Below are 57,671 nucleotides of genomic sequence, written 5' to 3'. Positions count from 1 at the left end.
TACTGGCGGCTATTTCCGCCGTTGGGGTAACCATTATGGGGCTTATCAGTATCTGGGCGGTAATACGCGATCGCTGGTATACCCAACAGTTACAGTTAAAAAGTGCTTCCCTGAACGACTTCTTTATGGAAACCCTGCAGGGAGTGCTAACCATCAAGACTGCCGGGCTGGAGAGTCAGCGTAAAACCCAGTTTGCCGCGTTGTCCCACGATTTATTCACCTGCATGCAGCGCCAGAAAATTTACCAGCAGATTAAAGACGGTTTCTACCAGCTCACCGGTAGTCTGGAAATGGTGATTTTTATGCTGATGGTATTGCCATTGGTGAACAGTAAGCAGATTTCGCTGGGAGATTTTTTCGCCTATAGCTTCCTGCGTCAGATTTTCACTTCTTACATCACGCGCATCTTTTTCTCCATCATCCGCAAATCGCAGCTGCACGTGATTGATACCCGGGCCCATAGTCTGTTCCCGCAGCGAGAGACAGTGGAGCCGATGACTGGGTCGCAGGGCGGCGGCCAGCAGGCGCAGAGGCTGACATTCGAGCGCGTCAGTTTCCATTACGATCCGGTTAAGCCAGTACTCAATCAGGTTGCTCTTGATCTGCCTCCAGGCAGCCAGATTGCCATTGCCGGGGAGTCCGGCGCCGGCAAAAGTACTCTGCTGCGCCTGATTGCTGGTTTGTTTTCTCCACAACAGGGGCGTTGTCTGCTGGATGAGCGCGAGGTTACCAGCAGGCAACTGGCGGAGCAGGTATGGCTACAGAGCCAGGAAGACATTCTGTTCAACGCCTCGGTACTGCAAAACATTACGCTGTTTGACCCCTGGTATAGCGATAGCGATCGCAGCCGGGTGGAGTCTCTGCTTGATAGCCTGGCGCTGGGGCCGGTGGTGCGCGCGTTACCCGGCGGGATGGAAGCGCTGATTCGCGAAAGCCATGCCGCCCTGTCTCTCGGCCAGCGTCAGCGTCTGTTGCTGGCCCGGGCGATGTACAGCACGCGTCCCATTCTGCTGCTCGATGAGCCTACCGCCAATCTGGATGATGACACGGCGCAAATCGTCATGGCGACGATTCGCCGCCACTGCCGTGAGAGCGGCAAAACGCTCATCGTCGTGACCCATAGCGAACGCATTCTTGGTCACTTTCCGCAGGTTTACCGTCTGGCGGAGGGCACCCTGACGCGTCTCGACATGGGTGAAATAACGGCGATGAACCTCAGGGAGTTAACCGCATGAAGTCGTGGCAACTGCGTAACAAAAAATCACGCTGGGTTCTGGCTGTGGTCGTCGCGGCGGCGTTAGTGGCGGGGGGCGGCGCTTATTATGCTCTCAGTCCGGCGCCGCAGGCGGCATTACTCACCGATCAGGTCGACAGCGGCGATATTGAAAAGGTGGTGCTGGCGACCGGCACCATTAAACCCTCGGTACAGGTGAACGTCGGGGCGCAGGTTAACGGCCAGTTGCGCAAGCTGTTTGTGCGTCAGGGGGAGCGGGTGCAGAAAGGCCAGCTACTGGCGGAAATCGATCCCACGATTCAGCAGTCCGACCTGCGTAACGCCACAGCCCAACTGGACAGCGCCAGAGCGCAGAAAGCGGCTTCTGAGGCAACGTTAATCCAGTATCGCAAGGCGCTGGATCGTGAACTGGCGATGCAGCGCGACGGCTCCGGGGTGACCAGCGATCTCGATCTGGCTCAGGCGCAGTACGACGCTCAGGTACAGCAAGTCGCTATGAATGAGGCGCTGATAGTACAGGCAGAAATGGCGGTACAGACCGCTAATGCCAACCTCAGCTATACGCGTATTGTGGCGCCGATGGATGGCGAAGTATTGGGCATTGTGACCCGTGAAGGGCAGACCATCGTCTCCTCCCAGACCGCACCGACCATTCTGGTACTGGCTAACCTTGACAAAATGCTGGTTCAGACGCGCATTTCCGAAGCTGATATTCAGAAAATCCATCCTGGTCAGTCGCTGTGGTTCTACGTGATAGCCGATCCGGATAAGCGCTATGAAAGTGAACTGGGTTATGTCCAGCCGGCTCCTCAGGAGGCACTGGAGGACCAGTCCGGTGGCTACGGTGCGAGTAATCAGCAGAGCAATGCCGTCTATTACAACGGCACTTTTGAGGTGGATAACACCGAACGCTTGCTGAAAACCTCAATGACGGCGCAAGTGTTTATTCGCGTCGCTGAAGCGAAAAACGTGCTGCGGATGCCGGTATCAGCGCTGGGACGTTCGTTGGGCGATGATCGTTATCAGGTGACGGTGCTGGAGGTGAACGGCCCGCAGGAGCGCACGGTACGTATCGGGATTAATGATCGCCAGTTCGCAGAAGTGGTGGAAGGCCTCATCAAAGGCGAAAGCGTCGTGATTCAGCAGGACAGGGTACAGGGCTGATGATATGAGCAAATCGCTTATTGTTCTGCGCAATGTTTTCCGTGTTTTCAGCGCCGGTACTCAGTCTATTCAGGTGCTGAAGGACGTATCGCTGTCGATAGCACCTGGGGAGATGGTGGCGATTGTCGGCTCCTCCGGTTCCGGAAAATCGACCCTGATGAACATCATTGGCTGTCTGGATAAACCAAGCCGCGGTGAGGTGTACATTAACGATATCCCGGTACACGAGGCCGACAGTGGTGAACTGGCCGAACTACGCAGCCGCTGGCTGGGATTTATCTTCCAGCGCTATCACCTGATGCCTTATCTCACTGCGGAAGAGAATATCGCTATTCCTGCCTTGTATACGGCCATGCCGGCGGCGGAGCGCCAGCAGCGGGTTCAGTTACTGGCGCGCAAACTGGGGATGGATTCTCGTTTGAATCACAAGCCGGCCCAGCTTTCCGGCGGCCAGCAGCAGCGGGTCAGTGTCTGTCGGGCGCTGATTAACGGCGCGCAAATTATTCTCGCCGACGAACCGACCGGCGCGCTGGACAGCGCCAGCGGCCGGGCGCTGATGGGGGTTTTGCACCAGCTGCACGCTGATGGCCATACGGTGATTATCGTTACTCATGACCGGGAAGTGGCGCAGCAGGCGCAGCGGATTATTGAAATCAGCGACGGTGAGATTGTTGCCGACAGTCTTAACCACAGCCGGACGGCGGAGCAGGAAACGCATCGCCTGCCGTCGGTGCAGGACAACGGCCGCGCTTCCCTGTGGCGCGGCGTACATGAATCGATGCGCATGGCCTGGCGATCGCTGCTCGGTCATCGGATGCGCGCTTTTCTCTCCATGCTCGGCATCATTATTGGTATTTCGTCCGTGGTGTCGTCGATGGCGGTGGGGGAAGGCGCCCGCAGGGCGATCATGGACGAAATCGGCAAGCTGGGTAATACCACTCTGGAAATCCGCCCGGGTACCGGCTGGGGCAGTAAGCGACCGGACATGGAGCGGGCGCTGTCGCTGGAAGATGCGGCCAGCCTGAGCAAACTGCCGTGGGTGCTGGGGGTGTCGCCGATTGTGTCCAGCATGAGCACCGCGGTGCGCAAGGGCTATGATTCGTCGATGATGCTGTCCGGGGTGTCCGGGGACTATTTTTCGCTGCAGGGCATCCGCTTTGTCCAGGGTAACGGTTTTACCACTCGCGATGTGGCCGATCGGGAACCGGTGCTGGTGCTTGATGAGATCAGTAAAGCGACGCTGTTTCCCGGAGATGAAGATCCGCTGGGACAGATAGTACAGATCGCCGGCGCGCCGTGGCGGGTGATTGGCGTCGCCAGCAAGCCAGGACCGAAGGTGGTCAGCGGATTTATGTCCGCCTGGATCCCCTATACCTCGCTGTTGCAACGTATCTCCGGGGATAAACCGCTGGAGGCTATCACCCTGCGCTTTCAGGATGCCCTCACCCCCGGCGAGGCGACGCGGCGCGCTGAGAGCCACCTGATTCGCGAGCACGGCAGAAAAGACTTCTTCACCCAGACCGATGAGCAACTGGCGACGGCGCTACAGAAAACCTCAGACTCTATGTCGCTGCTGATCACCGCTATTGCGGCGATTTCGCTGCTGGTGGGGGGGGTTGGCGTCATGAATATCATGCTGGTTTCGGTGACGGAACGGACTCATGAGATAGGGATTCGCCTCTCGGTCGGCGCCCGGCCGGTCGACATTATGAATCAGTTTCTGATTGAAGCGGTGATGATCTGCGCGCTGGGCGGGTTGACCGGCGTGGTGGGCTCCTGGCTGGCCGGCAGCATTTTTTCTCTGGTAACTGATGAGTTTTCGATGGTGTTTACCTGGCTTCCGGTGGTGATAGCCTGCGGATTTTCCGCGCTAATCGGACTGACATTTGGTTATTTCCCGGCGCGCAGAGCGGCGCGACTGAATCCTACTGAGGCACTGGCGCGCGAATGAAACTTCACAGGCTATTACCGGTTATTTTGCTGCTGTCGGGCTGTGGGAGCTTTACCCGCAGCGACTATCAGCGACCAATGCTTTCGGTACCGGAAACCTGGCAATGGCAGCAGGCATCCACGCAGGAGAGCGCGCTGCAGGCGACGGCGGGCGCCCAGTGGTGGGAGCAGTTTGGCGACCGGCGGCTGTCGCGGGTGATTAGCCAGGTACTGGAGAGCAATAACGATCTGGCCGCGGCGGCGATTACTCTGCGCCAGGCGCGGGTGACCGCCGGGCTGACCAATACCAATCTGACGCCGGACGTTTCGGCGACCGGTTCTGGCTATAACACCAAAAATATCCGCCATGGCGGCGCGTCCCAGGAGAGCTACAGCACCTCTCTTTCCCTGAGTTATGAACTGGATTTATGGGGAAAACTGGCGCGCGCCCGGGAGCAAAGCGAATGGGAAGCGGTCGCCAGCGAGCAGGATTATCAGGCGACGGTCCTGTCTACCATTGATACCACGGCGCAATTGTACTGGACCATTGCGCTACAGAATCAGCAGCTTGATAACCAGCGCGCCAGCCTGAGGATAGCCAGCGAAACGCTGGCCCAGATTGAATCCTGGCAACGCGCCGGAAAAACGGGGCAACTGGATGTCCTGCAGGCGCGCCAGACGGTGATCAGCCGCCAGAACCAGGTGCGTAATCTGGAGCAACAGCGGGCGGCGTCGCGCAACGCCCTGGCGCTGTTGCTCAATCGCCCGCCGGCCCAGCACGCGGATGAAGCGCCGGGGTTGAGCGCCGGCCAGCGGGTGCCGATCGCCTCCTTCACGCCGCTGGAGGTCATTTCCCGGCGCCCGGACATACAGGCTGCCGAATCGCGGCTGCGCGCGGCGCTGGCCGGATCGGACGCCGCCCGGCTGAGTTTTTACCCGACGCTGTCGCTGGAAGGCGTGCTCAATGCCGGCAGTCAACTGTTCCGCCAGTGGTTCAGTGAACCAACGCGTATGGCCGGCGCGGCGGTGTCGCTGCCGTTTATTCAGTGGAATACCGTACAGTTGACCATCGAACAGTCCGGGTTACAGGTCCAGCAGGCGGCGGTGACATTCCGCAGTACCGCCTATACCGCGCTGTCCGAAGTGGATAACGCCATGGAACAGCGCCTGAGCGCCGATGACCAACGCGCCAGGCTCCAGCAGTCGCTATCCCTCAGCCAGCAGCGGCTGGCGCTTACCCGCAGTCGCTATCAGGCCGGCGCGGTGGACTACCAGACATTACTTAACGCCCAGGATGAACTGCTGACCCTGCAGGATAGCCTGGCGCAAAACCAGTACGACTACCTTTATGCCACTCTGCAGCTCTGGCTGGCGCAGGGCGGCGGCAACCCGCAACAGAGGACACCCCAGAATGCGTCACAATAATCACGTTTACCGGGTGGTGGTAACCGGCTATGGCGCCGTTACCCCACTGGGCGCCACGGCGGCGGAAAGCTGGCAGGCCATTATGGATTACCGGGAAGGGTATCGTTACGTGGATAAAACCGCCAACAACATCAATACCCACTTTCTTGGCCAGATCGATAACGAGCCCAGCCTGAAAGGGGTGCCGGCCGTTATTCGCCGCCGCCTGCCGCGCCACGCGCGTCTGGCGCTGGGGGCGGCTCGGGAAGCGATGGCGATGGCATTCGGCGACGGCCAGCCGCAGGAGAGTTACGACCCGCTGATGTGCGGTGTGATTATGGGTACCGGCTGGGCGGGGCTGGATGAGAACTATGATGCGGTTGCCGAATTTGAGCAGACCGGCGTCTCATCCCCGTTTAACTGCTTTTTTTCTATGCCGAATGTGACCACCGCGGCGTGCAGTCAGTTATGGAACCTGCGCGGCTACCAGAATACGCCGGTGGCCGCCTGCGCTACCGGCACCATCGCGATTGGCGATGCTTATCAGGCGATTCGCCATGGCCGCGCCAGCATGATGCTGGCCGGCGCCGGGGAGTCGCTGAACAGCAACTGCGCGGTGTGGAATATTGATGTGCTCGGCGCCCTGAGCCGCGAGACTGACGATCCGGCCCGGGCCAGTTGCCCGTTCAGCCTGCAGCGCAGCGGGTTTGTTTTGTCGGAAGGCGGCGCGGTACTGTGTCTGGAAGAGCGCGACAGCGCTATTGCCCGCGGCGCGCCAATTATCGGCGAGATAACGGGCTATGCGAACTTTTCCGATGCGTTTGATTTTACCTCGCCGGCGGAAGATTGCGTGGCGCGGGTGCGGACAATCCGTCAGGCGCTCGGCGATGCCGGGCTGCAGCCGGAGGATCTTGACTATATCAATGCACACGGTACTTCGACGCCCCTCAATGACGTTAATGAATCCCAGTCCCTGAAAACGGCGCTCGGCGAGGCGGCGTATCGTATCCCGGTTTCCAGCACCAAATCCTATTCCGGCCATCTGATCGCCGCGGCGGGTAGCTTTGAGAGTATCGTCTGTCTGCAGGCTATGGCCGCGGGCATCATGCCGGCGACCGCCCACCTGACCCAGCCCGATCCGCAGTGCGACCTCGACTATATCGCCGAAGGTCACCGCCGCGGCGAGATTCGCCGCGCCCTTAATTTGAGCTTCGGTTTTGGCGGCGCGAATGCCGCGCTGGTGCTGGAGAGACCCGCGTGAAGCCGCTCCACTACACCCTGGCGGACGCACATCAGTGGGCGGCGTTTTCCGGCGACTACAATCCGGTTCACTTTGACCTGCCGTGGGTGCAGGCGCAGGGCGGTAGTCAATTGAGCGTACACGGGATGCGCGCGCTGCTGGACGTGAAACGCTACGCCGGCGAACTGTTCGCCGCGCAAAACGCGCCTCAGTCGGACTATCTGAAATGCGTGGTGCGGCTGCGCCGACCGCTGTGGTGCGACACTGACTGGCTGTTAGTCCCGGACGCCCCAAAAAAGCGCCTGGCCGCCACGGCGCGGGTACTGTGCCCGGATACCCGCGAGGAGTGCCTTTCGTGCCAGATAAGTCCGCAGGACTGGCCGGATACTCCGCAGGGAAGTCAGCGTACGGATATCTCAGCCGATATGTTGCTGAAATTACAGCAAAGCTTCAGCGTGTTAGCCCCCGGCGCGGCGCTGTGGCAGTTGCTCGATGCGTTGCTGTTCCGCCAGTTAATTCACGATGAAGCTCTGCTGCGCCAGGAAAATATCGCCGCCCTGTTGCCGCAGGGGGCCGCGCTCCAGGACGTTTTTTCCCGCTACCCGGTACTGCAGACCCATCAGGAACTGGTGTTCGATAGCCGGCTGGCGCGCCGCTGGCAGGAGACAATGCTGCCTGAAGCGCTGGAACTACAGCTTCTGCCGTCGCTGGTGGTCGGCGACATTCACAATGGCGCGCTGATCCGTATCACGGCGGCGGCGCGGCTGAATGAACAATATTTGACCAATGCCATCACTCTCAAAGTTGGCCCTGTGGCCCATTGATAATTAAGGATAAACCATGAGCCAGTATGCTGTTATCTACGAAAAAGTTTGCGAAATGATTTGTGACGCCAAAGACCTGGAGCGCGATGAGGTCAATGAAAAAACGCCGCTCTCCCGGCTGGAGCTGGATAGCCTGGATTATGTCGAACTGATGGTGCTGGCGAAGCGTGAGTTTAACGTGACGCTGAGCGCGGAACAGTTTATGCAGCATCCGAATATGACGCTGGGTGAGCTGTGTCAGCTGATAAGTCAGGAGACCGCAGACTGATATGACGCAAAAATGGATCTTAATCACCGGCGGCAGCCGTGGGATCGGCCAGGCGTTGGTCACCCGCCTGTTGCGCGACTGGAATGTGGTGTTTACCGGGCGCAGCGCAGCGGCTATCGAACAGACGCTGGCCATGGTTCAGGAAATGGCGGACGACAGATGGGTGGAGGGGTATGCCTGTGACGGCAAGGACGAAAAGCAGGTTGAGGATTTGTCGCGGGCGTTGCTCGACCGTCTGGGGGCGCCGCACGCCATCATTCATAACGCCGGGATTGCCCGTGACGCGCTCCACATCCATCAGGATGCTGAGGTCTGGCGCGAGGTGCTGGACAACAATCTGGTGTCGGTCATCAACTGGAACCGTATGCTGCTGCCGTCCATGCTGGTGCAACGCGAGGGTGCTATTGTCCTGATGTCCTCGGTTAGCGCCCTGAAGGGCAACAGCGGGCAGACCGCCTATGCCGCCAGTAAAGCGGCGATGGTCGGTTTGACCCGTTCGCTGGCGCTGGAAGTGGGGCGTTTCGGTATCCGGGTTAATTGCCTGGCGCCGGGGCTTATCAACAGCGACATGACGCAGGCGATCCCGGAGGCGAAGCTCAAAGCTCTGCGTCAGGCGATCCCATTACGACGTCTGGGAGAGCCGGAAGAGGTTGCCCGGATGGCGTCGTTTTTAATCGGTGAGGAGAGTCAGTATCTTACTGGTCAAACGCTGGTGCTGGACGGTGGACTTTCCGCCTGACGGCGGTGCTATTCATTCTGTCATTCACTGGGGTTAACGTTTTCGCGCTGGAAAGCCACGTCAAGTTGTTCAAGGCGTTTAACGAACCCCTGTCTCTCCTGAATTGTGCTGCGCCATAGCTGAATAAGCTGTTTACTGTGCTGCGCAGCAAGACGGTGTACGGCCTGGCTTATCTCATCAGGAGGTTCCGTCGCCTTCAGTTGCATCCTGAATTTACCCTCATCGTCAGTCACCTCAAGCATCCTCGCCAGGCGGTGGCTGGCGGCGATAATGCAGGCTTCCGGGGAGATTTGCATATCGCTGGCCGCGCCCAGATAAAGACGGTGCTGCTGGACGCACCAGCCGGCGATATCGCGAATACCCTCAATGGGATGCAGCGCGCGCCAGGTTTTATCCGCTTCGTCGTCTGCGATAGCGCGGCGTTCATCGGTCGGGCTGTGATCTAGACAGCCGATATTGTGCAGTAAGCCGCCGATTTCGACCTTCAGGCTCTGGGTTGGATCGAGACCCATCGCCCTGGCCAGGAACCCGGCGATGCGCCCGACCGTCAATGAATACCACGGCGGATGGCGGCTAAACTGGTCGACAATAAATGCCAGCAGATCCGCGATGTCCCGCAGGTTGTGCAGGGAGATATTGTCGTTGTGGATACGCGGAATTTCTTTTATGTAATCTTCGTAGCGGGAAGACTGCATGGCCGACCAAAAATAGTCCCGGGCGGCGAGTTTTTCGAAGGCATGAATAAATTCTTCTTTGTAGAGCACATTGGCGCCGTTACAGATGGTCTCGGTTAAGACTTCGCGCAGCGATGAGATATTCTCGTTGCGATACTGGGTCAGCAACACGTCGACACGGTCGGCAAAGTACAGCAGATGGCTCTCTTCCGGCACATGTTCACCGTCGATATAGCGCCCCAGACCGTTTTCCCAGCGGGTATGGTGGTAGCGGACAATCTCTTTGAGCGGTTTGAACAGCGGTATCAGACTCAGCAGTTCACCGCCAATCAGGGCGTGGTTGTTCTGCTCGTCGTCAATGTAGTTGAGGGGCTCCAGGCGCGACTGTTCATTCAATCCGCCGATATCATGCAATAGCGCTGCGAGAACCGTTTTGCGACATTGGGCTGGCGAAAAGTGGACTATCTTCGCCAGGTGCCAGGCAATAAATGCGGTTCTTACATGGTGCAGATTCAGCCTGGGATTAATCATATCAATGGTATTTGATATACAGGCCAGTGTCGGAATTAAACTTATTGTCATGATACCTTTTAAAACCGGCTGTACGTAAACGTTACCGTGACCAGAAGGTATCACGGCAGGAGGACTATTTTCGTCTGCAGCCATATTGGGGAAACATTTGGTTGCCAAATAATATTGTATCATCGCTAATGCGATCGATATAGATAATTCTGTCACCACTCTTGTCGCCAAACAAGAGCTCTTGTGCAATATCATTCGGAATATTATCTGAATTATCACGCGAGGTTTTCAGCGATGTCACCAGGTATAGGTTAAAACTGCTGTTATATTTTTTTAAACCGACATTTATACTACGTGACAGGATATATTTTTTTTCGTTTTTGATAAGTAATCCATCAATGTTGATAAACAATGCATTGTCTGAGAGCTCGGCAGATATTAAACCTTCTGAGCGGATATGGTCGCTATTGATTTGTTGTACCACTGAATAGTTAGATTCACAAAAGAATGAGGAGGGGGTATTGGACCTGAACCAGCACAGGGTGGCTACCGTGACAGAAAGAATAACTATGGCGAGTAATGCAATTTTTTTAGGCATTTTTCTTTTCTCTGTAATAATAGCTTGTGCATTTACCCTGCCTGGTTTCACACTCCATTAAGAGAAGCTGGATATTGCTACCCAGTTGACCGTGGACCTGCCTCTTGAAAATATACAGTTCTTTGGGTACCGAGCAGTCGAGGCGGCTGCCTGAAGCACTGTGAGTACTGATAGTTTTCAATATCTCCGGAGAGGCCAGCGTCATTGGCGCATAAATGACGCATTTTCCCTGGGTTATTTTTGTCATTTCCGGGTGATTCCCGGGATCGCCAGCCGCAAAAGTGATAAATAACCCACAGATAAAAACCGGTATTAATGTAAAAGCCAGATAATTCCACCATGGACGCCTGACGCGGGGAACGACTGGCGATGTCTCCGCCAGGCCCCAGGAGGCATCGTAGTCATTATCTGTGGTGACGATAACTTCGTCAGAAACTTTAAACCCAACGCGCGGTACGGTGATGATCACATCTTTCTCAATACCCAGATCGCTCAGGTTTCTGCGTAGTGTGGAGATATATTGATTCAGGTTACTGTTAGAAGCGCGGGCGCCATACTGATCAAACACTGTCTGAAAAATATCGACCCGGGAGAGGATATCACCACGGTGTTGCAACAGCCTGGCCAACAGGCGACTGGAGGTGGCGGAGAGTTCGATACAATCTCCGGTCAGTAAATTGACCAGTGAGGCGTCCTCTGTATCAAAAGTAATAAATCCCTCTATATCGAACCTCATCTTTATCTCCACACTAAGTCGAATATTTTATCTATATAATAGTATTTTTGTCATAAATTTTGATAAAAATCAGATAAAACATCTATTTTTGTATACATTGCCAGCTAATGTTGCTGTTCGCGAGCGTGCGAGACATACTGCACATTACCCTGAACGACAGAAGGAACTGGCACATGAAGTTCGTATCTTTTTCCTGTAACCCTGGCACGCGTAAGGACCCTGGCGCATCTCTTGAAAATTTACGGGTGCTGACGGCGGCTATGGGTATAAATAACCTCACAGGGGTAAACGTACCTGAGCAGGAGTTTATTCTTAATTTATTAGTAGAGCATGGGTCAGAGGGGTTATCCACTCGTGAATTGGCTGACCAGTGTGGAATGTCAATATATAAGGTAAGACATCTTCTTCTTCCGCTGGAAAAATATGGTCAGGTCATCAGAAATAAGATGCAAAAACACCATAAGTGGTATTTGCCCACTGAACACATTGAAATTGAAAGGCATTTTAACAAGGGGGTTTTTCATTTGCAACAGAGATAACTAATTTAGATGTTTTTTCTTTGTTTTAATAAAACGACTTAATTAATATCTCGTAGCGATGTGGGAAAAATCTTATGACTGAAGCAACTTTGGTTCGGTCTTTGTTGGCATCAAAAGTGTAATATACTAAAAACGTTCATGTTTCTGACACTTTTGATGAGAATATTCACTTAAGGGGCGTAAGAAATTGTTTTGCCAGCGCCCCTTCTTCAGCCATTGTTAATACTGATGAACCACGATCCTTACCAATCAGAGTGCTAATGAGTAAAATCGCAATTATTGTTCTGGATCAGTTTTAGTCATTTGCGTGTTTTATAATAAAGCATATTTCAATACAACAGACTAGTTATTATTATCTGATTGTGATGTCGATGTGGTTTTCAACATTGTGTGTAAAAATTAAAAATCGCTGATGGGGGGCTACCATATATTACCATGACAATTAAGCCGTCATGGGTTAACGTCACTTTATCTTAATAAATCTTTACAACCAACGCCACGGCTTGTCAGCAGGAAGGGGAATAGCCGACAAAAACATTGTTGGCAATGAATGCCAGGAACATTGCTGTAGCGACCAGGATTTTATCCTGTTATTTTGCGGTATATTCTTATTGGTCGATTCGGGGCGCTGTATTATCGCCATGTAACGACGGGGGTTGTGGATTATAATTCCCGGGCGCTGCAATTGATCGTCACCGGGATAGCGGCATATGCCGCGGTTATTCGTTGAGGACGCGGCGGCATTTATAAGTTGTAATGATTTTCATTTTCATAGAGTATGCCTGAGCCAGTTGGTACTGAATTTCAGGTAATCTCTTGTCCGGACACTTTTTCATTAAACGGTCAGCCGGCTGGCGGGCATTGTTTTCGATGATGATGCTGTTTGCCGCCCCGCTGATTTCGACATCATTGCTGCGGTTAACGGACTGTCACACGATGGCGCACAGCGCGTCAGCGGAAAGGGTATCCACCGCTTCCGCTCACGATGACGCGCATTCAGCACCCCCCAGCGCTGAGATCCAGGCTCACCATACGATGATCGCCTCCGGCACCGCCAACTCTCCGCTGGAGGATATCCTCTGCGGCTATTGTCAGTTGTTGGTTCATTTGCCTGTTATTTTGCTGGTGGCACTGGCGCTTGCCTGGCTGATGCTGTGTATCGCCCGACAGCGTTATGCGCGCAGTCCGGCGCTCCCGTGTCTGTTTCGCCCGTGGTTTCCTCATCTCGCCCGCGCTCCCCCTGCGTTTTGACCAGGAGCCGCCGCGTTTTGCAAAGCCTGGGATGCAGGGGGATGCCTGCCTGCTCGCCGCCTCCGGCGATCGCCGGGACGCTAATGCGGATCTCAGCCTCGGGAGCGAAAAGGGATACCTGCGGCTGATCGGCAATAAGGCCCGCGCCGACGATTATAAAGATGGCAACGGCGAGCGGGTTCCCTCTCAGTAGGATAAATGGAACGCCGACGTGGCGCTCGGCTGGACTCCTGACAGCGACACGCTGCTGGAGTTGAGCGCCGGTAAAGGCGACGGCGAGGCCAGGTATGCCGGGCGTGGTATGGACGGCTCACAGTTTAAGCGCGAAAGTCTGGCGCTGCGTTTCGAAAAATCCGCTATCGGCCCGCTGTTAGATAAGTTTGAAGCCAGCGCCTACTACAACTATGCCAACCATATTATGGACAACACCTCGCTGCGCTCTCCGGGAACCATGGCGGGAGCCGGGATGGCAATGGGGCCAGCCATGGGCATGAGTATGCCAATGCAAATGCAACTGGACCGGCGCACCGTCGGCGGGCGCATGATGGGAACCTGGCTGTGGTCGGACTATGAACTGAGAAGCGGCGCGGATATGCAATTGAGCACCCACCGCGGCAAAGAAGCCGCGGGCTGGAAACAGGATGCCCTTTCATGATTATGGTGTATTTACTGAGCTGACGTGGCATGTCTCGGAGCGACAGAATATCGTCAGCGGCGCGCGTTTCGATCGCGTTCAGGTGGATAATGATTCCGGCGTCGGCGCCCCACAACGTAACGATACATTGCCAGCGCGTCAGCGCGTGGGTGTCGGCGTATCTGGGACGGGTGAACGACTTTATTCTGTTTCGCTACGATCCGCTGAATGCCCGCGTCAGTCAGGTAGATAATGTCAACGCGACCATCATGGGCGGTGAAATGGGCGTCAGTTTTCAAATCACGCAGACGTTGAAGAGCGATGCCAGCCTGGCCTGGTCCCGGGCGCAAAATACCGATGATCACCGACCGCTGCCGCAGATCCCGCCGCTGGAGGCGCGGCTGGGATTATCCTGGGAGAAAAACGCCTGGAGCGCCAGCGGCCTGCTGCGCCTGGTCAGCAGCCAGCATCGGGTAGCAATCAATGAGGGAAATGTGATCGGAAAAGATTTTGCATCCAGTTCGGGATTTGCCATTTTTTCTGCCTATGTGGCGTATCGGATTAACCGTGATCTGAAATTGAGTGTCGGAGTCGATAATCTGTTTGATAAGGCATATAGCGAACATCTTAACCTGGCGGGCAATAGCAGTTTCGGTTATTCGGCTGACACATCGGTGAATGAACCGGGGCGAACTTTCTGGGGAAAAATCAATGTAACATTCTGAGCCTGACGGGCAATGTGGCGTAGCGCTTCGCGCGCTGATGCCGTAAACAGAGGATATCCGGTTGGCATAGCGCGCTGCCGGATATTTGCGTTCTCGTCAACCCGGCGCTAATAAATTCGGAGTGAAATATCTCGCTTTCGGCACTTTTGTGCTTTTTGGTAGATTATTCTTATCGCTGAAAAGGCATTTCCAGATTTTCCCTAACTGCTGAGCAGTTTATAATGTGACGAGGATTGCCTGCCATATATTGCATAATCTGAATACAGACCGAAAGCTAAGCATCGTAAATAAAGAATGCGCTACTGATTAAAAATTTCGGCTGGTTATGATTTCCATGTTTACCCAGGGGAATAGCGATGCCGGGTCCAGGTACGTTTCAGGAGGATAAACATTGGATCTTTTACAGTTTCAAATGGCAACGGAATTAAACCCCGAAACAGCAGCGCGCTGGTTTTCGTATGTTAATGAGGCAATGGAGGAGTTTGGTATTACCTCAGTGCAGGATCAGTCGATGTTCATTGCGATGGTGGGGCACGAATCGGAAAGTTTTTCCCGGCTGGTCGAATCGCTGGATTATAAGCCTTCGGCGCTGCAGAAAACGTTCCATCGGCGGATTTCCTGGGATCAGGCCAGAATTCTTGGCACTACTCCCGGCCACCCGGCGCAGCAGGAGGCGATTGCCAACCTGGTGTATGGCGGTGAATGGGGAAAAGCCAATCTGGGTAATGAGTCTTACGGTAATGGCTGGAAATATCGGGGAAGGGGTCTGCTACGCCTGACCGGGCTGGCGCACTATCGCGCCTGTGGCGAGGCTCTGGCGCTCGACCTGGAGACGTTTCCTGAATTGCTGGAGCAGGATGCTCTTGCGGCGCGTTCGGCGGCGTGGCTGTTCAGCCACAAGGCCTGTACCGGCCATGAGGGGGATGTTGAGCTGGTGACGCTGATTCTGTGCGGAAGCCCGCGCGGCGTGGAAGACAGGCGCAGGCGTTTCCAGCGAGCCCTGAGCGTGTTGACCTAAAAAGCGGCTCCGCAAAAGCAAGAGCCGCATGGTATTTCCTTTCTGTCAGGCTTCATGGGCGACGGCGTTAACGGCGTGGTTGTTTTTCACCGTTAATGTCACCGCCGCTGAAGCCATCAACGCGATAATCATGAAGATAAATGCACTGTTATAGCTGCCGCCGCTGGTGTGGATCAGCCATCCCATTACAGGCGCGGAGACGACCCCGGCCATCTGGCCGCCGAAGTTAACAATACCGGAGGCGCGCCCCATAATTTTACTGGGGATGGTGTCCATCAGGATGCCCCAGAACATCGCCATAGCGAAGAACATGAACAGGGCGGAGACACACTGATACACGACGGCCATATCGGCGCTGCTGACGGTGAACGTCATGTACAGGAAGCCAGCGGCGATAACTGAGGTGATGACGTACAGCATTTTGCGCTGCGGTTTGAATTTATCTGAGCAGTAGCCCCCCAGCAGAGTGCCGCAGGCGCCAAACAGGAACGGGATGGCGGCCATAACGCCGGTTTTCGCCAGTGAGAACTCACGTACCGTGATCAGATAGCTCGGCAGCCAGGTTGAAAAGCCCCAGAAAGTGATGTCGAACAGGAACCAGATGGCGGCCATCTGCCACAGCACTGGCATTTTCATCACGTCTTTAAACGGTACTGGCGCGGCATTCTGCTGGCCACTCTGATCGTCCTGCGCCAGCTCAGCCAGATCCTGGGCGGTGATGGCCGGGTGATCTTTCGGGTTGTCGCGGGTAAACAGGTAGATGCCTGCGGCGATAAACAGGCCCGGAAGCCCCAGTACAATAAACACCATATGCCAGCCGAAGGCGCTGATAATCCCCGCGGCGACCACGACAGCCAGCGCAGGCCCTAAGGTATTAACCGTAGACTGAATTGCCGTGGCCCGGCCGCGCTCTTTGGACGGGAAATAGGTGGAGATCATCTTCCACGACGCCGCCGGGAAACACCCTTCGCCGATGCCGAACAGGAAGCGCACCGCCAGCATCAGCGGCAGAGTGAATACCGCCCCGGTCAGGCTGGTAAATACTGACCACCAGGCAATACCGATCGCCATAATTTTTCGGGCGCCGAATTTATCCGCCAGAAAACCGCCAGGGATCTGAAAAGCCGCATAGCCAATAAAAAAGGCGCTAATAATTAATCCCTGTTCAGTGGTATCCAGGTTTAAATCACGGCCAATAAAAGGCAGTGAAACGCTCATCACCATTCTGTCGAGAAAAGAGAGTAACCATGCCAGCCAGATAAGCGACAGGATGGTATATCGTGCTTTCCAGGATTTCGGTTTACCCGCAGGTAAAGAAGATTGTAGGCTCATTTGTGATGTCCTTAGGGTGTAGTTGTCCGGCGCGGGCAATAAATGGCCGCGCTGGACAGGCGCTGATTTATCTTTTGTTATTAATATTGTTTTCTGATAACAGTACCGCTGCAGGCATAACTCTCTATGCCGTTGATTAAAGCGATGCGCCCGTTAACCATTACCATATCGATCCCTTCGGGATACTGGTTTGGGGCAATAAATGTCCCCTTATCCGTAATGGTTTGCGGGTTAAACATCACAATATCTGCCGCGAATCCCACTTTTAGTAGGCCGCGATCGGCCAGCCCCAGTACTTCGGCCGGTTTGCCGGTCATCTTGCGGATGGCGGATTCCCAGCTCAGGCAGCCCTCTTCCCGTACATACTTACCGAGAACGCGCGGAAAGGCGCCGAACACCCGGGGATGCGGCTTGCCGGCGCCCATCAGACCGTCGGTACAGACGTTCTGCTCCGGGCGACAGAGGAACTTAATGACGTGTTCTTCAGTGCCGTAAAAGTCCACCATGCCGACGGCGTTTTCTTCTTCATAGAGCAAATCAAACGTGGCGTTATAGGGGTCTTTACCGCGCAGTTCCCCGAGCTGTACCAGGTTAAGGCCCACGGCGTCCTGGTTTTTTGCGGTTTTTGCGCTGGTGACGAAGATCTGATCCAGACCGGCGAAGTCGATGAAGTTGTCCCAGCCCGGGATGCCGTTCTGGATATCTTTAATCATTCTGGCGCGCAACTCCGGCGATTCCAGGCGTTCCAGCAGTTTATCGGTGCCGCCGGCGTGTACCCACGGCGGCAGGATTACGCCGAGCATGGTACTACCCGCGACATACGGGTACTGGTCGTAAGAAATACGGATACCTTCCGCCTGCGCCTGTTCCAGCATGCCGAGCATCTGGTCAATCAGCCCCCAGTTCTTTTTGCCGCATACCTTCATATGGGAAATATGCAGCCAGACGCCGGAGGCTTTGGCGATATCGATCAGCTCCTGGGTGGAGGTAATGATATCGTCGGCTTCGCTGCGCTGGTGGACTACAAAGATACCGTCGTATTGCGCCGTGACTTTGCACAGTTCGATCATCTCGGCGGTGTCGCCAAAGGCGCAGGGCATGTAAATCAGGCCGGTGGAGAGGCCAAAAGCGCCGGCTTTCAGCTCGCGTTCCAGGATCTGGCACATTTTCGCCACGTCTTCCCGGGTCGAGGGGTTACCCTCCAGCCCCATGGCCTCCATACGGATATTGCCGTGGGGGACCAGGTACGCCAGGTTGGTGGCCGGATGGCGCGATTCCAGCAGATTCAGATAGCCTGCGGTATCTTTGTATTTCCAGTCAATTTTGTCGGTATCGCCGTCCAGTCCGGCGATGTTTTTACGCCAGGCCGCAATGTACTGTTCCGGCAGCGGCGCCAGCGCGACGCCGTCCTGACCGAGCAGTTCAGTCGTGATCCCCTGGCGGATTTTTGCCGACAGCGCCGGGTTTACAATGGCCGACAGGTCCGAGTGGGTATGGGTATCAATAAAACCCGGGCAAATGACTTTCCCCGTGGCGTCAATCACCTGGTCGTTAACGCCAGGCTCGGCCTGGCCAATGGCGACAATGCGTCCCTCATCAACCACTACATCGGCGATGAACGCATCACCGCCGGTACCATCGATCACTTTTCCGTTCTTAAAGATGGTCTTCATCGTTATTCTCCGGGGCGGCGCGCCGCGGTATGGCGCGCCGCATTCAGGGTAAGTGAATGTTCTGTCTTTATTTTTTATTTGCCGTACAGGCTGTGAATAATGCCGTAATAGCCGTTTGCAGAGCCGGTCAACTGGGAAATTTCAATATATTCATCAATGGTATGCGCCAGGTTTTCCCGCGACGGGCCGAAACCGACGGTTTTAATGCCCGCTTCTCCGGCATAGTGGCTTCCGTTGGTACAGAAGGAGTACTGGGTAATGGTCGGTTCGATACCTGCGGCGCGTACCCCGGCCAGCGCTGCCTGGACAAACTCGTCGGATTCATCGAATACCCAGCCGGGGAAGAAACGCTCGCCCTCAATGGAGGCGCCGGTGTAGCAGGATTCCTGGCCGAAAGCGTAAGAGACTTTGCCCTTAAATTGCGGGTCTTCGGCCGCCAGCTCTTTGAGCGCATTTTCCAGCGGTGCGATGACGCTCTCTTTGGTTTCGCCGACCAGCAGGCGGCGATCGTAGGTGGCGCGGCAGTAGTCCGGCACCACCGAGGCCCCCGGATACGGCGAGGATTTAATGTCGGTCAGTTCCAGAATGCCGGGCCCCAGTACCGGGTGGTTCGGCGGAGTGATGGTACGAATCTTGTCGATAAGTTGCGCCATCTTGTATACCGAGTTAATGCCCGCCTGCGGGTTGGCGGAGTGGGCCGGTTTACCGAAGGTTTCCACTACGATTTCCGCCCGGCCGCGCTGGCCGATTTTCAGGTTTAACTCTGAGGCTTCGCCGATGATGACGTAGTCAGGCTTATAGCGTTCGCTGACCAGGCGTGCGGCAACCCCTTCGAAACACTCTTCATGCACAATACAGGCGACGTAAATCTTGCCGGCGAAGTTACGCTGCTGGTCCTGGCCGTAGAAACCCACCGCGGAAATCATCGCCGCGACGGCGCCCTTCATATCGGTGGTGCCGCGGCCATAGATTTTTCCGTCCGCAATATCGCCGCCGTACGGGTTACGGCTCCACTTCTCTTCATCCACCGGTACGGTATCGATGTGCCCGTCAAAGACCAGGGTTTTCCCCGGCTGGTTACCGACAATCCCCCCGACGATGTTGCCGTATTTATCAATGTGAATGTCGTCAAACTGATAGTGCTGCATCATTTTTTTAATAGCGTTAACGACATCGCCTTCCTGTCCGGAATAACTTTTCTGTTGGATCAGCGCCTGGCAGTTTTTAACCACTTCATCAACACGACTTGCAGATAACATGCTTTTTCTCCGTTAATGGTCCGCGGGGTGACTATTGATTGACGCTGGGGTATTCACCGCCCCAGACGATATCCAGATACTGTTGGGGATCGGTGTCCCCTTCGGTGCTGATAAGCAGCACGCGCGATGTTTCATTGAGACCCAGTTGCTCGCGGGTTTGCGCCAGCGCCGGGGAGGTCATCAGTAGTGACAGCAGGCCCGCGGTGACGGCGCCGGATTCGCCGGAGACGATTTGCGGATCGCCCGCCAGCGGGTTGCCGAGCATGCGCATGCCGCTGGCGGCGACAAAATCCGGGCAGGAAGCAAAGGCGGTGGCATAATCGCGCAGCAAATTCCAGCCGATATTATTGGCCTCGCCGCAGGCCAGTCCGGCCATCAGGGTTTGCAAATCGCCGCCGACCGGGATGGCCTGGCCCTGCCTGGACTGCGCGGAGCGATAGAGGCAATCGGCGATCATGGCTTCGGCGACAATCACTTTCGGACGATGTTCGCCCCAGGCGGCAGTCAGCATACCCTGTACCATACCGGCGAAAGAGCCGACGCCAGCCTGTACCAGCACATGGGTGGGAGGAACCTGATGTAACTGATCCAGCGCCTCGAGCATCAGCGTGCCGTAACCCTGCATGATCCACAGGGGAATTTTTTCATAGCCTTCCCAGGCGGTGTCCTGCACCACGACCCACTGGTGTTTTTCCGCCAGTTCCGCCGTCATGCGCACCGCATCGTCATAGTTCATGTCGACGATTTCAGCCGTAGCGCCTTCATTACGAATCGCGGCCAGGCGCTGTGGAGAGGAACCTTTGGGCATGTACACCACGGATTTCTGTTTTAACTGGCGGGCCATCCATGCCACACCGCGGCCGTGGTTGCCGTCAGTGGTGGTGGCGAAAGTGATTTCCCCCAGGTCGCGACGCACGTTGTCGCTGGTCATGACATCAAACGGCAGTTCGCTGATGTCTTTGCCGAGCCGCTCGGCGATGTGGCGCGCCATGGCGTAGGCGCCGCCCAGCGATTTAAAGGCTTTCAGCCCGAAGCGCCGGGATTCATCTTTCAGGTAGATGTCCTGCACGCCCAGCTTGCCGGACAGCGCCGCCAGGTGATACAGCGGCGTCGGCGCATAGCCGGGGATGGTGCGGTGGAAGTTCAGCGCTTTTATCAGCTCTTGCCAGGCGAACGGCGCTAACGGCGCGGTAGGACGTTCAGTAAACGACGTACGGTTGATAAAAAACGATAAATTATCCTGCATGGAAAAGCCTCATTGGTCTGATTTTTCATTCCCTGTAACCGATTTACTACAGAGAGGTGATAAATATCGGTACTCCAGTAGAGCAAAAGGCTTACCAGGTTTATCGGTAATCAGTAAAATCTGATGAAATAAGTTCTAATGGTATGAATATAAAGGTATTTTTTATTTTTTTTGTTGGGAGGGTAACGCTCTATTATTTATCAAGTGTGATGATAAATTATCAAAAGTGATAAATAGTGTGATCTGTGAGGATAAATAACAATATTTATTTAAATACAAAGAGATATATTGATTTTTCTCAACCCGCTTTTTCTTGTGCCGGCGTATTTATCATTTTTCTGAGAATATAGTCAGTCAGGGGCGGAGGGGATCGTGATTTCAGTTCTGAGCAATATTCAGGATGATATTTGTAATTATGCGGAGGCGATTTCCGGTATCACCGGGACGGATGTTGAGATCATTGATGAGTCGCTGACGCGTATCGCCGGTACCGGAAAATACCGCCAGATGCTCAACCAGAACGTGGCGAAAAATGGCTACATCTACCGGCACGTGTTGAGCGTTCGCGAAACGGTATTGATCAAAAATCCCGGTGAGCATCCCCTGTGCCAGAAATGTGAAAAACACCGTTACTGTTCGGAAATGCTTGATCTGAACGCGCCGATTTTCCTGAATAACCGGGTAATCGGCGTGATTGGCATTATCTGTTCTACTGAAGAGCAGCGCCGGACACTGCTCAGCCAGATCGATAAGTTTGTGACTTTTATCGAGCAAATCGCAGTGATGATCTCCAGCAAGGTATTTGAGTGCCTGGAGCGGTTGCGCGCTCAGGAAACGCTCGGCGCTTTCCGGCGTCTGATTGATGCCATGGATCGCGGCGTGGTCGCCATCGACGGTCATGGCCGTATCTGGCATGCCAACCTGTCGGCCAGTCGGATGTTTAACCGCGAGGTTCAGGGGCTACAGCTGACGGTGGAGACCACCGGCGATATCCTGTACGGCGACGAAGAGGCCTGGCTGACGCTGGAAGGCCACAGACACCACGTGTTGTGTAAACAGATTTCGCTTTCGTCGCTGGAAAACGATCGTCTGACCATGGTGATTTTCCACGATGCCCGCGACTATATGAGCACAGTAGCCCCTTTCGCTCATGAATCCGACAGCCGGGAGCGGCTGATTGGCCACTCCCCGTCAATGGAAACGTTGAGAAATACCATCGGCAAAATCGCCAACAGTTACGCCAGCGTTCTGGTTACCGGGGAGAGCGGCTCCGGGAAAGAGGTGGTGGCTTTTGCTATTCATCAGCACAGCCCACGGCAGGCGGCGCCGTTTGTGACCATCAACTGTGCGGCGATTCCGGAACAATTACTGGAGAGTGAACTGTTTGGCTATGTGCGCGGCGCGTTCAGCGGCGCGGATCCCAAAGGCCGGGTGGGCAAGTTTGAGCTGGCCAATGGCGGCAGTCTGTTTCTGGATGAAATTGGCGATATGCCGCTGCATCTGCAGGCGAAATTGCTGCGGGTACTGCAGGAGAAAGCGATCACTCGGGTTGGATCCAATAATGTCATTAATATCGATGTGCGAATTATCGCCGCCACCAATAAAGATATTTACGCGATGGTGGAGAACGGCCAGTTTCGCGAGGATCTCTTTTACCGCCTGAATGTGGTACCGCTGGTGCTGCCGCCCTTGCGCGAGCGGCGGTCGGATATCGCGGTCCTTGCCCAATATTTTGCTGACGAATTTTCGGCAAGCTATCAGCGGCCACACCAGAAACTGCCTGATGATGTGATTAACCGGCTCTACACCTGGCACTGGCCGGGCAATATCCGCGAACTGCGTAACGTGGTTGAATACATCTATGTGATGCAGGGGGAGACGACGGGGATTAACGCCAGTCATCTGCCGCCTTATCTGCTGGTCTCGACGGAAAAGGGTAAGGAGGCCGGGCGTGATGGGTTGCAGCGCCTGGATAGTCAGGGGAGGAAAGCGGAACGGGAATCTATTGAAAATGCCCTGCGCCGTTTTGGCTCTGGCGTGGAGGGGAAAAAGCAGGCGGCGGCGCAACTGGGGATTGGCATTGCCACACTGTACCGTAAAATTAAGCGCTATGGATTGTAGTCTGGCGAGGTTGTTTTAACGGTTCCCGACGGCCTGCCGGTAAAGGCCTTCAGGTATGCCCTCTGGCGGTGGTTTGAGATGTCGCAGATGAAAAGGAAATTATGGGGCTGATTGTTGAGGCGGATATTGCCGGGCCGGGAATTGCCAGGCCTCTTCCCTGAGATGCGCTGAATCTGAAGTAGCCACGCACGGAATTACCGTTGCTAAGAAAATCCTTAGTGTGATGATGGACACAAGTCGACACCATGATTAATGGCGCGCTGATTTTTTGTACTATTAGCGCAGCGCCACACGGACGGTGGCGGATTAACCGGAATGCGACCAGGGTTTTTCTCTGCAACGGTTAATTATCGGAAAATATCTTTAATAGACAGCGGCTGGAATTGTCGCGGGAGAATTCTCTAACTCTCTGTATTACCTGAGCTTTATATCATGGTGGAAAATGTCGGGAAGGAGAGTAAAAAGTGTGTCCTGGTAAACTTTTATATCTTAATCTAAGGGGGTATACTACAGGTCTCGTTAATTCAATAAGCATCTATAGATGAGAATACATTTTTTCGATCGCCAGGATATCAATGAATCAATAAAAAAAAGTTTCGATGAGTATTTGGCCGAGTACGGTAAAATCACCTATGCCTATGCCATTATGAATAAGAAAAATCCTGCTCAAATGGTGATTATAAATAATCATAAAGAGTGGTTTGATCGATATATTGACAATAACTATCAGTTTATCGATCCGGTAATCATTAGATCTCTTAATACAATTGTAGACTTTTCATGGGATAAAGAGATCCTCACTCAGTCACATTATAGTCTGCCGCGTATATTTGACGAAGGCATTAGCTATAATATTGATTACGGTCATACATTTGTCATCCATGACTATATCGGAAACCTGGCTGTATTGTCGCTGATCAAATATAAAGAAAGCGATATTGATGTGATGAAAAACCGCAATATGCTGCTTTCCTTCTTCATCTCCGAGCATCAGAAAACCATTGATTTATATCATGAAGAACACCAGAAAAATCTGATTTGCCTGTCGCCGCGCGAGCGTGAGATCCTGTACTGGACCGGGCGCGGGAAGACCTATCCGGAGATTGCCGTGATATTATCGATTTCCCAGCGGACGGTAAAATTCCATATCAGTAATGTATTGAGAAAGCTGGGAGTCTCTAATGCCAGGCACGCTCTGCGGGTTTGCGTGGAGCTCAAGCTGCTGGAAGATTAAGGCAGCCTGAACATCGCGGATGTTATTTTTTATTTAAGATCTCGGTAATGCAGGTTTCACTGGCGGGCATAAACACAAAGTAAATTTTTTCCTGTTTTTCGGAAACACCCTGGTTCAGAATCTGTATATTCCAGCCGGCACGTTTAAAGATCTGCGCCATCCCTTTGCTGATAACCGCATACATCCCCGGACTGTCTTCTTTAAGGCAAAAGTTAATCATCGAAATAAACAGCATTTTAGTAATCGGCTGCCCTTGCAGGCAGGCATCGTTGCGCCGATCCTTATCGATAAACAAACGCGTGGCTTCAAAAATTTTGCCCTGTACGGGATAGGTCAGGTTGTGAAAATATTTAATAAAAATTTCATCGATCATATTTTCATGCTTCATGTCGATGAAACGAACGCCGCACAGTAACCGACCCTGACAAACGCCCAGCAGATAGGTCGCATTTTCAGAGTCAAAGCGATCGAATTCCATCCCTGATTGGCTTTCCACCTGCCATTCGAGCCGGGTGTTGAATGTCTGGTTACGCAGTCGGTAAAGGTCTTCCGCCATTTCATCGGGTAAATCCAGATAGGTGGTGGTAAAAAACTCGATTGGCGTATCCATATTATCTTTCCTGATTGATACTAATTTTCCGGCGATTCTGCGGACCCTGTACTTAAGGACAGCTGGTATTCTGATAGGTCATCAACTAACCTAAAAAAAGTGGCCTGACCCGCGATGCTCCGTTAAGCGTACAGATCAGGTGGCCAAAGGCCAACGTTGTTTCCAGGGGATAACGTCCGTTGGATATTATCTTCGAAACTCACCGTCAGGGCACCCTGTAACAGGTACTCTGAAAGGTATATTTATTATAATGTTGATTGCTGTCATAAATACAAAACAATAACATTGACAAAAATTTTATTTTTCATTTTGCTCTCATCTCGGGGGATATCTCTGAGATGTTTTTCATACTCTTTTTTTTGTGCTGATGAAAAATAAAATTACACTATAAAAAGATATGTAATTTAGTAAGTGTATAAATAAGAGTTGGGATTTTCTTATTTTTTGATAGGTGTTTCCTCTTTGTTGGGCGGTAATCATTGCTGAAACCGTAGTTAATTTTCAGCAATACCTTCTGAACAATGGAAACGTTTCATCTGACCCACTCTTATCTGTGCCGTGAAACACCAGGGAAAACTGTTTCACATCTCTTAAAAAAAGTTAATCTATCCGGCGCGTTCAGGCTCATAAGCCATCCGCGGCCTGGCGACGGAGGGTTAACTGACAAACCCGGGCGGTGCGACGCTTTTCTCTGGCCCTTATCCGCAGATGGAATGCGCCAGTGAAAGGGTCGTACCTGCCTGCTGGTTCATTTTTGGGGCTGCGCCATCAACTGAGCGTAATCAGTCATCTCCCCCCGACAAATCCTTTCCTTATCTCAACATCTCAAACTGCCAGATACTCCGCCAGCGTCAGTCACTATGCGCAGCGGGTTAATTGCGTTTCACCTTCCGTCATCGCCAGTTGGTAGAGCGTAAAGCGAGTGTGTTGTTCAATCAGTTTGGCCAATTGCGGGGAGTGGCTGGTAAGCCAGATTTGTGAATAGCGGCTGGCCTCAGCGATAAGCCGTGCCAGAGCGGGCAGCATTTGTGGATGCAGGCTATTTTCCGGTTCATTAAGGGCGATAAATGCCGGTGGACGTGGGCTGAGCAGCGCCACGGCCAGACACAGAAAGCGCAGAGTGCCGTCTGAAAATTCGCCAGGCTCCAGCGGGCGGTGAAGTCCGGCGCGACGCATCATCAGGCGAAAGCGGCCCGCGCTGTTATCACAATAGAAAACACACCCCGGGAATGCCTGCCCGAGGATGTGCATCAGCAACTGCTCATCGCCAATTTCGACGATGGTCTGAAACGCTGCGGCAAGATTGCTGCCATCGCTGGCCAGAACCGGCGAGCGGAACCCAACCTGTGGCTCACGCAGCACGGAGCCGGCCGCTACAGAGAATTCATGGTAGAAACGCCAGTTGCGCAGCATCTCGCGCATTTGCGACACTTCCGGATACAGATGCGGTTCACCCAACTGACCAAAGACGGACTCGTTCTCATACAGCGTTCCGCCGTGAGAAACCTGTTCATGGTGAATATTGCTGAGGAATACCGCCTGGTTTTTACGCTTCATCAACTGTGCTGAAGGACGGCGGCGCTGGCCGCTGAGCCACAGCGACTCTTCTTTAATCACCGGATCGCGTTCGAACTGTGAGGGGTAAGGTAGTTTTTCCACAAAACCTACCTGCAACTGATATTCAAACGTTTCCGTCTCCACCGCCAGGCTGACGCGACGCAGCTGGTCGGTGCGTATTTTCCCTGCCCAGAACACATTGAGGATCCCGCCTTCCCGGGCCAGCGCTTCGGAAAATTGCCCCCGGGCCGCACTGTGCATCAGATGGATCGCCTTATAAATATTTGACTTCCCGGTACCGTTCGGCCCGAACACAATGTTGAGCTGTTCCAGCTCCAGCGACAGCCGGCGGATAGAACGGTAATTTTCAATGTGCAAGGTTTTGATCATGGCTACGTCGGCCTTAAGAGTGTGCGCTAAGGATAGCGGGCCATGGCCGGCGCGGGAAGAGGTAAACCTCCCTGACAAATGGTGTCATAGGTCCGCCACAGAGAATAATAATCGCCTATGAATAATGGATTTTTCATTGTTGGTTATTGAATCAGAGGGAAACAGCGGCAGGGCGAAACAGGAAGCTCCAGGTAGATGAACGGGCCGGTTTACAATACTGAGTCAGTCAACATAGAGGATGTTAATAAAAACTTACCGGCCCGGTTTTTAGACGCTGCGTTTTCACACTCTGATAGCAAACAAGATTAGAGAGGCTGGTTAAAATACCCGGTCTTCCCAGATGCTATACGCGTTTGTTCCTCCCATGACATGTTCCCAGGATATTGAAGCGTACTTAAAGGAGACACTCTCCTGGGGCTGCATCTCATTATGGGAGATTGAATTGGGGCAGAACAGCCGAATATCGCAGATGGTGGCATCTGTAATTTTCATTTTAAAGTAGAGCTCATTACCGCCTGATTGCGCAGTTCGGTATAACAAAAAACTGCACTCCAGTTTTTCGTTATCGTTGATTGCCTGGGCGAGTAATGGGGTGGATTTATCGATGGGTTTACGTATTTCGATAGGATGAAGAGCGACATTTTCGCTACGGGTCATATGATTAATGAGCTCCATGACAAAAATCTCATTTTCATGTCCGGTCTGATATTTGTTGCCGATGGATTCGGCGCTGGAACAGCCGGCAGAGATTAACCCCTGCTTCTCTCCCTTAATCGTCAGGTAAATAATGTTTGCCATATCACCTCCTGTGATTCACCGCCCCGGCTAAATACTCAGGGATTAACTTAACGAAGCGACACTTGGGTACACAATTAAACAAGGGGGAGATATTCTCTCCCCCTATTATCAAATGGCGATAATTACGCTTCGATCGGCGCGCGCCAGTCGTCGGCACCGGAAGTCCCTGCGGAATTGTGTTCCCAGGTAATCTTACGATATGCCACCGATACGCGAACCAGTTGCGTAAATTCGGCTTTGTTTAAATCCTGGCAGTGCGGCATTTTACAATCGATATCAATGATGGTCGCATCGTCCAGTTTGGTGGTGAAGAAGTGCTCCTGCTTACCTTCGATGGAGGTGCGATACCAGCGCAGCTCAACGGTAGGCAGCATTTCACCGGATGCCAGCGCGTTGTACAGCAGCGGAACGGCTTTGTTCAGCGCAACGGTAAAACGGAATGGTTTATGTACCCGCTGTCCGGAAGGCTGGCCTGATTGCGGGTCAGTCGGCACGGTGACGATGTGGTCGAATTCCTGCACCAGCATTTCGTCTTCATGGCCCTGTACATAAATATTACCGACAGACTCTGCGGTGAAGGCGCCGGCAGTGATATTGCCCTGTGTTTTACCGGTAATCGCAATATAACATGGAGTTGGCATAGCTTAATTTCCTTATATGAATACGCAAGGGAGGTCAACTGTGGCGTTTGGTATACGGCAAAGTGCGATATTCCCGGGTAACGACAAGGCCCGCCAACAGCAACTGACTTTCCAGGATCCTATTAAAAGTCGACGACGTCGGGGTCACTATATAGATTTGGAAATAAAGATCCATAGCCTGTCGGTCGATTATTAATCGTTTTCAATACAACGCTGGTTAATATGGTTATAATTTTTGCCGATGCAGTAATAAATTCTGTCACGATCGCTGTTTTTTGGTGTTTTCTATCGTTTTATTTATGGGATAATTCTGTTTGTTTTGTTCATTTTATTGATTTGGAAATATTTTTTTAAGCTCCTGCCAGAGGTTCCGAAAAGCGTATTGTACTCGTGAAGTGTTGTTTTGATGTGGTATCCTTCCCGAAAGTTATTCAGGGGTGGCTTAATAGAACCAGATTGTCCGGATAAACATAACAGTCTTGCGATTTCAATTCGGTTAATGGTGTTTTTTTACTGATTAACATTTGCCGGATGAATTCATGAAGAATGATTGGCCGTGGGTATTGGAGATATTCTGCCCAGGGTGGAAACGTTCGGTCTTATTTCTGCAAACCCCTTGCTGAACTTGTTTTTTCTGAATCAAAACTACGCTGTATTGTTTATTGCCAGCCAGAAAGAGGATGTCTGACATGAGTAAGGATAATTCAAGTACCAGTGTGGCTCCGAAAGAGCGCATTAATATTAAATATGTGCCCAATACTGGCGATGGGACCAGTGAAATTGAGCTACCTCTGAACTTGTTTGTTGTCGGAGACATGAAGGGAACTCGTGAAGACATCCCTGTTGAGGAGCGCCAGCCGATTTCCATCAATAAAAACAACTTTAATTCGGTGATGAGCGAAGCCGGAATCAGCTTGTCCTTTAATGTACCGAATCGCCTGGACGAGCAAGACGGCGAACAAGCAGATCTGCCGGTACACCTGGATATCCAGTCTCTCACCGATTTTTCCCCCGACAGCGTGGCACGTAACGTACCCGAACTGAATAAGCTACTGGAACTGCGCGAAGCTCTTGTCGCCCTGAAAGGGCCGCTGGGCAACATTCCCGCTTTCCGGGCCCGTCTTCAGGCGCTGCTGCAGGATGAGAAAGCGCGTGAACAGCTACTGGAAGAACTGAACATTTTAGACAAGAAGTGATACGGAATTGAGCTTAGAGGGAATTTCAACCATGTCATTGCATGAAGAACAGACAGTAGCATCAGAGCGTCCCGCCGCGCAGCATTCCCTGCTGGATGAGATCATGGCCCAGGCGCATATGCAGCCGGAAAACGACGGTTATGATATTGCCCGCCAGGGGGTGGCCGCTTTTATCGCCAATATCCTGGATTCCGGCGCCAGCGCTGAGCCCATCAACAAGATGTTGGTGGATCGCATGATTGTTGAGCTGGACAAAAAGCTCAGCGTCCAGATGGATGAGATCATGCATGCGGAGCCTTTCCGGGCGCTGGAATCTTCCTGGCGGTCGCTGAAACTGCTGGTGGACCGCACCGACTTCCGTGAAAACATCAAAATCAATGTGCTGCACGCCACCAAAGAAGAGCTGCTGGACGACTTTGAATTTGCGCCGGAAATTGTTCAGTCGGGCTTCTATAAACACATTTATTCTTCCGGCTACGGCCAGTTTGGCGGTGAGCCGGTCGGGGCGGTGATTGGCAACTATGCCTTCAAAAATACCGCGCCGGATATGAAACTGTTGCAGTATGTCGGCGCCGTTGGCGCGATGGCGCATGCGCCGTTTTTGTCATCGGTGGCGCCGGAATTCTTTGGCGTGACCAGCTTTACCGAGTTGCCAGCCATCAAAGAGCTGAAATCGGTTTTCGAAGGGCCGTCGCATACCAAATGGCGCGCTCTGCGTGAAACCGAAGATTCGCGTTATATCGGCCTTACCGCGCCGCGCTTCTTGCTGCGCCTGCCCTATTCCGGAACTGAAAACCCCATTAAATCATTCGGCTACGAAGAGTCAGTACAGGACAATCACGAGCATTTCCTGTGGGGCAACACGGCGTTCCTGCTGGCCGGTTGTCTGACGGACAGTTTCGCGAAGTATCGCTGGTGTCCGAATATTATCGGTCCGCAAAGCGGCGGGGCGGTACACGATCTGCCGGTACATCTGTACGAAGCGATGGGACATATTCAGTCAAAAATCCCTACCGAGGTGTTGATTACCGATCGCCGTGAGTTTGAGCTGGCCGAAGAAGGTTTTATCACGCTCACGATGCGTAAAGGCAGCGACAACGCGGCGTTCTTTTCCGCTAACTCCATTCAGAAACCCAAAGTATTCCCCAATACGCGGGAAGGGAAAATGGCGGAAACCAACTACAAACTGGGGACGCAACTGCCCTACATGTTCATCATCAACCGTCTCGCTCACTACATCAAAGTACTGCAGCGCGAGCAGATCGGCGCCTGGAAAGAGCGTCAGGATCTGGAGCGGGAGCTGAACATGTGGCTTAAGCAATATATCGCCGATCAGGAGAACCCGCCGACCGATGTACGCAGCCGCCGTCCTCTGCGCGCCGCGCAGATTAAAGTGCTGGATGTCGAAGGGGATCCGGGCTGGTATCAGGTGAGCATGTCGGTGCGCCCGCATTTCAAATACATGGGGGCCAGCTTTGAGCTGTCTCTGGTAGGGCGTCTGGATAAGGAATAACGGGAAATGGCCGGGCTATTGAGCTGGCGGCGTGACCGCGCGGCCAGTTTATTTGAACGGATCCAGGAACGAGAGGCCGGCGCCTCTCGTTATTCCCGGGCGGCCGATTTACTGGCGTCGATTAAGTGCAATCTCAACCAGGTGCTGAATTCGCACCCTGGCGGTAGCCAGAGCGCGCCGCAACTGGGAGTGATTGATCTTAATGACGCCACGGCGTCGGCGGCCGATTTTCGCAAATCCATTGAAGACGCGATTCGCAACTGCATCATTTGCTATGAGCCGCGCATCTCCCGGGTGGCCGTCAGTGCAGGGGTCAGCGACTATCAGGATCCGTTAACGTTAAGTTTCCATATTCTGGCGCATGTCGATTTTGACGACATGGATAATGTGGTCGAGTTCAACATTCACCTGGACAACCATCAGCGCTATCACCTGAGCTAACAACATGTCATTTGAAAAATATTTCAGAGACGAACTGGATTATTTGCATCAGCTCGGCCGCGCTGTGGCACGTGAAAAACCGCATCTGGCCGCGTTCCTGTCGGAAAAAGGCGCCGATCCGGATGTCGAAAGGCTGCTGGAGGGATTCGCGTTCCTGTCGGGTAACCTGCGCGAAAAAATTGATGATCAGTTTCCCGAACTCACGCATAGCCTGCTGAATATGCTGTGGCCCAACTATCTGCGGCCAACCCCCAGCATGACCGTGATTGAGTATCTGCCGGAGAAAAACGCCATCACTGGCGCCACTCTGACGCAGCGCGGTACGCAACTGCTGAGCAGGCCGGTCCTGGTCAGCCTCGGCGGCGGATTGAATGCTGATAAAGAGCCGCCAGGCACGCCGCAGTGCTCCTTTACCCAGTGCCGGGATCTCTGGCTGTTACCGGTCGAACTGGAGAATATCCGCCTCAATAACAGTAATGAGCAGGCGATCCTCAGCGTGGATTTTTCCGCCAGCGGCGAAATCAGCGTTAACGAACTGGAGCTTAACAAACTACGCTTCTGGCTCAATGAGAGCAGTTACAGCAGTTATCAGCTCTATTTCTGGTTCAGTTACTATTTTGAAAAAGCCGAACTGGTTATTGGCGATACCACCTATCCGCTGCCGGACTTCGATTTTGTGCCGCTGGGATTCGATCGCGATGAGGCGATGCTGCCCTATCCGAAAAACGCCGCGATGGGCTATCGCATCTTGCAGGAGTATTTCTGCTTTCCGGAAGGTTTTCTGTTTTTCGATGTGCAGGGGATCCCCCGGTTGCCGGGAGAGTTGCACGCCGAACAGTTTTCGCTGCAATTTTACTTCTCCCGTCCGCTGCCGCCGGAAGTCAAAATTCGCCGCGACTCGCTGCGCCTGCATTGTACGCCGGCGGTGAATTTGTTCAGCCGCTATAGCGAATCGATCTCGCTGGACGGTACCCGGGCGGAATACCCGCTGCGCGCCAGCCACAGCCAGCCGGATTTTTACGATATTTTTTCCGTGGATAAAGTGGAGAGCTGGCAGCATGGCGGCGACGAAGATCGCGGGCGGGGACGCGGCGCGGTGCGCAGCTATTCGCCATTCGAAAGCTTCCAGCACCAGATAGAATATGCCCGCGGTCGGGAAAAACTCTATTACCGGGTGCGCACCCGGCCTTCGCTGTTCCGTCCCGGACTGGAGCATGCCATCTCTTTTGTACGCGGGGACGAGACTCTGTGCCTGCCGGTTGGCGAAACGGTATCGGTGCAACTGACCTGTACCAACCGGGAACTGCCCACCCTGCTACGGGTGGGGGATATCTGTTCCCCAGGGCCGGTGAACCCGCCGTTCACGGCATTTCGCAACGTTACGCGGCCCACCATGCCGCTGTACCCGGTACTGGACGGCAGCCTGCACTGGTCGCTGCTGTCCAACATGTCCCTTAATTATCTTTCTTTGCTGAACAAGGACGCGCTGCGCCAGATCCTGCGCACCTACGATCTGCCGGCGATGCACGACCGCCAGGCGGCAAGAACATCGCAAAAGAAACTGGAAGGTATCTCGCGCATTGAAACTCGCCCGGTTGACCGGCTTTTTCAGGGGGTTCCGGTTCGCGGGCTGGAGTCCACGCTGTGGCTGGAGCAGAGCGCGTTCACCTGCGAGGGAGAGCTATATCTGTTCGGCACCATTCTGGCGCGTTTCTTCTCGTTATACGCCAGCGTCAATGCATTTCATGTACTGAAAATCATCAATGTGAATAACAAGGAGTGTTATGAATGGTCGGTACAGCCGGGTCAACACGCATTGATTTGATGCGGCAAAAGCTGGTCTCGGAAGCGGGCCGCTACAACTTTTATCAGTTGGTGGAACTGCTGACGAGGGATCGTCAGGGGCAGGCGGCACTGGCGGAAGACGTGGAGCAGGAGGCGATCCGTTTTCTGTCCTCCGCCAGCATTGCCTTCCCGACGCGCGATGTCATCGCCCTTGAACACAAAGAAGGCGGCCCCTGGCAACTGACCACCTCTTTTATGGGACTGCACGGCAGTCAGTCGCCGCTGCCGGGTTTCTACCTGGATAATCTGGCGTGGGAAGAAGCGCAGAACAGTAATCGCCTGACCGATTTTCTCAATGTCTTTAACCATCGTCTGCTGACGCTACTGCACCGTATCTGGCGCAAATACCGCTATTACATCTGCTTTGAAGATGAAGGGCGCGATGCGTTTTCTCAGCGTATGTTCGCCCTGGTCGGGCTGGGCAGCAGCGATGTCAGGGAACAGTTGCAGATTAATCACACCAGAATGCTGGCCTATGCCGGCCTGCTGGCCAGCCCCGGCCGCTCGCCGGACGTGATCTGCGGCCTGATCGAGCACTGTTTTGAACTGGATGATGTGACGCTGCATGGCTGGCAATTCCGCTATGTGAATATCTCCCCTGAACAACAAAATCGCCTCGGCAGCACCCAGCGGTTAAGCGGTATGCGCCCGCAGGGAAAGTCGCTGCTCGGGGGAAACTTCTCGCTCGGCGCCAGGGTGCCGGATCGCAGCGGGAAATTTCAACTGCATATCCGCGGTCTGTCGCGCCAGCGTTTCCTGGATTTTTTACCCAACGGCGACAGCTATCTGCCGCTGGTGATGTTTATGTCTTTCATCCAGCGCGATCAATTTGCCTGGGATCTGCGCCTGGGGATCGCCCCGGATCAGATCGGCGCGATGGCGCTGGGGGTGGAGCAAAACGCACTCCTGGGTTGGACCTGTTTTCTCGGGAAATCGGGCGAGCGGCCGGAAGTGACAATCAGTGTCGTGGAGTGAGGGAAAGAGGAACTGAATGATGAACCATACACAACAAAACGGTCCTTCACTCCTGCTGCGGGTGAACAACAGTAATCAACTTGAAAGCGGCTGCGACGCCAGCCACCTGTTCGGCGCCGAGGGCGGTCGCATCGGCTGCGGCGAACTGGGCGCCTGGCGCATTCAGGACAGCGCCGGGGACATTGCCGCCTCTCACTTTACCATCGCCTGGCGCGATGGCGCGTTTTGTCTGCAGGCCCATGGCGAGCCGCTGTTGCTTAACCGGGCGCCGGTCGAAGACGGTATTGGGTTTATTCGCCTGCAGCAGGGAGATGAAATCGGCGCCGGCCTGCTGACCATGAAGGTATTCATTAATCTCGACGGCGGGGAGATTCGCGATCCCCTGCAGGTGACGCCGGAATCGCTGGTGGCGCGCGACAGTAACCCGCTGGACGCGCTGCTGGAAGAGGGGGGCAATAGCGCCGGCCCGGCTATTTCCGCGCCAGCGCTGGAACAAACCGTCGCCCATAGTTGGTCGCAGGACCCGCTGCAGGTGCTGCAGCATGAAAATCTTACCCAACCGGGTATCAGCGCGGCGGATGACGGCGAAGAGCCGCTGCTCAGGACACTGCTCCGCCCCACCGTTGATGCCAGCCCCCTGTCTGATAATGCCAGAGACCGAACCATGGATCAGGAATTTATAGAATTGCCGCAAATCAGTACTTACCTCGCCAGGATGGAGGGGGGCGCGCGGCAGGAGGAGATGTCGCAGCGCCATGTCGCGGTGACGCCGCTGATGCGCGGACTGGACGCGCCTCTGGCGATGACCGACAGCCAGCAGGCGCACGATTTTCTTGAAGAGGTGGGCCGCACGCTGCAGGCGACGATCCGCGGGCTGCTGGATTTGCAGCGCCAGCAGGACGCGCTGTCGGATAAACATCTGCGCCCGCTGGAGGATAACCCGCTGCGCCTGAACATGGATTACGCCGCCACGCTCAACGTACTGTTTTCCGAAGGTAAAAGTCCGGTGCATCTGTCGGCGCCGGAGGCCGTGGCGGAAAGCCTGCATAACATGCGTTTACATTATCAGGCCAATCAGCAGGCCATCGGCGAGGCGCTGGCGGTGATGCTCGAGGCCTTCTCGCCCCAGGGACTGATGGCGCGCTTTGCCCAGTACCGGCGCAGTTCAGAACGCGACGAAATGGATCCGGCCTGGGCGTGGAACATGTACTGCAGCTATTACGCAGAGCTGGCCTCAAGCCGCCAGCAGGGGTTCGAGAAGCTGTTTAAAGAGGTTTATGAACAGGCCTATGACCGGGCGCTGCGCAAGGGGCAGCAGGAGAGCGGGCGATGACGCCGGGGCGCTTGCTGTTTCGGGTAGCGGCGGTATTGCTGGCCGTGACGCTGTTGAGCAGTTGTACCACGGCGCGCAAAGTCGGCAAGGTGCTGGCCAACCCGGATATCCAGGTGGGCTCCACCGCCGATCAGCCTTCGGTGGTCAGGATAACGCTGCTGGCGGAGCCGGACATCAATAAAAACGAAAGCGACGAAGCGACGCCGGTCAATCTGCAACTGGTTTACCTGAGCGAGGATTCAAAACTGCTGGCCGCCGATTTCGATCAACTCAACGACGAAGAGAGCGATCTTTCCAGCATCCTCGGTAAAAACTACATCGATCACCAGGATTACACGTTGCTTCCCGGTCAGTTTAAGCCGCTGGAGCCCATCGAACTGGAGAAGAAGAACCAGTACATCGGGGTCATCGTTTATTACGCCGATGAAAACATTGCCGAATGGAAAAAAATTATCAAGGTGAAAGGCATGGGGCGCGCTTACCACTTGCTGGTTCACGTGCGCGCCAGGGAAATTGAATTACAGAAGGAGGAGGATTGAGATGCCGACCAGAAACCGGGTTATCTGGCGCGAAGGGTTATTTGTCAAACCCCAGCATTTTCAGCAGCAGCAGCGTCATAACGACTACCAGCTCGATTCGCGTCTCGACATGCTGAAACGCTATGGCTACGGATTCCATGCTCTGCATCTCAATCGCGAGCTGCTGAAGCTGGGCCGCATTGGCATCGACTCCGCCCAGGGCATCATGCCGGACGGTACGCTGTTTGACCTCCCCCATCAGGATTTTCAACCGCAACCGCTGGATATCGGCAGCACGCCGGAAGCGGGCAGCCGGGATATTTATCTGGCGCTGCCGCTGCTTAATGACGGCATCAATGAGATAGGCTCCGGGGAAGGCGGCGCGGCGACGCGGGCGCGCTACCGGGAAGCGCCGCTGAGCGTGCGCGATTTACACTCGCCGGATGGCGATGTCAGTTCGCTGGCGCTGGCACAACTGGCGCCGCGCCTGATGCAGGGGCATGAGGATTTGAGCGCCTGGACGGTGCTGCCGGTGTGCCGCATCCGCGAAAAGCGTCACGATGGCTCGCTGGTGCTGGATGAGGATTTCATGCCCACCTGCCTGAATATCAATGTCTCTTCGCCCCTGCGTCTGTTTATGGATGAGGTACAGGGTACGCTGGTGGAAAGAGCCAAAATGCTTTCCGAACGTATCGGATCGCCGGAACAGCAGGGCATCGCCGATGTGGCGGAATTTATGATGCTGCAACTGTTTAACCGCCTGCAGCCGATTTTCACCCATCTGGCTTATCAGAACGTCCTGCACCCGGAAACCTTTTACCTGCATCTGGTGCAGGGGTGCGGCGAGCTGATGACCTTCACCGATGAGTCGCGGCTGCCCGGCGCTTTTCCGGTATACGATCATGACAATTTGACCGAGACCTTCCATCCGCTGATCCTGATGATGCGCCAGGCGCTCAGTACCGTCCTGACGCCGCGCGCCATCTCTATTCAGTTGCGCCAGCACTCGCACGGTATTCGGGTGGCGACCATCAACGAGCAGGAACTGCTCAAGAGCGCCGAATTTGTGCTGGCTATCCGGGCGCAGATTCCGCAGGAACAGCTGCGCCGGCAGTTTATGCAACAAACCAAAATTACCTCGCTGGAGCGCATTCGCGATCTGGTCAGCGTCCAGTTGCCGGGCGTGCCGCTGGTGGCTTTGTCGGCGGCGCCGCGCCAGTTGCCTTACCACTCCGGCTACACCTACTTCATGCTCGATAAGCAGAGCCCGGCCTGGAAAGAGGTTCAGCAGGGGAATGCCATCGCCTTCCACGTGTCCGGCGATTTCCCTGAACTGGATATGCAGTTCTGGGCCATAAGGGGGAATGGATGACCAGCGAGATACTGAGTCGCGATGCGATGGCCGAGGTGCTGTCGGGCAGCGAAGGAGTGAATACGCGCCATTATCAGCTGTTGCTGCGCGGCGAAAGCCTGAATCCGATGATTGACGCGGCGACGCCGCTACTCGGGATGGTGCTGCGTTTAAAAGCCATGAACAGCCAGGCATTGCCGGACCAGCTGTATCAGCAGGTGGTGGCGGACGTGCAGTCGATAGAACAACTCCTGCAAACCCAGGGCTACGAGCCGGGGGCGATTGTCTCGTTTCGCTATGTGCTGTGCACCTTTATTGATGAAGCGGCGCTGGGCCACGGCTGGAACAGCGAGAACGGCTGGCTGAAACAGTCGTTGTTGGTGCGCTTCCATAACGAAACCTGGGGCGGGGAAAAGGTTTACGTGCTGCTGGAGCGCCTGATGGGCGAAGCCCAGCGCTACCGCGATCTGCTGGAGTTTATCTACCTCTGTTTCTGCCTTGGATTCCGCGGCCGCTACAAAGTCACGGCCCAGCATGCCGATGAGTTCGAACGGCTGTTTCGTCGCCTGTACAACGTGATAGCGCAGATGCGCCCGGACGGCGCAGAGCCGCTGCTGTATCAGGGACCAGATACGGCGCGCGGCAGCTACCGGCTGATTGGCCGGCTGACGGTGAAACATCTGTTGATCGGCTCGCTGGGGCTACTGGCGGCGATTTATCTCTTCTATTTACTGCGTCTGAATATCCAGACCCAGGACATTTTGCATCAGTTGAACAGCTTACTGAGCGGGGGAAAACGATGATTGCTATTGATTTGCCGACCCTGGTCAACCGGCTTAATCCCGTCGCCCGGCACGGGCTGGAAAGCGCGGCGGCGCAGTGCGTCAACGCCGGAGAGGCCGAGATTACCGTCCCGATGGTGCTGCTGGAAATGGTGAACACGCCGCTGAGCGATGTCCGCCTGATCCTCAACCGCGCGGAAGTGGATGTGACGGCGCTGCGGGAGTTGCTCGATCAGGCGGCGTCCGGCGGCCGTCATCTGGCGGCTTCTTACCCGGCGTTTTCCCCTCTGCTGGTGGAGTGGCTGAAAGATAGCTGGCTGATGGCCTCTGTGGAATTCGGTCATACGCAATTGCGCAGCGGCGTGATGCTGATGGCGCTGCTGCACTCCCCGCAGCGCTACCTGCCGGCCAGCGTGGTGCAACTGCTGGTGAAGGTGAACCGGGCGCTGCTTCAGGATGAATTTGACGTCTGGACCCAGGAGTCGGCGGAAACGCCGGTGGCCGATGACAGCGCGCGCGCCGGCGCGCCGGGCGCCCGAGCCGGGGATGAAAGCCTGCTGGCGCGTTTTGCCACCGATATGACCCAGGCGGCGCGGGAAGGGAAACTGGACCCGGTGCTGTGCCGTGATAATGAAATCGATCTGATGATCGATATCCTGTGCCGGCGCCGTAAAAATAACCCCATTGTGGTGGGCGAGGCTGGCGTCGGCAAGAGTGCTCTGATCGAGGGGCTGGCGATACGCGTAGTAGCCGGGCAGGTGCCGGAGAAATTACGCGATACGCGCCTGATGACGCTGGATCTCGGCGCTCTGCAGGCCGGCGCGGCGGTGAAGGGCGAGTTTGAAAAGCGCTTCAAGGGGATCATGGCCGAGGCCATCCAGTCGGCGGATCCGGTGATTTTGTTTATCGATGAGGCGCATACCCTGATCGGCGCCGGTAACCAGCAGGGCGGTCTGGATATTTCCAACCTGTTGAAACCGGCCCTGGCGCGCGGCGAGCTGAAGACCATCGCCGCCACCACGTGGAGTGAATACAAGAAATACTTCGAAAAAGATGCCGCCCTGTCGCGTCGTTTCCAGATAGTCAAAGTGGCGGAACCCACCGCCGGCGAGGCGACGGTGATTCTGCGCGGGCTGCGTAGCGCCTATGAAAAAGCGCACAGCGTATTGATCGACGATGAAGCGCTGCAGGCCGCGGCGAGCCTGAGCGAACGCTATCTGTCCGGGCGCCAGTTGCCAGACAAAGCTATCGATGTGCTTGATACCGCCTGCGCCCGGGTGGCTATCAACCTGAGCTCCCCACCGCGCGAAGTGTCGGCGCTGACCACGGAGCGTCACCAGCTCGAACAGGAGATAGCCCAACTGGAACGCGAACAGCGTATCGGTTTGCCGGGCGATAAAGACCATCTTGAGGCGCTGCGCCAGCGTCTGGCGGCGACGGGCGACGCTCTCAGTGCCCTGGAAAACGACTGGCGCGAACAGCAGGCGCTGGTGGCGCAGGTGATTGCGCTGCGGGCCGAACTGCTGGCCCGGGAGGACGCGCCGGATGAGGAGCAGGTGGTGGCGCTGGCGGCGCTGACTGGCGCTCTGGATAGCCTGCAAAAAGAGCGGACGCTGGTTTCGCCTCACGTGGGCAGGCAGCAAATCGCCGCGGTCATCGCCGAATGGACGGGGGTGCCGCTGAACCGTCTGTCGCAAAATGAGATGACCACCATCACCGAACTGCCGGCGTGGCTTGGGGAGGTGATTCGCGGTCAGTCGCTGGCGATTGCCCATCTGCACAAGCATCTGTTGACCGCGCGCGCCGATCTGCGCCGCCCCGGCCGGCCGCTGGGGGCGTTTTTGCTGGTGGGGCCGAGCGGGGTCGGGAAAACCGAAAGCGTCCTGCAAATTGCCCGGGTGCTGTTCGGCGGACGCCAGTACCTGACGACGATCAACATGTCGGAATTCCAGGAAAAACATACCGTTTCGCGGCTGATCGGCTCACCGCCGGGCTACGTGGGCTATGGCGAAGGCGGGGTACTGACCGAAGCCATCCGTCAGAAACCCTATTCTGTGGTACTGCTGGATGAAGTGGAAAAAGCTCACCCGGATGTGCTGAACCTGTTTTACCAGGCCTTTGATAAAGGCGAGCTGGCCGACGGCGAAGGGCGGGTGATCGACTGTAAAAACGTGGTGTTCTTCCTCACCTCTAACCTTGGCTACCAGACCATTGTCGATCACGTCGACAGGCAGGATGAGCTACACGATGCCCTGTATCCGGTGCTGGCGGATTTCTTTAAGCCGGCGCTGCTGGCGCGTATGGAGGTGGTGCCGTTTATGCCGCTGGGCAGCGATACCCTGCGCGAGATCATCGCCGGCAAGCTCGGCTGGCTGGAAAACCTGCTGGTTCAGCGCTTCGGCGCCACGGTCACGGTGGATGAGACGGTAACCGGGGAGATTATGCGCCGCGTCACCCGCGCGGAAAACGGCGCGCGCATGCTGGAATCGGTGATCGACGGCGCGCTGATGCCGCCGCTGTCGCTGCTGTTGTTGCAGCATATGGCGGCCGGAGAGGCTATCGACAGCATCCATCTTTTTACCGAAGACAATGCCTTTAAAGCACAGGTGGAAGTGAGCGTATGAGGAAACGGCTAAAAAGCGTACTGGCTTTACTGGACGGTAACACCCGGGAACAACTGGTATTCAACTTTTTAGAACTAAATCTGCGACTGTCCCACTTCGATGCCCTGATGGTGGGAATGATTAACAGCCCCGAGGAGCGCGTGGAATGTTACGCCGTTTCCGGGGCGCGCGGCATCGATGTGCAGCGTTTTATGGTGAGTGTCTACGATGTGAATCACCCGTTGATTCAGGTTTTGCGCAACGGCGTCGCCACGACCTGGCAGACGCTGCATCGCGGGGTGCGTATTGAAGAGACGCGCTTTCGGCATTTCGTCTACGAGCTGCCCGGCGAATGCGGCCTGTACGCCAGGCCGGTGTTTGATAACCAGGCCGCGGCATGTGGGGTGATTGCCGCTTTCAGCCGTCAGCCGGAAGAGTGCGACAAGCCGAACAGCCTGTTTACGCTGAGCTGCGAACTGTTTCAGCACCGGCTGAAAAAGATCCTTGAACTGGATCAGTTGCGCAGCCATCTGCGCCAGATTCAGGACGTGTTTCAGGTTCAACAGCAGAAACAAAAACAGCTCGATGAACTACTGTCGGCGCTCAGCGCCGGCGGCGCCCCGAACAGCGTTTCCGGCGTCGCCAATGATTACAGCGAAATCGACGATTTGCAGGCCGCGCTGGAGAAATTTGAGTACCAGGTGCTGACCCAGCGCCTGCGTCAGTTCGGCGCCGATAAAAAGCGCGTGGCGATGAGTCTCAACTTGTCTCCCCGCACCCTGACTTACAAGCTGGCGAAATACAAGGGCAACCTATGAGAACGCGGGTATTACTGGCGCTGAGCGGTGTTGGCTTGCTGATGGCGGCACCGCTGTGGGCGGATGATAACGCGCAACTGGCGGCGGTTCAGGCCTGCCGCAGCGAGCCGGCGCCGCTATTGCGCCTCGACTGCTATGACAAAGCGCTGGCCGCTCCGACCGGCGCGACGCCGGCCGCACCGGCGCAGGCCGGCGTGGCGTGGCAGCGGGCGATGGCTCAGGAAGCGCAGCGCGACGATCGCGAAACCGCATTTCTGGTCACCCACAGCGGCGGCGACAACCCGCAGGTGGTACTGACGACGCCGGCGATCGGCGTTGCGCCGCCGCGCCCGGTGTTGATGTTCAGCTGCGTCGACAACATCACTCGTTTACAGGTTGCGCTGACGATGCCGGTGCGCGAGAGAGACGGCGCGGTTTCGCTGGCCACCGAGAACCGGCGCATCAGCGTCGGCTGGTTTGTGCGTGAGAACGGCTTCCTGCTGGAATCGAGCCGCGGGCTGGCGGGAATCGAAGAAATCAAACAGCTGTTCGGCGCTCAGCGCCTGACGCTGAGCCTGCCCGGAGACGCTTCGCGGCTGGTCTTTAATATCAGCGGTCTGGCGCAGGAAATAGACCCCCTGCGCACGGCGTGCCACTGGTAAGGAGCGGGCATGAGCGAACAACATGAATGGCTGGACAAGCTCACGGCGCCGCTGCCGGAAGAGAAAATCGGCGCCCGGCTGGCGGATGACAATCCGCACTGGGAGTTTATTGACGGCGAAATGGTGCGGCTGGGAGCGCTCAGCCACAGTTCGCTGAATATCCCGGAGGTACAGCGGCGGATCCTGCTGCTGCTGTCCACGGAGAGTAAAGATTTTCGCCTGGTGGTGCACCTGCTGCGTACTTTGCAGCATGCCGGCCAGCCCCAGGAGGTGATTCTGGCGCTGCAGTTACTGTGCGCCTGGATTAAAACCTGCTGGGAGACGGCCTGGCCGGATAACCTGGTGATGAAACGCCGCCTGGCGCGCCAGGTGATACAGCGTTTCGCCAGCGCGGCGAACAGTTTTGTTGGGCTGGCGGACCACGATCAGCGCCAGGAAGTGCTCGGCGAGCTGGCGCATCTGGCGCAACTGTGGCAGGCGACGGAAAAAGATTTGGCCAGAGAGGCGGACGCGCTCGGGGTGTTATACCGGCGGCAGCCGGACGGCGCGGTGGTGGAAGCGGCAGCGCCGCAAAGCGCGTCGCCGCAGCCTGCTGCGGCGCCCGCCGTCGCCGCGCAGCCCACGCTGGAAATCGACAGTTCCGATGATAAGGCCTGGCGCCAGACACAGTTGCAGATGGCGGACATTCTCTGCGAACGGCAGCCGGATAACCCGCTGGGCTACCGGCTGCGGCGCAATGCGTTATGGCACAGCATCACCAGCGCTCCGCTGGCACAGGCGGATGGCCGGACGTCGCTGGCGGCGTTTTCCGCCGATCGACTGGCGGAGTATCTGGCCGCGGCGGCGAACCCCGACCGGGCGCTGTGGCAACAGGTGGAGCAGAGTCTGGTGCTGGCGCCGTTCTGGTTCGAAGGCCACCGGCTGTCGGCGGCTATCGCCGTGGCGCTGGGCTATGAGCGGGTCGCGGAGGCGATTCGCGAAGAGTTACGGCTGTTTTTACAGCGCCTGCCGCTGCTGCAGAGCCTGAGTTTTACCGATCGCACGCCGTTTTTATCCGATGCCGCCCGCGCCTGGCTGGCGGAGGAGGCTGAGATAACAGAGGGCGGTAGCGCCGCCCCGCTCCAGGCGCAGATGGATATCGACAGCGAAGCGGTCTGGCAATGCTGGCAAGAGCAGGGGCTGGCGGCGGCGCTACTTGAAATCGACCGGCTGGCGCAGCAGCAAAATCCGCGTGGTCGCTTTTACTGCCAGATGCTTGGCGCGCGCCTGCTGGAAGAAGCCGGTATGAAGACGCTGGCCGTGCAGAGTTATCAACATCTTTATCAGATAGCCCAGGAAATCTCGCTCCCCAACTGGGAGCCAGACCTTATCAGGGAACTGGAAGCACAACAATCGCACAGTGAAGGATAACCATGGAATGGAACAGGAGCATTGACCAATGAGAGTACCGGGATTTTTTCGTGTGCTAAAACCTGCTCTTCCGAGGTTTAAAGCCTCCGCTATGCTGCTGCTGGCGTTAGCCTGGTGCGCGGCGATATTTTGGGTGTGGTGGTGGGGGCCGGAATGGGAAGTCAGCGAGCAGAAACCGCTGGCCACGCCGTTAAGCCGCTGGCTGCTGACGGCGGTGCTGGTGCTGATTGCCCTGGGATGGTTGACGCTGCGCATTCTGCGCCGCCTTCAGCAACTGGAGCGGTTGCAGAAACTGTCGCGCGAAGAGGTGAAGGATCCGGTCAGCGGCGATATTCATTATCAGCGCCGTTACCTGACGCACTGGCTGCTGCATCTTGAACGCCATCTCAACAGCCGCCGCTACCTGTACCAGCAGCCGTGGTATCTGGTGATCGGCGGGCGCGGCAGCGGCAAGAGCACCTTATTGCGCGAAGGTCAGAAGCTGGCGCCGCTGTACGCGCCGGAAAAAATGAAAGGCGAAACGACTCCGGAGGTGTATGTTCGCTGTCTGGCCGGGGAGCAGGCTATCCTGATTGATGTCGATGGCCTGCTGATTGAGCAGCCTGTAGACAGTGATGCCGAAAAACCGGAGCGGTTCAGCCGCCTGTGGCGTGATCTGCTGGACTGGATGGGCGAAGTACGCACCCGCCAGCCGCTGAACGGCGTTGTGCTGGCCGTCGATATCGGCGAATTTATGACCCTCAACAAAGCGCAGCGTGACGGCTGGCTGGCGGTGATGCGCCAGCGGCTCCAGGACTTACGTTTGCGCCTGCACTGCCAGTTACCGGTCTACGTGGTGTTAACGCATATGGACCTCTTCTACGGTTTTGACGCGATGTTCCAGTCGCTGGACAAAGCGCGCCGCGAATCGGTACTTGGCGTGACGTTTTCCCTTGAAGCCGGGGCGTGGCGCAAGGAGCTGGATACCTTCTGGCAGCGCTGGGTCAATAAGATGAACGATGCGCTGCCGGGCATGATGATCAATGATGTCGACGGCAGCCAGCGCAGCCCGCTGTTCAGCTTTGTGCGCCAGATGCGCGGCATGCATGAATATGTGGAACAACTGCTCGACGGCATTGTGTTCCATAATGAGAGTCCGCCGCTGCTGCGCGGCGTGTATCTGACCTCCTCCAGTCAGCGTGGGCAGATGGACGATCTGTTCGTACAGAGTTCCGCGGCGCAATATCATCTCGGCACTCAGGCCTTCCCGACCTGGCCGGTGGGCGACAGTAAGCCGTATTTTACCCATGCCCTGTTCGACCGGGTGCTGTTCTCGGAGCCTAATCTGGCCGGTGAAAACAGCGTCTGGCTGGATAACGCCCGGCGGCGCCTGGCGCTGTACAGCGTGGTGAGCGGCGTGGTGGTGGTGTGTCTGTTCTACGGCTGGCATCACTACTATCGCGTGAACTACCGCGCCGGCGTGGAAGTGCTGGCGCAGGCGAAATCGTTCCTTGAAATACCGCCGCCCGAGGAGACCGATAACTACGGCAACCTGCAATTGCCGCTGCTTAACCCGATTCGTGAGGCCACCCTGGCCTATGGCGACTACCACGATCGCAATCTGTTCCTTGCGGATATGGGGTTATATCAGGGCTATAAAATTGGCCCTTACGTGGAAGACACCTATCTGCAACTGCTGCAACAGCGTTACCTGCCGGCCCTGATGAGCGGGCTGCTCAAAGCGCTGAATGCAGCGCCGGCGGGTAGCGAAGAGAAGCTGAATATTCTGCGCGTTATGCGCATGCTGGAAGATGGTAGCGGGCGCAACAAACCGCTTATCGAACAGTTTATGGCCGAACGCTGGAGCGAACGTTTTAATGGCCAGAACAGTTTGCAGACCCAACTGATGGGCCACCTGGGTTATGCGCTGGACCATACCGACTGGCGCGGGCGCCGTGAAGGGGGCGATCAAGAGGCAACGCGCTCGTTTTCGCCGTATGTACAGCCGATCCGCGACGCCCAGCGTGAACTCAGCAAACTGTCGATTTACCAGCGCGTCTACCAGAGCCTGCGCGCCAGGGCGCAGCAGGTACTGTTGTCGGATCTCAACCTGCGCGATCAAATCGGCGCTAACTTTGATGCAGTCTTCGCCGCCAGCGACGAAAAGCTGCTACGCATTCCCCAGCTTCTGACCAGTTACGGCCTGAAAAACTACTTTGTGAAGCAGCGCGACGGGCTGGTGGAACTGACGGCGATGGACAGCTGGGTGCTCAATCTGACGCAAGATGTGCAGTACAGCGAAGCGGATCGCAAAGAGATTCAGCGCCATATCACCGAGCAATATCTTGGCGATTACACCGCGACGTGGCGCGCGGCGCTGAGCAATCTGGAAATTCAACAATTTGATGAGATGCAGCAGGTGATCAGCGCGTTAGAGCAGGTGATTAGCGGCGATCAGGTGTTCCGCCGCGCGCTGCAAACCCTGCGTGATAACACCCAGGCGCCAGCGCTGCCCGAAGGGCTACCCGACAAAGCGCGCCAGGAGTTTTTAGAAACTCAGGACTACCGCCTGTTGGCCCGCATCAGCCGCGATTTCGCGCCGGAAAACGGCGTGCTGGCGGAGCAGAAAGAGGGCAGCGGCGTTCTGCCGGGGGTATATCAGAAACTGACCGATCTGCACCGCTACCTGCTGGCGATCCAGAATTCGCCGACCCCGGGGAAATCGGCGCTGAAAGCGGTACAGATGCGCCTTAACGAGAACAGTAGCGATCCGATTTTCGCCGTTCAGCAAATGGCCAAAAATCTGCCTGACCCTCTCAGACGCTGGGTGGGGCAACTGGCGGAACAGGCCTGGCGGGTGGTGATGCTGGAGGCTATCCAGTATCTGGAAATCGAGTGGGGCAATGCGGTGGTGAAACCCTGGCAGACCCACCTCGCCGGTCGTTATCCCTTCGCGCCGGACGCCCGGGAAGACGCGCCGCTCAGCGAATTTGAACGCTTCTTTAAACCCGGCGGTACCCTGGACGCGTTCTATCAGCAAAATCTGCGGCAGTTCATTGAGAACGAACTGACCTGGGGTAGCGACGGCCAGGCGCTGATTCGCGATGACATCCGCCAGCAACTGGAGATGGCCCAGAAGATCCGCGATACCTTCTTTACGCCGCAGAACGGTCTGGGCACCCAGTACGCCATTGAAACGCTGGAACTTTCGTCCGGTAAACGGCGCAGCGTGCTCAATATGGACGGACAGTTGCTTGAATATGCCCATGGTCGCGGCCGGACCGTTCACCTGGTGTGGCCGAACTCAATGCGCGCCGGGGTTGAAAGTAAGCTGACGCTGGTGCCGGATGCCGGCAATAAGGCGCCGCGCAGCATCAGCTTCAGCGGCCCGTGGGCGCAACTGCGGCTGATTAATTCCGGGCAGCTAACCAGCGTGAGCGACGGATCGTTCAACGTGCGTTTCAACGTTGATGGCGGGTACATGATTTACCGTGTCCACGTTGATGCCTCCGACAATCCGTTCTCCGGCGGTTTGTTCAGCCGCTTCCATCTGCCGGAAACCTTGTACTGACCATATCCCGGCGGGGAGCCGCCGGGCTTTGATGGGATGAATGACAGTGAGTGAACAGGTGAATAATATCCTGATGCATATCGGCAGCGATCCCCGCCACATGGCGGAGTTCGAGGCGATAAGGCAGGAGATTAACAAAGTGAGCCACCCCAGGCAGCCTGAGGTGAACTGGAAATCGATTGAATCGCTGGCGCTGACTGTGTTTCGCCGCAACGGCGTGGATTTGCAGACCGCGGCCTACTACGCGCTGGCGCGTATCAAACTGGCGGGGCTATCCGGATTCACCGAAGGGTGTGAATTAATGGCTGGCATTATTACCGCGGAATGGGAGCGATGCTGGCCGGATAATGACGCGGCGCAGATTGATATTCTTGACTGGTTCAACGCCAAAGCCGGCAATGCCCTGCGCGCCATGACCTTTGACGGCAAAAGCCTGCGCCTGCTTTACCGCGCGGAGCGGGCGCTGCAACTGATTCACGACAAGCTCCAGCAGGCGCCGCTGAGCCGGGTTCCGCGGGTGGAAAATCTGCTGATTTTTATCCAGAACACCGGGCGGCGCGTTGAGCGGGAGAAAGACGATACCGCACCGCGCGCCCCGACCCAGACTCTGGTGTGGATGCCGGGCGAGGGGGGACAGCCACCGCGGATATCGGCGGCGGAATTGCCAGCGCAGCGGGAAGCGGATGCCGATACGCCGGACGAGGCGCAGTCTGTCGCCGTTGATATCGTTGACCCCGCCCGGGCGCAGATCTCTGAACCGGAATCGTTGACTGAGGTGCAGGCGACAGTACCGTCTGCGGATAAAACCGTTACGCCGGCGCGTGGCGGTGGGCGCTGGAGTTTCCCGGCATTTTTCCTCGGCGTGGCCAGCAGTCTGGCGGTGGCGGCGGTGGCTGCTTACTGGTATGTCATGCCGCTGAAGGCGCAACTGGAGGAAGTGGCGCAGCAACCGCTGGGCGCTGCTTTGCTGTGGCTGGCTCAGCCGGACGCTGCGAGTTATGGCCAACAGCTCAATCGCCTGGCCAGCGTTCCGCCGTATATGGCGCTGGCGCTCGGCGAGCAGTCGGTGGCTGAGGCCCGGCAGCGCTGGCCGGACAATGGGCAACTGAACGCGGAAACCGCGCGCTGGCAGGTGATGACCCAGCTTTCCGACACCACACCGCTGCCGGACGGCGGCTACTTTTTTGTTCACCAGCGGCTGAAGCGCCTGAATGAGGAGCTGCTGGAACAGGAGCGGGTGCGCGGCGGGTTGACCATCTCGTATCTGAAAACGGCGGTATACCAGATGCAAAGCGCGCTGACGACGGATGTTCCGCTGGAAGAATTATTACGCCAGCTTGAAGCCGCCACCCGTAATGGTGAACCGGCGCCGGCGCTATTAATTAAACAGCTCAATGAACGCTGGAATATGTTGAGTGGACGCTACTATCGGCTGATACGCGAGTGAATATTCTGAGCGGATAATAGGGTATTTCTCCGGATCAATCACCGTGCCGGAAACATGAATGAACTGAATGGTTAGTTCATGGCCTGTTTAGCGTTACCGGGTAGGGGGTGTAATTCCATACCAGCATTGTGTCAGTTACGGTTGGTTTTTTGACTGTGCAAAAGCTGGCTACAAATCGCGCCGAAGTAGGAATCATCATTTACGGTGAAATTGACTGTAACGGGCGGCGATGAATATCACGGAGGAACGCCATGCGGTAGCTATCGAATTTTCCTGGAGAGCATGAACTCTCTATTATAACAGTATGTTAGGTCTTCTTGTTACGCGAGTGATAACTGTGTTGGCAGAAGGTCGATTATAAGAACATTCCAGTCAATTTATCTTTTGACAGGTGGGGTTTCTTTTTTTTGCATATTTTTGGTGAGAAGAAAACACCGATTTCAATAACTGTGAGATGCGTTACCAGTGAATAAAATTATAATCTTTGCCGAATCAAAATTATTCTGGATAATCCGCCGTCGTTGCGGCAGATCGCTCTGCTGTGTGGCGAGCTGAGACGGTAATTTATTGTTTTATCAATACAGATTTAACTATTCTGCGTTTCAGTGGCGATAATTTATCACTCGCCTGTGTATGTTATGATTGCTGGCCAATATATTACCTTTCAGCGCATTACCATTAATGACGCGCACGCATCTTTGCAGGGTCTGGCGAAGCGGTCGGAGACCTTACTGATTGCAGAAAATATGACAAAACGGAGTTGGCGATGTTTTCTGATGACAGCAAAAAAAATCCCTTAGCCGGGAAGATAGCCCCGAAGAATATCGTTTCGCCTCAGGATGCCGCGCAAGCCGGCATTAACGCTGCTACCCAGGCCGGCGCCGGCGCTGTCACGGATGCCGTGGCTGGCGTGGCGGGGAGTGTCGCCCAGGCGGTGGGCGGCAAAGTGGCCAAAGCCGCCGACACGGTCTCTGAGGTAAGCAAGGCGATTTCCGGCGCGCAGCAGGCCGTCGATACGCTGGCGAAGAATTTTGTGGCGAAGGATCTGACTTCCGGCGCGGCGCAGGCGTTGTCCGGCGTGGCGGGGGGAGTGGCCCAGGCGGTGGGTGGTAAAGTCGCCGGTACTGTTGCCGGCGCGGCGCAGGCGTTTTCCGGCGCGCAACAGACAGTGGATAGCCTGGCGAAGAATATCGTGGCGAAGGATTTACCTTCCGGCACGCTGACGGGTGGCGGTTTTGTTTCCGGCGCCCTGCCTTCCGGCGCTTTAACCAGCGGTACGTTTGCTGGCGGCGCTTTGTCGTCTGGCGGCAGTTTATCCACCAGCGCGCTCGCTTCGCTGGCTGGCGGTAATGCCGCGTCGGCGCTGACCTCCGCGGCCGGCGCGCTGTTCGGGCAGGCGACCCCTTCCGGCCTGCAGTTCACCCTGACGGTGACCGGGCTGCCTCCCGATACGTTTGTGGTGGTGGATTTCGCGCTCAGCGAATCGTTCTCCTCGCCCTGGCTGCTGCAGCTTGGCCTGGCCAGCGCCGATCCGGCGGTAAGCTTTGAAGCGGTACTGGATAATGACGCGGTATTAACCGTTCTGCGCGACGGCGCGGTGGAGCGAAAGGTCTCCGGGATTATCGCCGCTTTTGAGCAGGGGGATACCGGCCAGCACCAGACGCGCTACAGCATGGTGATGCGCCCGGCGATGTGGCGCACCTCGCTGCGGCGCAATTCGCGTATTTTCCAGCAGCAGACACCGGATGACATTATCTCCACGCTGCTGCGGGAAAGCGGCGTGGTCAATGTGGCGTTTGCCCTGCGCAATGACCACCCGGCGCGCGAGTTCTGCGTCCAGTATCAGGAAGACGATCTCTCTTTTATCGCCCGGCTCAGCTCTGAAGAAGGGATGTATTACTACTTTGAGATGGGCGAAGACGGCGAAACGCTGGTGTTCGCCGACGATGCCGGCACCCTGCCGACCGGTCCCGTTCTGCCCTGGAATCCCGCCCGGGAAACCCAGACCAAAGATCTGTGCATCAGCACGTTCCGCCGTAGTGTGCAGGTGCGCCCGGCAATGGTGGAACTGAAAGATTACACCTTCAAAAACCCCGGCTGGCCGGCCCGATTCAACGAGCAGGCCAGTACGCTGCACAACCAGCGTCCGGACTATGAATATTATGACTTCCCGGGGCGTTTTAAGGACGAACAACACGGTAAGGATTTTACTCACTACCAGCTGGAAGGCCTGCGCAATGACGCGGATGCCGGCCATGGTCAGAGCAACTCGTCAGAGCTGTTTCCAGGCTTGCTGTTTACCCTGCAGAACCATCCGCGGGCGGATCTGAATACCCGCTGGCAGGTCGTGAGCATCACCCACAGCGGCCGGCAGCCTCAGGCGCTGGAACATGATTCCGGCGAGCAGGGCACCACGCTGGAAAACCAGTTTAGTTTTGTGCCGGCGCAGCAGACTTGGCGTCCGGCGCCGTTGCCGAAGCCGCGCGTTGATGGTTCGCAAATCGGCATTGTGGTGGGGCCGCCGGGTGAAGAGATTTTTTGCGACAGTTTTGGCCGGGTGCGGGTGCAGTTCCCGTGGGACCGCTACGGGCAGTCCGACGATAAGAGCTCCTGCTGGATCCGCGTATCGCAGCCGTGGGCCGGCCAGGGATGGGGGATGATCGCCACGCCGCGCATCGGCCAGGAAGTGGTGGTGGATTTCCTGCACGGCGACCCGGATCAGCCGATCATTATCGGCCGTACTTATCACGCCGCTAACTTACCTTCTATCGGCCTGCCGGCCTCGAAAACCCAGATGGCGTTTCGCAGTAAGACGCATAAGGGCCAGGGCTATAACGAACTGAAGTTCGAAGACGCCAACGGCCAGGAAATGCTGTCGATGCATGCGCAGAAGGATATGAGTACCAAAGTCAAAAATGACCGTACCACCATCGTCGGCGCTAACCATACCGAAATAGTAAAGGGTCAACAGCAGATCAGTGTGCTGGAAGGAAGCCGGACCATCCACGTTCAGAAAGGTGAGCTGACAGAAATCATCGCTAAAAGTAAAAGCATTACGGCAGATGATATCACTTGCCTGGCCACTGGCGGTCAGGGCGGCGAGCACTCTGGCTGGCAGAGTTTCATGGCGAAAAATGGCGTGATGCTGGGGGTAGGCAAAAGTCAGATAACCCTGAAACCAGACTGCATCATCCTGAATATCGGGGACTCAGTGATCCAGCTCAGTGAAGACGGCATTGTTATCAATGGAAAAAGTGTGTTTGTGAATTAAGGATAAAAAATGCGTTATCGACTTAATGAGGGTGAAATTACCCTTCCTGAAGACTGGAAAGATGAAACCTTAAATGCGTTTTCTGCGCCCGATAACAGCGGCCTTAATCTGGTGATTACCCGGATGGAACTGCCTTTTGGTTCAGCAGAAGAAGAGTTTGTTGAAAACGTGCTGGTCCAGTATCGCGAGCAATTACCCGAATACACCGAACATAAATTTAAAACCATCACCCTGGCGGGGCAAAACGCCTGGCGTCTTGAATATCACTGGCAGAGCGATGAGGGTCGGATCGACCAACTGGTGGTGATGCAGTTTCGCGGCAATACGCTGATGACGTTTACGGTCAGCAGTGCAAACGGTATGAGCAAAAGTCAAAAAGAGATCATGCTCAGCGTTATTCAGAGCTTTAAGCCTGAGGTGGCGGATTAACGGGACAACCATACTAAGGGGATAGATAGTCATGTCTGTCGGTAAAGGAATTGCCGCCATTGGGGCGCTGGCTGGCGCGTCGATGCTTAACAGAACGGCCGGGCTGGTACAGGCCAAAATGGAGCGAGATGCCACCTTCCAGAATTTTAAAGCAGCCCGTGCTGGCTGGGAACCCGGCCCAGGCGGAGCCAGGTTCGGCGATCCGGTAAAGCATAAAAGTTTCTGGGCGGCGCTGGCTGGCGCGGTGGTTGGCGCGGTGCTTACGATTGCTGCTGGTGTGGTGATCATTGCCGCATTTTCTCTGACATTCCCGGTCGGCCTGTTGGTTGGTGGACTGGCGCTTTATGCGGCCGTTAAAGCCGCGCCGGCAATAGAAAAGATCAGTAATAAGGTGACCAGTTTCGTCGATGATCTGTTCACCAGCCCCGACGGTATGATTATTACCGGTTCACCCAACGTGTTCGTCAACAAACTGTTTGCGGCAAGGGCAGGAGTGACTTTGCCTGCGTCGGATGTGGAAGTCGTTGAAGCGGCGCCGACTGATTTGCAGAATTTGGTCATCGATTTTAGTGAGGGAAATTACCTTAAAGCGACTTCCAGTCTCCCGGGTGCCGTCATGGAGGGTGCCGGTAATGTTATGGACTGGGCGGGGGATGTCTCACAGAAAAATATGGACACCGTTCTTGGGCGTAATGATGCCAGTGTTCTGGAACGGCTGGAAGCGGCAAGCTGCTGGTTAACGGGTGGACCGATAGCCGCTGAGTTGCTCACGATGGCGGGAGGGCATGGTGCAATAAAGAGGGATGTTAATTTCCCTGTAGCGCCAGGAGATACCGCGTGCTGTAAGGAAAGTAAGCCGCCGCGTATTGCCCAGGGCAGCGGCAGTGTCTTTATCAACAGTCAACCGGCGGCACGCAAGGGCGATAAGCTGGAATGTTCTGCAGCTATTAAAGCTGGTGCGAAAAACGTTTTGATCGGCGGTGGGCAACTGACTTATTTAGATATTGATGCCGAGTTTCCGCCATGGATGCGAAAAATCCTTGGCGCCATCAATATCGCCAGTTTTCTGCTTCCCCCTTCATCGATCGGCGCCAAACTGGCGGGCCGGCTTAGTATGGTTGCGGGTAAACTGGCAGGTCGCCTGCCCCGGGTGTTAAGAGGGGCGATGGCAGGTGCGCAAAGGGCGCTGGTCGCCGTAAGAGGCGCCGCTGCCAGGGTTGCGAGTAAAGCCGCCGATATGGCCCGACGGGCCGGGCAAGGTGCGCGCAATGCGGCAGGCAGAATAAAGCGATACCTTTTTGATCCGATTGATGCCGCGACCGGAGCCTATGTTGAGGCACGTACTGACCTGATTCTGGGGCAGACGCTGGCACTGGAATTTACCCGCTATTACAACTCTACGGAATCGTTTGTTGGCCTGACCGGGATGGGCTGGAGTGATAACTGGAGCGACTATGCGCTGGTCAGCGCCAACGGTAATTTCGTCGATATTTTTGACTATACCGGGCAGGTGTATCACTTCAATTTCATGCCTGATGACGATCTCTCCTGGAATCCTGACTATGACCATCTGACGCTGCGGCGGCGTGGCAAAGTTTTAGAGCTTTTTGATGCTGACACGTTGACCAGCCGCTATTTTTACGATGCGTTTAACCAGCAAAACAGTACTGAAAAACGCCGCTTCTATCTGGGTACGATCAGCGATGTCCATAACAATAAAATCTACTTTGAGCGTAATGACGCCGCACAGATCATTGGGGTTGTGCATACCGACGGCATTCGTCTGAAGCTTGATTATCACAGTAATGGTTATCTGCATAAAATCATCCGTTATAACGGAACACTGGAGGTTCTGGCGCAGTACCATCAGGATGAGCGCGGGCGATTAACGGAGGCCGATGCCACCCAGGAATACCACCTTTTTTATGACTATGACGCTGCCAACCGGCTGGTGAAATGGGGCGATCATGATAAAACCTGGGTGCAGTTTATTTATGATGATCAAGGCCGCTGTGTCGCCACGCAGGGCGCTGAAGGTTTTTACTGCGGCACATTAAGCTATGGCGAAAACTTTACTGACGCGATCGACAGCAATGGCTGTCGCACCCGCTACTGGCGCGATGAACGCTACAATATCATCGCCACCGAAAATCAGGCCGGCCATGTCACCCGTTTTACCTACGATGAAAACCATAACATCACCTCCAGGACAACCCCGCAGGGGCGGCAGACATTTTATGAGTATGCGCCGCACAGCCAGCGGCTGAGTAAATATACCGATGAGGCGGGAAATGCGTGGTGTTATGAATATAACCACCAGGGCAGGCTGAGCAAAATTGTCGACCCGCTGGGGCATGAATGGCAGCAGACGTATAACCGGCTGGGCAGGCCAGTCCATATTTTCTCGCCGACCGGCGAAAAAACCGAACTGTACTATCATCCGGACGGGCTGCTGGCGGGGATAATTCACCCGGACAACAGCAGCCGCCGCTATCTCTATGACGCGCATAAACGCGTGAACCAGATAACTGACGAGGCAGGCCGGAGCTGGCAACTGGAATATAACCGCCGCGACCAGCCGGAAACCGTGATACAGCCGGGCCAGATAAGGACACACCTGCACTGGCAGCAACATGGCAGGTTATCGCAGGTGGATTATGCCGATCGTACGACAGCGTCGTACCGGTACGACAGGCATGGCAACCTGGTATGCCACACCGACGGCAACGGCGTTGAGTGGAAGCTGGAGTATGGGGCGTTTGATCTGCCGGTGGCGCGGACAGATGCACAGGGCAATCGCTGGCGCTATCGCTACGACCCGGTGACCATGCAACTGGCGGAGACCGTGAGCCCGCAGGGCGAGTCATACTGTTACCGGTTTAATCAGTATGGCCAGGTGGTGGAAGAAGAGGATTACGGCGGCGCGGTCTGGTATTACGAATACGACGAGGACGGACACTGTATCAGCCGTACCAGTGGCCTGGGGCAGAAAATTACTTATGACTATGATGCCCGGGGTTTGTGTACAGCAGAACACAGCGCTGAGGGGACAATCCGCTACCGGTACAGCAAAACCGGTCAGTTACTGGCAACGGAGAGCCATGATGAGTGCATCAGCTATGAGTACGATGATGCACAGCGGCTGGTGAGCGAGAAGCATGCGACGCATGAGATTATCTGGCGCTATCCGTCGTATCGCAGTGTGGAACGGGAAATCAGGCTGCACGGCGACAGCGGGGGGCGGGTACTGCAGACCACCCGCCAGTACAACGCGGCCGGCGAACTGACGGAACTGAAACTGCCGGGCGGGGCGGCGCTGAATCTGGCGTATGACGGGGCGGGCCGTGAGGCGCAGCGCAGTGCGGACGGCGGGTTTATGCTGTGCCAGTACTACGATGAGGTGGGACGGCCGGTACGTCAGCGGGCGGGCCGTCAGCCGACGCTGCTGCTGGATGCGCAGCAGGAAAAGGATATTCCGGCGCCGGTGCTGGCAAGCCAGGACCGCCTTTATCATTATGATGCGCGGGGCAGCCTGGTGGCGGTGAATGATGATGACGGGCAGGTGCGTTATCAGCTGAACGGTAACGGGCAGGTGACGGCGGTCAGCTGGCCGCTGCACCATGAGGAGTACGAATATGATGAAAGCGGCTATCTGACGCGGCTGCATATTCCGGGCCAGGGCCGGAGTGAGGTGGAAAACCGCTACGGTGCGGGACACCGGCTGGCGCAGCAGGGTAAGGAGTGGTTTGAGTACGACAGCAGCGGGCGGATGACAAAGCGCATCATCCGCGAGGAAGGTTTCAGGCCGCAGATATATGAGTACCAGTGGAACAGCCGGGATCAGCTGACGGGGTTTAAAAAGCCGGGCGGAGAAACGTGGCACTATCGTTATGATGTGATGGGCCGGCGGACGGCGAAATGGAGCGATCACAGAAAGCAGCGAACGGAATACCTCTGGGACGGAGACACGGTAGCGGTCATCAGGGAATACCGGGACGGTGAACTGCAGCATATCCGCCACCAGGTTTTTAACGGATTCCATTTGCTGGCGCAGCAGGACTGGCGGACGGAAGGCAATGCTGTGGGGGAATGGCAGACGCATTATGCCACCACGGATCTCAATGGCCTGCCTCTGGCGCTGTATACCCCGGAAGGCAAACGGGTGTGGCGCCGTCGGCAGACCAGTCTGTGGGGGCTGAGCCAGGGGCGAATGCGCCATCTGGGTGAAGACAGGCTGGATCCCGGACTGTTATTTGCGGGGCAGAGCGAAGACCGGGAGAGCGGGCTTGTTTATAACCGTTTTCGCTATTATCATCCGGAATCAGGGAGCTATCTGAGTCCGGATCCGCTGGGGTTGCAGGGGGGCGAGCAGACTTACCGGTATGTGCCTAATCCGCTGGAGTATGTGGACCCTATGGGGTTAGCTCCTTGTCCGGAAAGATTTGCTCGTTATATGCAGTTTAGGAAACAAGGCTATTCCGCGTTAGATGCAGCAAAATTATCTAGAACTATGGGTTCATGGGGAGATTATTTTGCAAAACTTTCCGGTACAAATGCTCCTATAAATATGATAAGAGCACATGCACATCATATCGTGTTTCAGAAAGGCCCTGCAGCAGCAAGAAAGTTTATTGAGGATAGTCAAAGAATATTGAGAGAAGCAGGTATAGATCCTAAGTATGGAATTGAGAACCTTGTTTGGGCGCCCAATAAGAATCACACTATTGCAGCAGCCCAGAAAGTTAATGAAGTCTTGCGAGAAACAGTTGCATCAGGTGGGTCTGTTAGAGATGCATTGACTAAATTGGGTGAGATGTTCGCCAATGGTACTATATGATAGTGGAGGATTTATGGATTATTTGAAATTGAAGAATGATATTATTCATAGCATTGCCTCTTTAGTGGAGCATATTAAAGAGGAAGAATATTGGGATGAGGTAATATCTTTTTGTCTGTTTACAGATGAGAGTCTTATGTCGATGTCCCTTCTTTTTAATACTACATCTCACCTCAATAAAGTGAAAGACAACAACTATCCTTTAACTTATAAGTATAGCCCATCTGAATGGTTCAGTGAAACCATTTGTAGTGATGTGGATTTATTTATTTATAATAATAACGCATTTTCTGATGTATCAGCTGATTTATTAGCGAATTCAGCGAAAACTGATTTTGATTTCCATAGAAA

The 57,671-nt window shown here is 55.5% G+C and carries 43 protein-coding genes and 2 pseudogenes (2 of these 45 only partly in view); 34 read left to right on the top strand and 11 right to left on the bottom strand.

The window, feature by feature from the left end; translation table 11 throughout:
• The 8 genes in view from AQ981_RS05025 to AQ981_RS04990 are tightly spaced (at most 16 nt apart) and all read left to right on the top strand, a layout consistent with a single transcriptional unit that may run on beyond the window.
• Positions 1-1,235 carry the 3' portion of a peptidase domain-containing ABC transporter gene (locus AQ981_RS05025; protein WP_058910651.1) on the top strand. Its footprint begins 904 nt before the window's first position, so the window shows 1,235 of its 2,139 coding nt (coding positions 905-2,139); its start codon lies beyond the left edge, outside the window; it ends in the stop codon at positions 1,233-1,235.
• On the top strand, positions 1,232-2,398 hold the full coding sequence (locus AQ981_RS05020) for an efflux RND transporter periplasmic adaptor subunit (RefSeq protein WP_058910650.1): 1,167 nt from the start codon (positions 1,232-1,234) through the stop codon (positions 2,396-2,398). Before AQ981_RS05025 ends, AQ981_RS05020 begins: the two co-directional genes overlap by 4 nt.
• Before the next feature lie 4 nt (positions 2,399-2,402).
• Complete coding sequence (locus AQ981_RS05015; protein ID WP_058910649.1) at positions 2,403-4,349, top strand: ABC transporter permease; 1,947 nt, start codon at positions 2,403-2,405, stop codon at positions 4,347-4,349.
• Positions 4,346-5,752 (top strand): TolC family protein, encoded by a 1,407-nt coding sequence (locus tag AQ981_RS05010; RefSeq protein WP_058910648.1) that lies wholly within the window; start codon positions 4,346-4,348, stop codon positions 5,750-5,752. The genes AQ981_RS05015 and AQ981_RS05010 overlap by 4 nt, the downstream gene beginning before the upstream one ends.
• Positions 5,739-6,992, top strand: a complete 1,254-nt coding sequence (locus AQ981_RS05005; RefSeq protein ID WP_058910647.1) for a beta-ketoacyl-[acyl-carrier-protein] synthase family protein — start codon at positions 5,739-5,741, stop codon at positions 6,990-6,992. The genes AQ981_RS05010 and AQ981_RS05005 overlap by 14 nt, the downstream gene beginning before the upstream one ends.
• The gene (locus AQ981_RS05000) at positions 6,989-7,795 is read left to right on the top strand and encodes a hotdog family protein (protein WP_058910646.1); all 807 of its coding nucleotides are present in this window, start codon (positions 6,989-6,991) and stop codon (positions 7,793-7,795) included. The genes AQ981_RS05005 and AQ981_RS05000 overlap by 4 nt, the downstream gene beginning before the upstream one ends.
• Before the next feature lie 16 nt (positions 7,796-7,811).
• Positions 7,812-8,063: an acyl carrier protein gene (locus AQ981_RS04995; protein ID WP_058910645.1), complete on the top strand. Its 252-nt coding sequence runs from the start codon at positions 7,812-7,814 to the stop codon at positions 8,061-8,063.
• Position 8,064: 1 nt separating this feature from the next.
• Complete coding sequence (locus AQ981_RS04990; protein WP_058910644.1) at positions 8,065-8,802, top strand: SDR family NAD(P)-dependent oxidoreductase; 738 nt, start codon at positions 8,065-8,067, stop codon at positions 8,800-8,802.
• Positions 8,803-8,822: 20 nt separating this feature from the next.
• Here AQ981_RS04990 and AQ981_RS04985 read toward each other — a convergent pair whose 3' ends face one another.
• The 3 genes from AQ981_RS04985 to AQ981_RS04975 form a co-directional block, all read right to left on the bottom strand.
• Complete coding sequence (locus AQ981_RS04985; RefSeq protein ID WP_058910643.1) at positions 8,823-10,058, bottom strand: HD domain-containing protein; 1,236 nt, start codon at positions 10,056-10,058, stop codon at positions 8,823-8,825.
• 64 nt (positions 10,059-10,122) lie between these two features.
• Positions 10,123-10,596, bottom strand: a complete 474-nt coding sequence (locus AQ981_RS04980) for a hypothetical protein (RefSeq protein ID WP_058910642.1) — start codon at positions 10,594-10,596, stop codon at positions 10,123-10,125.
• Positions 10,589-11,332, bottom strand: coding sequence for a winged helix-turn-helix domain-containing protein (locus tag AQ981_RS04975; RefSeq protein ID WP_058910641.1), 744 nt, complete (start codon positions 11,330-11,332; stop codon positions 10,589-10,591). Before AQ981_RS04975 ends, AQ981_RS04980 begins: the two co-directional genes overlap by 8 nt.
• A 173-nt stretch (positions 11,333-11,505) precedes the next feature.
• Between AQ981_RS04975 and AQ981_RS04970 the strand changes: the two genes are divergently transcribed.
• The 4 genes and pseudogenes from AQ981_RS04970 (at position 11,506) to AQ981_RS04950 (ending at position 15,499) form a co-directional block, all read left to right on the top strand.
• Entirely contained in the window at positions 11,506-11,871 is a 366-nt protein-coding gene (locus AQ981_RS04970; protein ID WP_058910640.1) for a FaeA/PapI family transcriptional regulator, read from the top strand.
• 870 nt (positions 11,872-12,741) lie between these two features.
• Positions 12,742-13,122: a DUF2946 family protein gene (locus tag AQ981_RS04965; protein ID WP_154675903.1), complete on the top strand. Its 381-nt coding sequence runs from the start codon at positions 12,742-12,744 to the stop codon at positions 13,120-13,122.
• Positions 13,112-14,481 (top strand): annotated as a pseudogene (locus tag AQ981_RS26820) (TonB-dependent receptor domain-containing protein); the annotation flags it as partial. The gene AQ981_RS04965 and the pseudogene AQ981_RS26820, both read left to right, overlap by 11 nt.
• A 391-nt stretch (positions 14,482-14,872) precedes the next feature.
• Entirely contained in the window at positions 14,873-15,499 is a 627-nt protein-coding gene (locus AQ981_RS04950) for a glycoside hydrolase family 19 protein (protein WP_058910637.1), read from the top strand.
• Positions 15,500-15,544: 45 nt separating this feature from the next.
• Here AQ981_RS04950 and AQ981_RS04945 read toward each other — a convergent pair whose 3' ends face one another.
• The 4 genes from AQ981_RS04945 to dpaL form a co-directional block, all read right to left on the bottom strand.
• The gene (locus tag AQ981_RS04945; protein WP_058910636.1) at positions 15,545-16,831 is read right to left on the bottom strand and encodes an MFS transporter; all 1,287 of its coding nucleotides are present in this window, start codon (positions 16,829-16,831) and stop codon (positions 15,545-15,547) included.
• A gap of 80 nt (positions 16,832-16,911) precedes the next feature.
• Positions 16,912-18,504: an N-acyl-D-amino-acid deacylase family protein gene (locus AQ981_RS04940; protein WP_058910635.1), complete on the bottom strand. Its 1,593-nt coding sequence runs from the start codon at positions 18,502-18,504 to the stop codon at positions 16,912-16,914.
• 74 nt (positions 18,505-18,578) lie between these two features.
• A complete protein-coding gene (locus tag AQ981_RS04935; RefSeq protein WP_058910634.1) occupies positions 18,579-19,763 on the bottom strand; it encodes a YgeY family selenium metabolism-linked hydrolase in 1,185 nt (394 codons plus the stop codon).
• A gap of 31 nt (positions 19,764-19,794) precedes the next feature.
• Positions 19,795-21,009: a diaminopropionate ammonia-lyase gene (dpaL, locus tag AQ981_RS04930; protein WP_058910633.1), complete on the bottom strand. Its 1,215-nt coding sequence runs from the start codon at positions 21,007-21,009 to the stop codon at positions 19,795-19,797.
• A 372-nt stretch (positions 21,010-21,381) separates the two neighbouring features.
• Here dpaL and AQ981_RS04925 point away from each other — a divergent pair, with 372 nt between their 5' ends.
• Together AQ981_RS04925 and AQ981_RS04920 are read left to right on the top strand one after the other, a co-directional pair.
• Complete coding sequence (locus AQ981_RS04925) at positions 21,382-23,130, top strand: sigma-54 interaction domain-containing protein (protein WP_058910632.1); 1,749 nt, start codon at positions 21,382-21,384, stop codon at positions 23,128-23,130.
• Between the two features lie 541 nt (positions 23,131-23,671).
• The gene (locus tag AQ981_RS04920) at positions 23,672-24,364 is read left to right on the top strand and encodes a LuxR family transcriptional regulator (protein ID WP_058910631.1); all 693 of its coding nucleotides are present in this window, start codon (positions 23,672-23,674) and stop codon (positions 24,362-24,364) included.
• A 22-nt stretch (positions 24,365-24,386) separates the two neighbouring features.
• Here AQ981_RS04920 and AQ981_RS04915 read toward each other — a convergent pair whose 3' ends face one another.
• The 4 genes from AQ981_RS04915 to AQ981_RS04900 all read right to left on the bottom strand — a co-directional run bounded on the left by AQ981_RS04915 (position 24,387) and on the right by AQ981_RS04900 (position 28,360).
• On the bottom strand, positions 24,387-24,974 hold the full coding sequence (locus tag AQ981_RS04915) for an acyl-homoserine-lactone synthase (protein WP_058910630.1): 588 nt from the start codon (positions 24,972-24,974) through the stop codon (positions 24,387-24,389).
• An 858-nt stretch (positions 24,975-25,832) separates the two neighbouring features.
• Positions 25,833-26,921, bottom strand: coding sequence for an AAA family ATPase (locus tag AQ981_RS04910; RefSeq protein ID WP_058910629.1), 1,089 nt, complete (start codon positions 26,919-26,921; stop codon positions 25,833-25,835).
• 318 nt (positions 26,922-27,239) lie between these two features.
• On the bottom strand, positions 27,240-27,719 hold the full coding sequence (locus AQ981_RS04905) for an Hcp family type VI secretion system effector (protein WP_058910628.1): 480 nt from the start codon (positions 27,717-27,719) through the stop codon (positions 27,240-27,242).
• A 122-nt stretch (positions 27,720-27,841) separates the two neighbouring features.
• Positions 27,842-28,360 (bottom strand): Hcp family type VI secretion system effector, encoded by a 519-nt coding sequence (locus AQ981_RS04900; protein WP_058910627.1) that lies wholly within the window; start codon positions 28,358-28,360, stop codon positions 27,842-27,844.
• A 689-nt stretch (positions 28,361-29,049) separates the two neighbouring features.
• On the opposite strand from AQ981_RS04900, the gene tssB reads away from it, so the two are divergent.
• From tssB to AQ981_RS04805, 20 genes and pseudogenes are all read left to right on the top strand, one after another.
• Positions 29,050-29,556: a type VI secretion system contractile sheath small subunit gene (gene tssB, locus AQ981_RS04895; protein WP_058910626.1), complete on the top strand. Its 507-nt coding sequence runs from the start codon at positions 29,050-29,052 to the stop codon at positions 29,554-29,556.
• Positions 29,557-29,587: 31 nt separating this feature from the next.
• Complete coding sequence (gene tssC / locus AQ981_RS04890) at positions 29,588-31,069, top strand: type VI secretion system contractile sheath large subunit (protein WP_058910625.1); 1,482 nt, start codon at positions 29,588-29,590, stop codon at positions 31,067-31,069.
• Positions 31,070-31,075: 6 nt separating this feature from the next.
• Positions 31,076-31,510 carry a type VI secretion system baseplate subunit TssE gene (gene tssE, locus AQ981_RS04885; RefSeq protein WP_058910624.1) on the top strand — a complete coding sequence of 145 codons (435 nt, stop codon included), beginning with the start codon at positions 31,076-31,078 and terminating at the stop codon, positions 31,508-31,510.
• Between the two features lie 4 nt (positions 31,511-31,514).
• The gene (gene tssF / locus AQ981_RS04880) at positions 31,515-33,335 is read left to right on the top strand and encodes a type VI secretion system baseplate subunit TssF (protein WP_058910623.1); all 1,821 of its coding nucleotides are present in this window, start codon (positions 31,515-31,517) and stop codon (positions 33,333-33,335) included.
• The gene (gene tssG / locus AQ981_RS04875) at positions 33,299-34,330 is read left to right on the top strand and encodes a type VI secretion system baseplate subunit TssG (protein WP_058910622.1); all 1,032 of its coding nucleotides are present in this window, start codon (positions 33,299-33,301) and stop codon (positions 34,328-34,330) included. The genes tssF and tssG overlap by 37 nt, the downstream gene beginning before the upstream one ends.
• A gap of 19 nt (positions 34,331-34,349) precedes the next feature.
• Positions 34,350-35,663: a type VI secretion system-associated FHA domain protein TagH gene (gene tagH / locus AQ981_RS04870; RefSeq protein WP_121500614.1), complete on the top strand. Its 1,314-nt coding sequence runs from the start codon at positions 34,350-34,352 to the stop codon at positions 35,661-35,663.
• Positions 35,660-36,202, top strand: coding sequence for a type VI secretion system lipoprotein TssJ (gene tssJ / locus AQ981_RS04865; protein ID WP_058910620.1), 543 nt, complete (start codon positions 35,660-35,662; stop codon positions 36,200-36,202). Before tagH ends, tssJ begins: the two co-directional genes overlap by 4 nt.
• Before the next feature lies 1 nt (position 36,203).
• Positions 36,204-37,553 carry a type VI secretion system baseplate subunit TssK gene (tssK, locus tag AQ981_RS04860; RefSeq protein WP_058910619.1) on the top strand — a complete coding sequence of 450 codons (1,350 nt, stop codon included), beginning with the start codon at positions 36,204-36,206 and terminating at the stop codon, positions 37,551-37,553.
• Between the two features lie 26 nt (positions 37,554-37,579).
• Positions 37,580-38,335 carry a type IVB secretion system protein IcmH/DotU gene (gene icmH, locus AQ981_RS04855; protein WP_058910767.1) on the top strand — a complete coding sequence of 252 codons (756 nt, stop codon included), beginning with the start codon at positions 37,580-37,582 and terminating at the stop codon, positions 38,333-38,335.
• Positions 38,332-40,938 carry a type VI secretion system ATPase TssH gene (gene tssH / locus AQ981_RS04850; protein ID WP_058910618.1) on the top strand — a complete coding sequence of 869 codons (2,607 nt, stop codon included), beginning with the start codon at positions 38,332-38,334 and terminating at the stop codon, positions 40,936-40,938. Before icmH ends, tssH begins: the two co-directional genes overlap by 4 nt.
• Complete coding sequence (locus AQ981_RS04845; protein ID WP_058910617.1) at positions 40,935-41,735, top strand: helix-turn-helix domain-containing protein; 801 nt, start codon at positions 40,935-40,937, stop codon at positions 41,733-41,735. Before tssH ends, AQ981_RS04845 begins: the two co-directional genes overlap by 4 nt.
• Complete coding sequence (gene vasI, locus AQ981_RS04840; protein ID WP_058910616.1) at positions 41,732-42,376, top strand: type VI secretion system-associated protein VasI; 645 nt, start codon at positions 41,732-41,734, stop codon at positions 42,374-42,376. Before AQ981_RS04845 ends, vasI begins: the two co-directional genes overlap by 4 nt.
• Positions 42,377-42,385: 9 nt before the next feature.
• Positions 42,386-43,786: a type VI secretion system protein TssA gene (gene tssA / locus AQ981_RS04835; RefSeq protein WP_058910615.1), complete on the top strand. Its 1,401-nt coding sequence runs from the start codon at positions 42,386-42,388 to the stop codon at positions 43,784-43,786.
• 28 nt (positions 43,787-43,814) lie between these two features.
• Complete coding sequence (gene tssM / locus AQ981_RS04830; protein ID WP_058910614.1) at positions 43,815-47,336, top strand: type VI secretion system membrane subunit TssM; 3,522 nt, start codon at positions 43,815-43,817, stop codon at positions 47,334-47,336.
• Between the two features lie 40 nt (positions 47,337-47,376).
• The gene (locus AQ981_RS04825; RefSeq protein WP_058910613.1) at positions 47,377-48,783 is read left to right on the top strand and encodes a VasL domain-containing protein; all 1,407 of its coding nucleotides are present in this window, start codon (positions 47,377-47,379) and stop codon (positions 48,781-48,783) included.
• Positions 48,784-49,549: 766 nt separating this feature from the next.
• Positions 49,550-52,054: a type VI secretion system tip protein TssI/VgrG gene (locus AQ981_RS04820; RefSeq protein ID WP_082683141.1), complete on the top strand. Its 2,505-nt coding sequence runs from the start codon at positions 49,550-49,552 to the stop codon at positions 52,052-52,054.
• A 9-nt stretch (positions 52,055-52,063) separates the two neighbouring features.
• The gene (locus AQ981_RS04815) at positions 52,064-52,483 is read left to right on the top strand and encodes a DcrB-related protein (protein WP_058910612.1); all 420 of its coding nucleotides are present in this window, start codon (positions 52,064-52,066) and stop codon (positions 52,481-52,483) included.
• A gap of 31 nt (positions 52,484-52,514) precedes the next feature.
• Positions 52,515-55,640, top strand: a pseudogene (locus tag AQ981_RS04810) (DUF6531 domain-containing protein); the annotation flags it as partial.
• Positions 55,641-55,859: 219 nt separating this feature from the next.
• Positions 55,860-57,320 carry an RHS repeat-associated core domain-containing protein gene (locus AQ981_RS28655; RefSeq protein WP_476701392.1) on the top strand — a complete coding sequence of 487 codons (1,461 nt, stop codon included), beginning with the start codon at positions 55,860-55,862 and terminating at the stop codon, positions 57,318-57,320.
• A 13-nt stretch (positions 57,321-57,333) separates the two neighbouring features.
• Positions 57,334-57,671 carry the 5' portion of a DUF4303 domain-containing protein gene (locus AQ981_RS04805; protein WP_058910610.1) on the top strand. It continues 196 nt past the right edge of the window, so only the first 338 of its 534 coding nucleotides appear in the window; the start codon lies at positions 57,334-57,336; the stop codon falls past the right edge of the window.

The sequence above is a fragment of the Entomohabitans teleogrylli genome (assembly GCF_001484765.1).
Taxonomy (GTDB): Bacteria; Pseudomonadota; Gammaproteobacteria; order Enterobacterales; family Enterobacteriaceae; genus Entomohabitans; species Entomohabitans teleogrylli.
This window is presented reverse-complemented; position numbering and strand designations above follow the sequence as displayed.

Coding starts and splice junctions, on each gene's coding strand:
- AQ981_RS04985 (WP_058910643.1), bottom strand. CDS start 10,058: ATGACAATAAGTTTAATTCCGACACTGGCCTGTATATCAAATACCATT.
- tssE (WP_058910624.1), top strand. CDS start 31,076: ATGGCCGGGCTATTGAGCTGGCGGCGTGACCGCGCGGCCAGTTTATTT.
- tssK (WP_058910619.1), top strand. CDS start 36,204: ATGCCGACCAGAAACCGGGTTATCTGGCGCGAAGGGTTATTTGTCAAA.
- dpaL (WP_058910633.1), bottom strand. CDS start 21,009: ATGCAGGATAATTTATCGTTTTTTATCAACCGTACGTCGTTTACTGAA.
- AQ981_RS04965 (WP_154675903.1), top strand. CDS start 12,742: ATGATGATGCTGTTTGCCGCCCCGCTGATTTCGACATCATTGCTGCGG.
- icmH (WP_058910767.1), top strand. CDS start 37,580: ATGGCCGAGGTGCTGTCGGGCAGCGAAGGAGTGAATACGCGCCATTAT.
- tssJ (WP_058910620.1), top strand. CDS start 35,660: ATGACGCCGGGGCGCTTGCTGTTTCGGGTAGCGGCGGTATTGCTGGCC.
- AQ981_RS04820 (WP_082683141.1), top strand. CDS start 49,550: ATGTTTTCTGATGACAGCAAAAAAAATCCCTTAGCCGGGAAGATAGCC.
- AQ981_RS04815 (WP_058910612.1), top strand. CDS start 52,064: ATGCGTTATCGACTTAATGAGGGTGAAATTACCCTTCCTGAAGACTGG.
- AQ981_RS04975 (WP_058910641.1), bottom strand. CDS start 11,332: ATGAGGTTCGATATAGAGGGATTTATTACTTTTGATACAGAGGACGCC.
- AQ981_RS04900 (WP_058910627.1), bottom strand. CDS start 28,360: ATGCCAACTCCATGTTATATTGCGATTACCGGTAAAACACAGGGCAAT.
- AQ981_RS04940 (WP_058910635.1), bottom strand. CDS start 18,504: ATGAAGACCATCTTTAAGAACGGAAAAGTGATCGATGGTACCGGCGGT.
- AQ981_RS04980 (WP_058910642.1), bottom strand. CDS start 10,596: ATGCCTAAAAAAATTGCATTACTCGCCATAGTTATTCTTTCTGTCACG.
- AQ981_RS04905 (WP_058910628.1), bottom strand. CDS start 27,719: ATGGCAAACATTATTTACCTGACGATTAAGGGAGAGAAGCAGGGGTTA.
- AQ981_RS04910 (WP_058910629.1), bottom strand. CDS start 26,921: ATGATCAAAACCTTGCACATTGAAAATTACCGTTCTATCCGCCGGCTG.
- AQ981_RS05005 (WP_058910647.1), top strand. CDS start 5,739: ATGCGTCACAATAATCACGTTTACCGGGTGGTGGTAACCGGCTATGGC.
- tssF (WP_058910623.1), top strand. CDS start 31,515: ATGTCATTTGAAAAATATTTCAGAGACGAACTGGATTATTTGCATCAG.
- AQ981_RS04915 (WP_058910630.1), bottom strand. CDS start 24,974: ATGGATACGCCAATCGAGTTTTTTACCACCACCTATCTGGATTTACCC.
- AQ981_RS05010 (WP_058910648.1), top strand. CDS start 4,346: ATGAAACTTCACAGGCTATTACCGGTTATTTTGCTGCTGTCGGGCTGT.
- AQ981_RS05020 (WP_058910650.1), top strand. CDS start 1,232: ATGAAGTCGTGGCAACTGCGTAACAAAAAATCACGCTGGGTTCTGGCT.
- AQ981_RS04825 (WP_058910613.1), top strand. CDS start 47,377: ATGACAGTGAGTGAACAGGTGAATAATATCCTGATGCATATCGGCAGC.
- tssA (WP_058910615.1), top strand. CDS start 42,386: ATGAGCGAACAACATGAATGGCTGGACAAGCTCACGGCGCCGCTGCCG.
- vasI (WP_058910616.1), top strand. CDS start 41,732: ATGAGAACGCGGGTATTACTGGCGCTGAGCGGTGTTGGCTTGCTGATG.
- tssC (WP_058910625.1), top strand. CDS start 29,588: ATGTCATTGCATGAAGAACAGACAGTAGCATCAGAGCGTCCCGCCGCG.
- tagH (WP_121500614.1), top strand. CDS start 34,350: ATGAACCATACACAACAAAACGGTCCTTCACTCCTGCTGCGGGTGAAC.
- AQ981_RS04995 (WP_058910645.1), top strand. CDS start 7,812: ATGAGCCAGTATGCTGTTATCTACGAAAAAGTTTGCGAAATGATTTGT.
- tssM (WP_058910614.1), top strand. CDS start 43,815: ATGAGAGTACCGGGATTTTTTCGTGTGCTAAAACCTGCTCTTCCGAGG.
- AQ981_RS04970 (WP_058910640.1), top strand. CDS start 11,506: ATGAAGTTCGTATCTTTTTCCTGTAACCCTGGCACGCGTAAGGACCCT.
- AQ981_RS04920 (WP_058910631.1), top strand. CDS start 23,672: ATGAGAATACATTTTTTCGATCGCCAGGATATCAATGAATCAATAAAA.
- AQ981_RS04990 (WP_058910644.1), top strand. CDS start 8,065: ATGACGCAAAAATGGATCTTAATCACCGGCGGCAGCCGTGGGATCGGC.
- AQ981_RS04935 (WP_058910634.1), bottom strand. CDS start 19,763: ATGTTATCTGCAAGTCGTGTTGATGAAGTGGTTAAAAACTGCCAGGCG.
- tssG (WP_058910622.1), top strand. CDS start 33,299: ATGGTCGGTACAGCCGGGTCAACACGCATTGATTTGATGCGGCAAAAG.
- AQ981_RS28655 (WP_476701392.1), top strand. CDS start 55,860: ATGCTGTGCCAGTACTACGATGAGGTGGGACGGCCGGTACGTCAGCGG.
- tssB (WP_058910626.1), top strand. CDS start 29,050: ATGAGTAAGGATAATTCAAGTACCAGTGTGGCTCCGAAAGAGCGCATT.
- AQ981_RS04945 (WP_058910636.1), bottom strand. CDS start 16,831: ATGAGCCTACAATCTTCTTTACCTGCGGGTAAACCGAAATCCTGGAAA.
- tssH (WP_058910618.1), top strand. CDS start 38,332: ATGATTGCTATTGATTTGCCGACCCTGGTCAACCGGCTTAATCCCGTC.
- AQ981_RS04845 (WP_058910617.1), top strand. CDS start 40,935: ATGAGGAAACGGCTAAAAAGCGTACTGGCTTTACTGGACGGTAACACC.
- AQ981_RS05015 (WP_058910649.1), top strand. CDS start 2,403: ATGAGCAAATCGCTTATTGTTCTGCGCAATGTTTTCCGTGTTTTCAGC.